The organism is Micromonospora sp. U21 (assembly GCF_018070045.1).
Classification (GTDB): Bacteria; Actinomycetota; Actinomycetes; order Mycobacteriales; family Micromonosporaceae; genus Micromonospora.
The window spans coordinates 1-57671 of record NZ_JAGPYK010000020.1; the positions used below are offsets into that span (position 1 = coordinate 1).

Below are 57671 nucleotides of genomic sequence, written 5' to 3' on the forward strand. Positions count from 1 at the left end.
GACTTGACTACTAAGCTGCTACGCGTCCACTGTGCAACTCTCGATGAACGAACAACAGACCACTGTGTGGTGTTGTTTGACATGTCGATAGAGTTACGGCGGTCATGGCGGAGGGGAAACGCCCGGTCACATTCCGAACCCGGAAGCTAAGCCCTCCAGCGCCGATGGTACTGCACTCGTGAGGGTGTGGGAGAGTAGGACACCGCCGGACAATCTTCCAGTCGAGGGCCGCCCCCACCCGGTCGGCCCTCGACTGCGTAGCGCCATTGGTGGCGCAATGAGGAAGGATGTACCTGTGAGTTCAGGACCGCAGGGCGGAGACCGTCCCCGTCGTTACGAAGACCGTACTGACGGCCAGGGCGGCCGCGACCGCGGCCCGCGCCGCGACGACCGTCCCCCGTACCGGGGAGACCGTGACAGCGCTGGCGGCGCCCGAGGCGGATACGCCGGCGGCCGTGACGCCGGTTCCCGTGGTGGTGACCGGGACGGTTCGCGCTCGGGTGCTCCGCGCGAGGGTGGCTACCGTGGCGGCGACCGTCGTGAAGGCGGCTTCCGTGGCGGAGACCGCGACGGTTCGCGGTCCAGCGCTCCCCGCGAGGGTGGTTTCCGTGGCGGAGACCGCGACGGCTCGCGCTCGGGTGGCCCCCGTGAGGGTGGTTTCCGTGGCGGCGACCGTCGCGAGGGCGGCTTCCGAGGCGGCGACCGCGACGGTTCGCGTTCAGGCGCTCCGCGTGAGGGTGGCTACCGTGGCGGCGACCGCGACGGTTCGCGCTCGGGTGCTCCGCGTGAGGGTGGTTTCCGTGGCGGCGACCGTCGCGAGGGCGGCTTCCGAGGCGGTGACCGCGACGGCTCGCGCTCGGGCGCCCCGCGTGAGGGTGGCTACCGTGGCGGCGACCGCGAGGGCGGCGGCTTCCGTGGGGGCGATCGTCGTGAGGGCGGCGACCAGGGCGGCGACCGCAGCCGCTCCGGCCCGTCTCGTGAGGGCGGCTTCCGCGGCGGTGACCGCGAGGGTGGTTTCCGGGGCGGCGACCGCCGCGAGGGCGGCGGCTTCCGCGGTGGCGACCGTGACGGTTCCCGGCCCGGCGCGCCCCGTGAGGGCGGTGGCTTCCGCGGCGGTGACCGCGAGGGTGGCTTCCGTGGCGGCGAACGTCGTGAGGGCGGCTTCCGTGGCGGCGAGCGTCGTGAGGGTGGCTTCCGCGGTGGTGACCGTCGCGAAGGCGGTGCGCCCCGCGAGGGTGGCTTCCGTGGTGGCGAGCGTCGCGAGGGCGGTGCGCCCCGCGAGGGTGGCTTCCGAGGCGGTGACCGGGACAGCGGCTTCCGCGGCGGTGACCGCCGTGAGGGCGGCTTCCGTGGCGGGGACCGGGACGGTTCGCGCTCGGCCGCTCCCCGCGAGGGTGGCTTCCGAGGCGGCGACCGCGATGGTGGTTTCCGTGGTGGTGAGCGTGGCGGCTCACGTCCGGGTGCACCCCGTGAGGGCGGCTTCCGTGGCGGCGAGCGTCGTGAAGGCGGCTACCGCGGTGGTGACCGTGAGGGCTTCCGTGGTGGTGATCGTCGTGAGGGCGGTGCGCCCCGCGAGGGTGGCTTCCGTGGTGGTGACCGTCGTGAGGGTGGTGCGCCCCGCGAGGGTGGCTTCCGTGGTGGTGACCGTCGTGAGGGTGGTGCGCCCCGCGAGGGTGGCTTCCGTGGTGGTGACCGTCGTGAGGGTGGTGCGCCCCGCGAGGGTGGCTTCCGTGGCGGCGATCGCCGCGAGGGCGGCGGCTTCCGTGGTGGCGACCGCGACGGTTCCCGCTCGAACGCGCCGCGTGAGGGCGGTGGCGTCCGTGGCGGCGAGCGCCGTGAAGGCGGCTACCGGGGTGGCGACCGTGAGGGCGGCTTCCGGGCCGATGAGCGGCCGCGTCGCGAGGGCGAGTTCCGCCGGGATGACCGCGGTGCGGGCTCCGATTCGTCCGAGGGCGGGCGCAGCCTGGCCCCGGCGTTGCCGGACGAAATCCTCGCGACCGATCTCGACAAGGACGTTCGCGCCGAGCTGCTCTCGCTGAACAAGCCGGTCGCGGAGACGGTGGCGCGGCACCTGGTCGCCACCGGCCAGCTGATCGACGAGGATCCGGCCGAGGCGCTGGCGCATGCGCTGGCCGCGCGGCGGCTCGCCTCGCGCATCTCCGCCGTCCGTGAGGCGGTGGGCCTGGCCGCGTACCACGCGGGGGAGTGGCAGACGGCGATCGCCGAGCTGCGCACGTACCACCGGATGAGCGGATTGCAGAGCCACTTGGCCGTGCTCGCGGACTGTGAGCGCGCCCTGGGTCGGCCGGAGCGGGCCATCGACCTGTTCCGCGGCGCCGACCGGGAGAAGCTGGACCAGGCCGTGGCGATCGAGCTGCTGATCGTCGCCGCCGGCGCCCGGGGCGACCTCGGGCAGAAGGACGCCGCCGTGGCGATGCTCCAGGTTCCGGACCTCACGAGCGAGGCCACCGTGCCGTGGACGGCCAGGCTGCGTTACGCGTACGCCGACGCGCTGCTCGCGGTGGGTCGGCGCGAGGAGGCCCGCGAGTGGTTCTCCCGCGCCGCTGACGTGGACACCGAGGGCGAGACCGATGCCGCGGAGCGGCTGCTGGAACTCGACGGTGTGGTCATCGAGGGCGACGAGGAGGACGAGGCCGCCGAGGAGGTCGCCGCTGGCCCGGGTGCTCCCGGCGCGGTGCCGGCTCGGCCGGACACCGAGCTCGCCGCCGGTGACGACGCGGCGGACCGCGACGACGAGGACGACGACCTCGACGACGAGGACGACGAGGACGACGACGACGAGGACGACGAGGACGACGAGGACGACGACGACGACCTCGACGACGAGGACGACGACGAGGACGACGAGGACTTCGACGACGACGAGGAGGACGGCGCCGCCGGCCCCTCCGGCGACGACGAGGACCTCGACGGCGAGGACGAGGATCGCCACCCGAGCGGACACGTTGAGTCGGACATCGCTGCCGACCGGGCCGATGCGGCTGACGACGGCGACGCGGTGAACACCGACGGGAACGCTCCGGGCCGGGGCGACGAGTCGGGGTCGACGCAGCGGTGAGCGCGGACGCCGGGGGGCGGCTGATCGACGGGTACACCCTGGTCGTCTTCGACCTGGACGGGGTGATCTACCTGATCGACCGGCCGATCCCCGGCGCCGTCGAGGCGGTGGCCCGGCTGCACGCCGAGGGCCGGGCGGTGGCCTACGCCACCAACAACGCCTCCCGCCGGTCCAGCCAGGTCGCCGACCTGCTGACCCGAATGGGCGTGCCAGCCCGGCCGGAGGAGGTGCTCACCTCCGCTGCGGCGTCGGCGGAGCTGCTGCGCGACCGGCTGCCCGCCGGCGCACCGGTGCTGGTGGTCGGCGCGGAGGCGCTGCGCGCCGAGCTGCGCGCTGTCGGGCTGACCCCGGTCTCCCGGGCGGACGAGAAGCCGGCCGCGGTGGTGCAGGGCTACGGTCCGCAGGTCGGCTGGGCCGAGCTGGCCGAGGCGTCGCTCGCGGTACGGGCGGGCGCGATCTGGATCGCCACCAACACCGACCGGACGCTGCCCAGTGGCCGGGGACCGCTGCCCGGCAACGGCGCGTTGGTCGCCGTGCTGCGTACGGCGCTGGAGCGGGACCCCGACGTGGTGGTCGGCAAGCCGGAGTCGGCGCTGTTCGAGACCGCTGCCCGGCGCAGCGACGGCGGCCGGGCCCTGGTTGTCGGCGACCGGTTGGACACCGACATCGAGGGCGCACGCCGAGCCGGGCTGGACAGCCTGCTCGTGCTCACCGGCGTCAGCCGCGGACCCGAACTGCTCGCCGCCGAGCCGCGGCGCCGTCCCACGTACGTCGCGCAGGACCTGGCGGGGCTCTTCGACCCGGCCGCGGTGGTGCGGGTGTCGGGTCCGGCGGACGCCGGCGGCTGGTCGGTGACAGACCGTGATGGCGCGCTGGAGCTGGCCGGCTCGGGCCGGCCGCTGGACGCGCTGGCCGCGCTCTGCGCGGCGGCCTGGTCGGCCCCGACGGTGCCGCAGATCCGCCCGGCGGGCCCGGATGCGGCCCGCGCGTTGGAGAGCTTCGGTCTGCCAGCGGGCGGGTGAGCCGGGTCGCCGGCCGCGCGGCGTCGGCGCTCGTCAGAGCAGCTTGCGCAGCTTCAACAGGTCGAACGGGTTGGCCTTGATCGACACCCGGCGGGAGGTCACCGCCCCGGTGACGTCCAGGTCGCCGCGGACCAGGGCGAGCAGGTCGTCGCTGGACGTGCTCAGCGCGATCTTGGCCTTGGGGTCGTCGCCGTCGGTCAGCTCGACCAGCCGCCCGCCGCTGATCCGGCCGTGGAAGGCGGTGTCCAGGTCGGTGATCCGGCAGGCCAGCGTGCGGTCCAGGTCGATCCGTTCGCGCACCGTCTCGGCGTTGCGATCCAGTCGGGCGGCCAGCTCCTGCAATGCCTGCCGGCACTCGTCCACGCTGGCCACATCTCCCCCTCGCTGATCGCCACGCCGTCCTCGGCACCGTACCGCACAGGACAGTGCGGGGTGCCCGGTAGCGTGACACCTGCACACCCCGCCCCGCGGAAGGATTCAGGCATGCAGGACGCGTGGCGCGCCTACCTCGAACTGGCCATGGGCCTGGCGGAGGCGCCCCGGAAGAAGGCCCAGGACGTGGCGCGTCGCCTCGTCGGCTCCGGCGGCGCGACCGCCGCCCAACTCCAGGCCCTCGGCGAGGAACTGGTCACCACCGGCGCCGCCAACCGGGAGGCGCTGACCAAGCTGGTCCGTTTCGAGGTCGATCGGGCTCTCGGCGCGGTCGGCCTGGCGACCGCGGACGAGGTGGCCGAGCTGACCCGACGGGTGCGCGACCTGGAACGGCAGTTGCGCGCGGCGCGGGCCGCCGAGCCGGTCAGCGCGCCGCCTGCGGGCCCCACCCCCGAGCCCGAGGCGACCCGCGCTCCGCGGCCCGACGCCGGCCTGGTGCCGTCGGACGGCCCGGCGGGCGCCCCGGTGTCCGCGCCGGTGGCCAAGAAGGCGGTCGCGAAGAAGGCCGTGGCCAAGAAGGCCGTGGCGAAGAAGGCGGTCGTCAAGAAGGCCATCGCTAGGAAGCCGCCGGCGACGATCAGTCGGACCACCGACGAGGCCCCGACTCCGTCGGACATGCCGGCCAAGAAGGCGGTCGGTGAGCAGCGGCCGGACGACATCCGGTGAGCGCCGCGCCGACCGGGCGGAGCGCCCGGTGACCGGCGACGTGCGTCCGGGCCCGCCGCCCGGCGCGCGCCCGGGCCCGCCGCCGGGCGTTCGGCCCGGCCCGCCCGCCAGCGGGTCGTTCGCCGCTCGGCCGGGCCCGCCGCCGGCCGCGCGTCCGGGCCCGCCGCCCGACCTGGGGGACGACGAGGCGCGGCACCCGGCCGTCGACGCCGCCGTGCAGGCCATGGCCAACGCGGCGACGCTCGCCCCGGCCGACCAGATCGCGCAGTACGAGGCGGCCTACGAGACGCTGCGGGAAACCCTCGCCACCATCGACCAGACCTGAGTGGGACGACCAGGCCTGAGCAGACCGGAGAACCACCCATGGCACGTCGCAACCGGCTGGACGCCGAACTCGTCCGCCGCGGTCTGGCCCGCTCCCGGGAGCAGGCCGCCGCGCTGGTGGAGGCCGGCCGCGTCCAGTTGCGCGGGGTGCCCGCGCGTAAGGCCGCCGCGATGGTCGACCCCGCTGACCCGCTGCTGGTCACCGGCGCCGACCCGACCGAGGAGTACGTCTCTCGGGGCGGGCACAAGCTGGCCGGAGCGTTGGCCGTGTTCGGCCCCGCCGGGCTGAGCGTCGCCGGCCGGCGCTGCCTGGACGCCGGCGCGTCGACCGGCGGCTTCACCGACGTGCTGCTGCGCGCCGGTGCCGCCGAGGTGGTGGCCGTGGACGTCGGCTACGGGCAGCTCGCCTGGTCGCTGCGCACCGACGAGCGGGTCCGGGTCCTGGAGCGCACCAACGTCCGTACGCTCGACCCTGACGTGATCGGCGGGCCGGTCGACCTCACGGTGGCAGACCTGTCGTTCATCTCGCTCCGGCTGGTGTTGCCGGCGCTGGCCGGCTGCACCCGGGACGACGGCGACCTGGCGTTGATGGTCAAGCCGCAGTTCGAGGTGGGCAAGGACCGGGTCGGTGCCGGCGGTGTGGTGCGCGAGCCGGCGCTGCGCGTCGAGGCGGTGCTCGATGTGGCCGCCGCGGCGGCGCAGCTCGGCCTCGGGCTGGCCGACGTGGCGGCCAGCCCGCTGCCCGGGCCGAGCGGCAACGTGGAGTTCTTCGTATGGTTGCGCCGGGGCGCACCGCCGGCCGACCCGCAGCGGGTACGGGCCGTGGTGGCGGCCGGGCCGGACGGCCTGACGACGACCGGCGACATGCCGGACGCGGCGGCGGAGGAGGTCGCAGGATGAACGCGTGCAGTGAGCGTTCCGGAACGGCGCGCGGGACACGCGGCCGCACCGGGACGGCGACGGCAGGTCTGGTCGTGGACGGGGGGTCGCTCCGATGAGCCGGACCGCGCTGCTGGTGACGCACACCGGCCGCCGGCGCAGCACGGAGCACGCGCGCGCCGTGGCCGCCGATCTGATCGCCGCGGGTTTCGAGGTCCGGGTGATCGCCGAGGAGGCCGACGACCTCGACCTGCCCGGTGTGGTGCCGGTCGCCGGCCCGGAGGCCGCCGAGGGCGCCGAGATCGTCTTCGCGCTCGGCGGGGACGGCACGTTCCTGCGCGCGGCCGAGCTGGCCCGGCCGGCGAAGGCGCCCCTGCTCGGCATCAACCTCGGCAAGGTGGGCTTCCTGGCCGAGGCCGAGATCAACGACCTGGACACGGCGGTCCGTGACGTCGTCGGGCGCAACTACACCGTGGACGAGCGGCTCACCCTGGACGTCACGGCCGAGTTCGACGGTGGCCCGACCATCGAGTCCTGGGCGCTCAACGAGGTCAGCGTCGAGAAGGGCGAGCGGGCGCAGATGCTCGAACTCCTCGTCGACGTGGACGGTCGGCCGCTGTCCCGCTACGGCTGCGACGGCGTGGTCTGCGCCACCCCCACCGGCTCCACCGCGTACGCGTTCTCCGGTGGCGGGCCGGTGGTCTGGCCGGAGGTGGAGGCGCTGCTGCTGGTGCCGATCAGCGCGCACGCGTTGTTCAGTCGTCCGCTGGTCACCGCTCCGACGTCCACGTTCATGATCACCGTCGACCCGTTCACCACCCTCGCCGTGCTCTGCTGCGACGGCCGGCGGGTCTACGACCTGCCGCCCGGCGCCCGGGTCACGGTGCGGCGAGGTGCCCTGCCGGTGCGCATCGTCCGGCTGCGGGCCCGCCCGTTCACCGACCGGCTGGTCGCCAAGTTCGGGCTGCCGGTGCACGGCTGGCGCGGCTCTCGCCGCTGACCCACCGTCCGGCGCGGCACCGCCTCGGCGGGGCGACAGGATCCCGGCTGTCCGACGGAAACCCGCCGGACATCCGACGGCCCCGCGCCCGTCGTCCGATGTCCACCTGGCGACATGTCGCTGGTGCGGCGTGCCGCAGCTAGTGACCACCCGACGCGCTCCGTCGCAGACTCCGATCGGTCGATCTCCCTGAGACCGGCCCCCCTGGAGTAGAGGAGCGCATCGCATGCACTGGCCCCCACGCTGGCTGACCGCCGGCGCGGTCGGCGCGTTGGTCGTCGGGCTCGCCGCACCGGCGTCCGCCGACCCGCCCGCCCGGCCCACCGGCCCGAACCCGGGTCCGACCGTCCCGGGTACCGCGCCCGTCCACATCACCCTCATCACCGGCGACCAGGTCGAACTGGTTCAGGCGGCTCCCGGCCGGCTGGCCGCCACCGTCCGCCCCGGCCCCGGCCGCGAGCGGATCACCTTCCACACCGTGGAGGCCGACGGCGGGCTGCGGGTGCTGCCCAGCGACGTCGTGCCGTACCTCTCCGAGGGGGTGCTCGACCCCGACCTGTTCGACGTGCAGGAGTTGGCCGCCGACGGGTACGGCGACGCCGCGCAGGGCGCGCTGCCGCTGATCGTGCGCTACCAGGAGCCGGCCGCCGGCCGGGTCCGGCCACTCGCCGGCGCCACCGACGCCCGGCCGCTTAAGAGCATCAACGGCGCGGCGCTGCGGGTCGGCAAGGGCGACCTCGGTGGCCTCTGGACGACGCTGCGCGGCAGCCAGCAGGCCCGTACCGCCGGTGCGCCGGCCCGGCTCGGCGCCGGCGTCGCCCGGATCTGGCTGGACGGGAAGGTCCGCCCGACGCTGGAGCACAGCGTGCCGCAGATCGGCGCTCCGGCGGCCTGGGCGGCCGGCCGGGACGGCAACGGCGTGAAGGTGGCGGTGCTCGACACCGGTGTCGACGCCACCCACCCCGACCTGGCCGGGCGGATCGCCGAGGCGCAGGACTTCTCCGGTAGCGGCAGCGCCCGCGACGGGCACGGCCACGGCACCCACGTGGCGGCCACCATCGCCGGCAGCGGCGCCGGCTCCGCCGGGGTGCGCAAGGGCGTCGCCCCCGGCGCGCAGCTGCTGGTCGGCAAGGTGCTCGACGACGGGGGCTCCGGCTACAGCTCGTCCATCATCGCGGGCATGGAGTGGGCCGCCCACTCCGGCGCGAAGGTGGTCAGCATGAGCCTCGGCGGCTCCGCGAGCGACGGCACCGACCCGATGAGCCAGGCCGTCAACGACCTGACCGCCGAGACCGGGGCGCTCTTCGTCATCGCCGCCGGCAACGAGGGCACGCCGCGTTCGGTCGGCTCGCCGGGCGCGGCCGCCGCGGCGCTCACCGTCGGCGCGGTGGACCGCGACGACAACCTCGCGGACTTCTCCAGCCGCGGCCCGCGGCTCGGCGACAACGGCCTCAAGCCGGAGATCACCGCGCCGGGCGTCGGCATCATCGCCGCCCGGGCCGCCGGCACCACCATGGGTACGCCGGTGGGGGACGCGTACACGACCGCGTCCGGCACCTCGATGGCCACCCCGCACGTCGCCGGCGCGGCGGCGATCCTCGCCCAGGAACACCCGGACTGGACCGCCGGGAGGCTCAAGGACGCGCTGGTCAGCACCACCAAGGCGAACCCGGAGCTGACCGTCTTCGAGCAGGGCGGCGGCCGGGTCGACGTGGCCCGGGCGCTCAGCCAGCGGGTGTACGGCTCGGCCACCGCCGACTTCGGTCGGGTGTCCACCGACGGCGCGGCGGTCGAGCGGACCGTCACGTACACCAACGGCACCGCGGCCCCGCAGACCCTGCGGCTGGCCCTGGAGCTGCGCAACCTGGACAGCGGCGCGGCCGAGCCGGACGGGGTCACCGCCGGCGGCGGTGAGGTGACCGTGCCGGCGGGCGCCAGCGTGGCCGTGCCACTGCGCGCCGACCCGGCGAAGCTGGCCCGCGGTCCGCACGGCGGGTGGCTGGTGGCCACCGGCGCGGACGGCGTCGCGGTGCGTACCGCCGTCGGGCTCACCCTGAGCGGCCCGGTGCACACGGTCACCGTGAAGGTGCTGGACATGCAGGGGCAGCCGGGTCTTGCGCCGGTGCTCACGCTCTTCGGCGAGCAGCCCGAGTCCGACTTCATCGGCTGGGTCGGCGGCGAGACGCAGGTGCAGGTCGAGGAGGGCCCGTACCTGGTCGAGGCGCTGATCGAGCACGGTGCCCCGCTGGACGAGCAGATCACCCTGGCCACCGACCCGGAGCTGATGGTCACCCGGGACGTCACCGTGGTGCTCGACCCGCGCAAGGGCACCCCGGTGCGGATCGAGACGCCGAAGCCGGCCGAGCAGCGGGCGACGATCAGTTTCTACGAGCACCGGGTCTTCGGCAACGGCCGGCAGGTCGACCACGGCGTGATGACCTTCAGCACCATCCAGCAGGTCAACGTCACGCCGACCCGGGCGGTGCGTCAGGGCGAGTTCGAGTTCTCCTCGCGCTGGCAGCTGGTGGCGCCGATGGTGGACGCCAGGATCAGCGGGGTCTCCGGTGCGCTGGACATCAACCTGATGGGCTACTCGCCGGCGCCGACCGGCCGGCAGAAGCTGCCGCTGGTCTGGGCCGGCACCGGCACTCCCGCCGAGCTGGCCCGGGTGCGCGGCGCCGCGGCGCTGCTCGTCACCGACCCCAACGCCTCGGAGGAGGAGCAGATCGCAGCGGCCGCGGCGGCCGGTGCGAAGTCGGTGCTCATCGTCCGGCCGGCCGACCAGAGCGCGTGGACGGTCTGGAACCCGCTGGGGGACCGGCTTCCCGTCCCCGCGATGGCGGTGGCGTACGACGACGGGCAGCGGGTGATCGCGGCGGCCCGCAAGGGCCGGGCGACGCTGGAGCTGACGTTGACCGTGGACAGCCCCTACCTGTACGACGTGTGGCAGGTGTCGAAGGGCCGGGTGCCGGAGCGGATCGTGCACACGGTCACCGCGAAGAACACCGCCGAGGTGACCGCCAACTACGGTGACGTCGGCGGTTCGGAGTGGGCCACCGAGCAGCGGTTCGGCTGGCGTCCGTGGCAGGAGACCTCCTGGAACGACGACCAGCGGCTGGTGCGTACCGGCACCACCCGGCAGGAGTTCGTCAGCGCCGGGGATGCCTGGTGGCAGCACCGGGTCCTGCACCGGGTCGCCTGGTCCTGGGGACGGCTGCTCGGCGGTCTGACCCAGCAGCCCCGGCGGTACGACGCCGACGACCGGGACACCGAGACCTGGCACGCCCCGGTGGTCCGGCCGGCCGTGCCGGCCGGCGGTGGGATGCCGGTGCCGGCCCGCACCGGGGACACCCTGGACCTGCGGGTGACCGAGTACGTCGACGCCGACGGGAACCACAGCCCGGCCGGCGGAGCCGAGGAGTCGGACACTGTCGAGGCCCGGCTCAGCCGGGACGGCAAGCAGATCGCCGACCTGTCCGGCGGTTGGGCGCCCGTGCCCACCACCGCGGAGTCGGCCCGCTACCGGCTCGACCTGAGCACGCAGCGGTCCTCGGACGAGTGGCGCTACGCCACCCGCACCGAGACGGCGTGGCAGTTCACGTCGGCCCGCCCGGCCGGCGACAAGGCCCGGCCGCTGCCGCTGCTGCAGGTGGACTACCAGGTGCCGGCCGACCTGCGCGGCCAGGTGGCCGGCGGTCGGACGCACCGGCTGGGGTTGACCCTGCGCCAGCCGGCGGGCGTACCGGCGCCGACCGGCACCAGCCTGCGCGTCGAGGTGTCCTTCGACGGCGGGAAGAACTGGCGCAAGGTTTCGGTGAAGGGCTCCGGCACCCGGTTCACCGCCGCCGTACCGGCCGGCCGGGGCACCGTGTCCCTGCGGGTGCACGGCAGCGACCGGGCCGGTAACACCGTCGACCAGACCGTGGTCGACGCGTACGGGCTGCGCTGACGCGCGCGGGGTGGGCCGGCCGCAGGCCGTCCCACCCCGTCCGGCTCAGATCCAGCCCCGCCGGGCGACCTGGAAGGCCAGTCCGGGCCGGGTGTCCACGCCGGCGGCGGCCATCAGGTCGGCGAGGCGCCGTTGCACGGTGCGCCGGCTCACCCCGAGCTGCGAGGCGATGGACTTGTCCGGCACCCCGGCCACGAACAACGACAGCAGCCGTGCCTCGTCGGCGTCCGGCCGGTAGCCGTCGCCGGGGTGGTCGTCGGGGTCGGCCCTGCGGCCGTCGGCCGCCGGCACGGCGAGCGGGTCGTCCAGCCGCAGCCGGGTGGCCACCCGCCAGTGGCTCTCGAAGAGGGCGAGCAGCGCGTCGAGCAGTTGACTGCGGCCGATCACGGCGGCGCTCGGCTCGCCGCCGTCGCGGTCGGGCACCAGCGGGCAGATGGCGGTGCGGGCGTCCACGATGGCCAGTCGGACCGGCAGCCGGTCCAGGACGCGGGCCTGCTCGCCGGCGGCGACCCCCTTGGTCAGGTCGGCCAGCGCGCCCGGCTCCAGGAGCAGGTCCCGTTCGTAGATGGCCCGGTAGGCCACCCCGCGGGCCAGCGCGTCGAACTCCTCGACGTTCTCCGGGCCGGCCATCGCCAGCGGGTTCGCCCGGCAGAACCAGAGCACTTCGGTACGCGCCGAGTTCTGCAGATCGCGGAGCCGATCCCGGAGCATCCGGCCCCCGGTGATCACCTCGACCAGGTGGTCACCGTGGTGGCGGCGCAGCCCGGACCGGTACTCCTCGGCCAGTTGGGTGACCCGCCGCCGGGCCGCCTCCAGGTCCTCCTGCCGGCGCAGCAGCGCCGCGCCCAGGGCGACGTCCGGTGCGGTCGGGCGCAGCGGGGCGTCCGGGTCGGTGTCGGTGCGCAGCACCAGACCCTTGGCACGAAGGGCCTCGACCTGCGCGACGACCTGCGCGCGCGGGCGGTGCAGCCGGCGGACCAGCTCGTCGACCCGGGCCGTGGTGAGCTGGAGCAGGCAGCGGTAGAGCTCCTCTTCAGCCGGAGTCAGGCCGATCACGTCCAACACGGGGCAGAACTGTACGTCGGCCCGTTGTCGCCCGAACCGCGACCTGCCCGCGGGTCCGTCGGCTGGTCAAGTGTCGGGCCTCGCGTCTACTGTCGGGTGCTGTGCTGGAAGAGCTGCGCATCACCGGACTGGGCGTCATCGAGGACACCACGCTGCCGTTGACCGGCGGGATGAACGTCATCACCGGCGAGACCGGTGCGGGCAAGACGATGGTGGTCACCGGCCTCGGCCTGCTCTTCGGGGGCCGGGCCGACGCCGGGCGGGTCCGTGCCCAGCCCGGGCGGGCCGTGGTCGAGGGGCGGCTGCGTCTGGAAGGTCGGGTCGCCGACGCGGTGCACGCCCGGATCACCGATGCCGGCGGCGAGCCCGACGAGGACGGCTCGCTGCTGCTGAGCCGCACGGTGACGGTGGAGGGCCGCTCCCGCGCCCACCTCGGGGGCCGCAGCATGCCGGTGTCGATGCTCGGTGAGGTCGGTGAGCAGGCGGTGGCCGTGCACGGCCAGTCCGACCAGCTGCGGCTGCTGCGCCCGGCCGAGCAGCGGGCCGCACTGGACCGGTTCGCCGGCCCGGCGCACGAGAAGCTGCTCGACGCGCTGCGCGAGGCGTACACCGGTTGGCGGCGGATCGTCGACGACCTGGCCGACCGGCGGCGCAACGCCCGCGAGCGCAACCAGGAGGCCGACCTGCTGCGGCTCGGCCTCGACGAGATCACCCGGGTCGATCCGGAGCCCGGTGAGGATGACGAGCTCAAGACCGAGGCGCAGCGCCTGGAGCACGCCGAGGGGCTGCGTACGGCCGCGCAGCTGGCTCAGCAGTGCCTGGCGGGCGGCGCGGAGGCGGCCGACGAGACACCGGACGCGACGGCGCTGCTGGGCACCTCGCGGCGCACCCTTGAGGCGCAGTCCGGCACCGATCCGGCGCTGGGTGAGCTGGCGGCCCGGCTGGAGGAGGCGGCCACGCTGGTCACCGACGTCTCCGCCGAGCTGTCGGCGTACCTGGCGACGCTCGACGCGGATCCGGCCCGGTTGCAGCACGTCTACGAGCGGCGGGCCGCGCTGCGCGCGCTGACCCGCAAGTACGCCGACGACGTCGACGGGGTGATCGCGTGGGCCGAGCGGGCCCGCACCCGACTGTCCGACCTGGACACCTCCGACGATCTGCTCGACGAGTTGGAGCGCGAGGGTCAGCGGCTGGCCGGTGAGGTGGCCGATCTGGCCGGTCGGGTGTCGGTCTCCCGACAGGAGGCGGCCGTCCGCTTCGCCGACCAGGTCACCGTCGAGCTGGCCGGGCTGGCCATGCCGCACGCCCGGATCGAGGTGGCGGTGCTGCCCCGCCCGGCCGGGCGGTCCGAGCCGGCGCTGTCGGTCAACGGCGTCGAGGTGGGCATCGCCGCGGACGGCGGCGACGAGGTGGAGCTGCGGTTGCTGGCCCACCCGGGCGCGCCGTCGCTGCCGTTGCAGCGCGGTGCCTCCGGCGGTGAGCTGTCCCGGGTGATGCTCGCCATCGAGGTGGTCTTCGCCGGTTCGGGCGGCCCGCCCACGCTGGTCTTCGACGAGGTCGACGCGGGGGTCGGCGGTCAGGCGGCGGTGGAGATCGGCCGGCGGCTGGCCCGGCTGGCGCGCAGCCACCAGGTGCTGGTCGTCACCCACCTGCCGCAGGTGGCGGCGTTCGCCGACCGGCACCTGGTGGTGGCGAAGGACACGGGCGGCGCGGTGACCACCAGCGGGGTGCGGGTGGTGGAGGACACTGAGCGGGCCCGGGAGCTGGCTCGGATGCTCGCTGGTTTGCCCGACTCGGATCTGGGTATCGCCCACGCCGAGGAGCTCCTGGCTGTGGCGGCCAAGGAAAGGCGGCCGTGACGCCGCGTATTGTGAGCGCAAGCACACCGGCTTGCGCCGACGTGTGCTTCCCTGGGTAGGCGGCCCTGCTCAGGCATGTCGCGACAGAAAAGCCTGCCTCACATGCCAGGATGGTCACGATGCGTCTACCCACGTTGCGCCGGAACCGGATCGCGGAGCCGGGCAGAGTCCTCGGCACCGCGCGCCTCGATCGCCGGACAAAACGCCTGGTCGGTCGGCTGCGACCCGGTGACATCGCGGTCATCGACCACGTCGACCTGGACCGGGTGGCGGCCGATTCGTTGGTCGCCGTCGGGGTCGCGGCGGTGCTCAACGCCAAGCCCTCGGTCTCCGGCCGCTACCCGAACCTCGGCCCGGAGGTGCTGATCGCCGCCGGCATCCCGCTCCTGGACGACCTGGGCGAGGGCGTCTTCGAGCGGATCCGCGAGGGCGACCAGGTGCGCATCGAGGGCAACACGGTCTTCGCCGGCGACGAGCCGGTGGCGCACGGCAGCCTGCAGGACGCCGAGTCGGTCGCCAAGGCGATGGCCGACGCCCGGGAGGGGCTCTCGGTGCAGTTGGAGGCGTTCGCCGCCAACACCATGGACTACCTGCGCCAGGAGCGCGACCTGCTGCTCGACGGCGTGGGCGTGCCGGACATCGAGACCCAGATCCAGGGGCGGCACTGCCTGATCGTGGTGCGCGGCTACGACTACAAGGCCGACCTGGACGTGCTGCGCCCGTACATCCGGGAGTTCAAGCCGGTGCTGATCGGCGTCGATGGCGGCGCCGACGCGCTGGTCGAAGCCGGGTACACCCCCGACATGATCATCGGGGACATGGATTCGGTGACCGACGACGTGCTGCGCTGCGGCGCCGAGGTGATCGTGCACGCCTACCCGGACGGGCGGGCGCCCGGGCTGCCCCGGGTCAACGGCCTCGGCGTCCCGGCGGTGACCTTCCCGGCGGCGGCGACCAGCGAGGACCTGGCCATGCTGCTGGCCGACGAGAAGGGCGCCTCGCTGCTGGTCGCGGTCGGCACCCACGCCACGCTGGTCGAGTTCCTGGACAAGGGCCGCGGCGGGATGGCCTCGACGTTCCTGACCCGGCTGAAGGTCGGCGGCAAGCTGGTCGACGCCAAGGGCGTGAGCCGGCTCTACCGGCAGAGCATCTCCGGTTCGTCGCTGCTGCTGCTGGTGCTCTCGGCGGTCGCGGCGATGGCCTCCGCGGTGGCCGTTTCCACCGTCGGGAAGGCGTACCTGGGCGTGGCCGCCGAGTGGTGGGACAATCTGGTGTTCCAGCTGTACCGGCTTTTCTAGTTCCCGACCGATCAAGAGGCTGCAAGCGTGATCAACTTCCGCTACCACGTGGTGTCCCTCACCGCGGTCTTCCTGGCTCTGGCGATCGGCCTGGTGGTCGGCACAGCCGCCCTCAACGGCCCCGTCGCCGACTCGCTCAAGGAGCAGGTCACCGGGCTGCGCAAGGACAACCAGCAGTGGCGCCAGACGGTCAACAACATGGAGAAGCAACTCGGGCTGGAGGAGGAGTTCGCCGAGGAGATGTCCCAGGTCGTCCTGCCGGGCACCCTCACCGGGCGCCGGGTGGTGGTGCTCAGCCTGCCCAACGGGCGCGACCACACCGAGGGCGTGCTCAAGAAGCTCCAGCTCGGCGGCGCCACCATCACCGGCCGGGTCGACCTGCAGGACAAGTTCATCAACCCGGACAACAACTCCAACCTGCTGGAGCTGGCCGTCACCGCCGCCCGGCCGACCGCCCAGACCACCGGCCTGCCGGGCAACGGGCACGGCGTGGAGACCTCCAGCGCGCTGCTGGCCAGCGTCCTGCTGGACCGCGCGCAGGGCGCCGCGCCGGTCAGCGACGCCGACCGGCGGGCGGTGCTCGCCGCGTACAACAACGCCGGCTACCTGACCACCGACGACAACAAGGTCACCGGGCCGGCGGAGGCGGTCGTGGTGGTCAGCGGCCAACCGTACGTCGACAAGGACTCCGAGAAGCGCGACGAGTCGATCGTCAAGATCGCCGAGCAGTTCGACCGGACCGGGTCGATCGTGGTGGGCGGCAACGGTTCCGCCGGCGGCAACCTGGTGGCCGTGGTCCGTGGTGATCCGGTGCTGTCCCAGACCATCTCCACGGTCGACAACGCCAACACCGGGCAGGGCCAGCTGGTCACCAGCCTCGCCCTGGTGCAGCAGCTCACCGAGAAGAAGGCCGGCCAGTACGGCGTCGGCGACAATGCCGCCTCGCTGCTGCCTAGACTGCCCCAGTGAGCGAACGACGTACCCCCGTGTCCGAAACCGACCAGGCAACGCGTGAGCGAGCGCAGCTAGCGAACTTCAGCAGGGCGGCGTCCCACACCGCTGCCGAGCGAAGCGAGGCAACGGCGTGAGGGCGCTCGGCCGGCTGCTGATCGCCGGAGCCGGTGCCGCCGCCGCCCGGTACGCGCTGCGTGAGGTGCGTACCTCCCCGGGCGGGCCCGCGCTGCAGCGCACCAACTTCCGCGGCCGGTCGGTGACCCTGGCCGCCGGGCCGGCGCTCACCGCTGGCACGGCCGCCGCCGGAGCGTTCGGCGCCACCAGCGCCGCCTCCGGCGCAGCCGTCCTGGTCGCCGGCCTCGGCGCGGGCGGCGTCGGGTTGTACGACGATGTGGTCGGCGCCCGCCCGGAGCAGAAGGCCGCGAAGGGCTTCGCCGGCCACCTGGCCGCGCTGCGCGAGGGGCGGGTCACCGCCGGGCTGGTCAAGGTCGTCGGGGTGGGCGCCGCCGGGCTGGGCGCCGCCGCGCTGCTCGCCGCCGATTCCCGGGTCGCCGGTCACCCGCGCCGCCAGCGCCACGGCGCGTTCGGCCGGGGCGTCGACGTGCTGCTCGGCGCCGGGGTGATCGCCGGCACCGCCAACCTGCTCAATCTGCTCGATTTGCGGCCCGGGCGGGCCATCAAGTCGGGGCTGCTGCTCGGCGCGCCACTGACCGGTGGCCCGCACGGCGGGATCGCCGCGGGCGCGGCCGGCGCCGCCGCCGGTCTGCTCCGCGACGACCTGGCCGAAGACGTCATGCTCGGCGACAGCGGCGCGAACGCCCTCGGCGCGGTGCTCGGCGTCGCGCTCGCCGCCCGCAGCGGCCCGCTCGGCCGCGCGGGGCTGCTCGCCGTTCTCGCCGGCCTCACCGCCGCCAGCGAGAAGGTCAGCTTCACGTCGGTGATCCAGCGGACCCCGGGGCTGAGGGAGCTTGACGCACTGGGCCGGCGCGCCGACTGACGTGAGCAGACCGGCACCCCTCGCCGGCGCCGGCCGGCTGGCCGGGGCAGCCGCGCTCATCGCCGTCCTCACCGTGCTCAGCCGGCTCGCCGGCTTCGGCCGTACCGCCGTGTTCACCTGGGTGGTGCAGCAGAGCGACCTCGGTGGCATGTACGTCATCGCGAACACGGTTCCGAACATCGTCTTCGAGATCGTCGCCGGCGGGGCACTGGCCAGCCTCGTCGTACCGCTGCTGGCCGGCGCGATCGCGGCGGGGGACCGGCGGGCGGTGGCGGCCACCACCGGGGCCCTGCTCACCTGGACGGTGAGCCTGCTGGTTCCCCTCGCCGTGCTCGTCGCGCTGTTCGCCGACCCGATCATGTCGCTGATCAGCGAGGGCCGGTCCGCACCGGAACTCGCCGCCGGCGCCCGGATGCTGCGCGTGTTCGCCCCCCAGTTGCCGCTCTACGGGATCGGCATCGTGCTCACCGGCGTGCTTCAGGCGCACCGCCGCTTCGCCTGGCCGGTGATCGCCCCGCTGCTGTCCAGCCTCACCGTGGTCGTCGTCTACCTGGCCTTCGGCGCGGCTCAGGGGCGTGGCGCGACCGTGGCCCAGGTCAGCCGCGGCGGCGAGTTGGTGCTCTCCGCCGGCACCACCCTGGGCGTCGTCGTGTTGTCCCTCTCGCTGCTGATCCCGCTGCGCCGGCTCCGGCTACGGCCGCGAGCGGGGTACGCCTTCCCGGCCGACGCACGCGCGCGGATCGGCGGACTCGCGACGGCCGGTGCGGTGACGGTGGCCGCCCAGCAGGTCGCGCTCCTGGTGATCCTCAATCGGGTCTCCGGCGGTCCCACCGGCTCCCCGCAGGTGTTCAACCTGGCCCAGGCCATCTTTCTGTTGCCGTGGGCGGTCCTCGCGGTACCGCTGGCGGTGGCGTCCTACCCCACACTCGCCGCCGCCTCGGCTGCCGGTGATGAGGACGGTTACCGGCGCACCCTCTCCTCGACGGTGCGCGGCGTGCTGCTCTTCAGCTGCCTGGGCGTCGCGGCGCTGGTCGCGACCGCCCAGCCGATCGCCGCCGTCTTCTACCCGGAGAACCCGGCGTCCACGGCGGCGGCCATCACCGGCTTCGCGCCCGGGCTGCTCGGGTACGGGCTGTTCGCGGTCCTGTCCCGCGCTCTGTACGCCCGGGGGGACACCCGGCCGGCGACCGTGGCGATCACGCTGGGCTGGCTGGTGGTTCCGGCCGTGGCGCTGCCGATGGCGGCTCTGCTCCCCACGGCCGACCGGGTGCTCGCGGCCACCGTCGCGAACTCGGTGGGCATGTCGGTGCTCGGGGTGCTGCTGCTCGTGGCGGTGTGGCGCGGCGCCGGCCGTCCGGCGTTGGCCGGCGCGACCCGGGCCGGCGCGGCCGGCGGGCTCGCCGGAGTGCTCGGCGCGCTCGCCGGGCTCGGCGTCACCCGGTGGTTCGACACGCCGGGCGGCGGCACCCCGACGATCGCGGCGGCACTCGGTCAGGGCATGCTGTCCGGGATTCTGGTTGGGGCCGTGTTCCTCGCCGTGGTCTGGTTCGTCGACCGGCGGGACGTACGGCCACTGCTCGCCGGGGTGCTGCGGCGCCTGGGCCGGGCGGGCCGGCGGGGGTCGCGGGACGGGGCCGGTACGCCGACGCCGGGCGCGGTCCCCCCGGAGCAGGACGACGGGAAGGAGACGGTGGTCCGGTGAGCGCGAGGAGTGAGCCGGTTCAGCCCGTCCTGCCCACCGGATGGTCGGGCAGCGTCGCGCTGGTGCTCGCCTCCAGCACCGGTGGGGTCGGCCAGCACGTCCGCTCGGTGGCGCGTGGGCTCGTCGGGGCCGGTGCCACCGTGCTGGTGTGCGGGCCGGCGGCGACGCAGGAGCAGTTCGACTTCGTCGGGGTCGGCGCGCGCTTCCAGCCGGTGGAGATCCCGGCCAGCCCGACGCCGGCCGACGCTCGCGCGGTGCTCGCCCTGCGGCGGGCGCTCACCGCCGCCCGGGTGGACGTGGTGCACGCGCACGGCCTGCGCGCCGGGCTGGTCGCCGTGCTGGCCCGTCCGGCCGGCCCGCTGGTCGTGACCTGGCACAACGCGGTGCTCGCCGGTGGGCTGCGTGGGGGGATGTCCCGGCTCGCCGAGCGGGTGGTGGCCCGGGGCGCCCGGGTGGCCCTCGGCGCCTCCGCGGACCTGGTGGAACGGGCCGCCGCGCTGGGCGCCACCGACGCCCGGCTCGCCCCGGTGGCCGCGCCGACGCTGCCCGCGCCGCGCCGACGCCCCGCCGCCGTCCGGGCCGAGTTCGGCGTCCGCCCGGACCAGCCTCTGATCGTCTCGGTCGGCCGGCTGCACCCGCAGAAGCGGTACGACGTGCTGATCGACGCGGCGGCCCGCTGGCGTACCCGCACTCCACCGCCGGTCGTGGTGATCGCCGGCAGCGGCCCGGCCTACCTGCCGCTGGCCGCCCGGACCTCGGCGGCCCGCGCCCCGGTGACCCTGCTGGGGCACCGCACGGACGTGGCCGACCTGCTCGCCGGCGCCGACCTCGCGGTGGTGACCAGCGACTGGGAGGCCCGGCAACTCTTCGCCCAGGAGGCGCTGCGGGCCGGCGTACCGCTGGTGGCCACCGCGGTCGGCGGGCTGCCGGAGCTGGTCGGCGACGCCGCCGCGCTGATCCCCGCCGGCGACGTGGACGCCGTCGACGCGGCGGTGCGCGCGTTGCTCGACGACCCGGCGGCCCGGGCCGAGCTGGGCCGGCGCGGTGCCGAGCGGGCGGCGACGTGGCCCACCGAGGCGGACACCGTGGCCGCGTTGGCGGCCCTCTACGCCGAGCTGGCCGCGGCGCCCACCGGTCCGCCGACCCCGGACCCCGACGCCCCGATGACGGGACACCGGTGATGCTGCGCCGACTCGCCCCCGCCCTGTTGACCGTGCTCGTGGTGGCGCTGGGCGTCACCGCGCTGGCCGCGCGCCCACCGCAGGGCACCCCGCAGCGCACCGCCGACTTCGTGGTGCTCGCCGGGATCGCCGGGCTGCGCTGGGAGGACGTGGACCCGCAGACCACCCCGACACTGTGGCGGATGGCCCAGGACGGCTCGATCGGCTCGCTGTCGGTCCGCTCCGCGCACCGGCCCACCTGCCCGGTGGACGGCTGGCTGACCCTGGGCGCAGGCAGCTTCGCCGCCTGGAACGGCAGCCGGTCGGCCGATGGCTGTCCGCCGGCCGGAGTGGCCGTGGAACAGCCGGACGGCATCGGCGCGAACCTGCCCGACCAGGAGAGCGTGGTCCAGTACAACCAGCAGCGGCTGCCCTGGGGCACCATGCCCGGGTCGCTGTCGGAGTCGGTGCGCTGCTCGGTCGCGGTCGGTCCGGGTGCGGCCGTGGCCGCCGCCCGACCGTTCGGCCGGGTCGACCGGTACGCCTCGGGGCTGCCGGCCGACCCGCGGTCGCTGCTCGGCTCGTGCGTGCTGAGCATCGTCGACCTCGGCACGGTCGACGGGACCGACCCGGCGGCGCGCGCCGAGGCGGCCCGCGTCGCGGACGCCCAGTTGGCCCGGGTGCTGGCCGCCCGGCCGCCGCGGTCACTGGTGCTGGTCGCCGGGATCTCCGACACCGACCAGCCGTCCCGACTGCACGTGGCGGTCGCCGACGGGCCGGGCTGGGAGCGGGGCTGGCTCACCTCGGCCAGCACCGGCCGGGACGGGTATCTGCAACTTGTCGACCTCGCGCCGACCGCGCTGGCCGCGCTGGGCCGGCCGATGCCGGATCGGCTCTTCCTCGGGCGGCCCGCGGTCAGCACCGGCGGCCGCCCGGCCGACCTGGCCGAGGCGATCAACGTGCCGGCCGACGCGGACCGGGAGGCGGCCGCGCAGCGGAGCGTCTCCGGCCGGTTCTTCACCCTGCTCGCCGGGTTGCAGGTGCTGCTGGCCCTCGCGGTGCTGCCGCTGCTGCGTCGGGCCCGCCCGCACGCGGGGCCGGCCGGGCCGACGCCGGCGCCCGCGCGGGTCGTGGCGGTGGTTGAGCTGCTGCTGGTGGCCGCGGCGTTGACCGTGCCGGCCGCGCTGCTCGCCGACGCGGTGCCCTGGTGGCGGGGCGAGCAGTCGGGTTGGATCTTCGCCGGGGTCACCGCGCTGGTGGTGGCGGCCGGCACCGCGGCGGTCCGGTTCGTCCCCGGGTACGCCGGCAGCCTCGGCCCGCTCGGCGCGGTGGCCGGGCTCACCACGCTCGTCGTCGGCCTGGACGTGCTCACCGGGGCCCGGCTTCAGCTCAACGGCGTGGTCGGCTACTCCGCGTTGCAGGGTGGCCGGTACTCCGGCCTCGGCACGGTCGGGTTGGGGGTGTTCCTCGCCGGCGCGCTGCTGAGCGCGGGCTGGCTCGCCCAGCGGGTGCACCGCACCTGGCGACCGGCGGTGATGGTGGCCGTTGGTGGCCTTGCGGTCGTGGTGGTCGGCAGCCCGTACCTGGGCGCCGATTCGGTGGGCGCGATCGCGCTGACCGCCGGGCTGAGCGTGGCCGCCGCGATCAGTGCCGGCGGCTGGCTGACGATCAGCAGGCTGGCCTGGGCCACCATGGCCGCCCTGGCGGTCGGCATCGGCTTCGCCGTGGTGGACCTGCGCCGTCCGGCGGCGGAGCGGGGAAGCCTGGGTCGGTTCCTGTCCGCCGTGGGTGACGGCACCGGTGGGTTCACCGTGCACCGGTCCAGCACCGCGAACTTCGAGACTCTGGTCAACAGCCCGCTGACCGTGCTGGCCCTGGCCGGCGCCCTGCTGGTGTGGTTCGCCCTGTTGCAGCCGTGGGGCGGGCTGACGCGACTGTTCGGCATCTACCCGGCCGTCCGGGCCGCGCTGGCCGGTACCGCGGTCGCGGCGGTGCTCGGTGGCGTGCTCGACGGCGCGGCGCTGGACGTCGCCGGCGCCGCCGCCGCGGTGGTGGTGCCGATGGCCGCGCTGGCCTCGCTGCGGGTGCTGGGGCACGCCGCGGACCGCACCCGCCCGGGCGGGGGGCGTACCCGCGACGACGGCGCCGACGACGATTCCGGTTCCGGTTCCGGCGGCAACCGGCCGGCCGGTGGGGGTGACGGCCCGACCGGCGGTGGTGGGCCACTGGGCGCGGGTCATCCCCGCCCGATCAGCGGTCCGCCTGAAATGGTGGGGCCACCCCCGAACCCGGCCACGCCGGCCGAACGTGCCCCTGACGACCCGGCGGCGCCGACGCCGGATGTCCCTGCCGAGCCGAAGCCGGACGCCCCGGCGGCACCGGCGCAACGACCGGCCGACCCGTCGCAGGCCAACCCCTCGGACACCGCGCCGACGGTGGCGCGGCCGCCCCGGCAGGCCACCCGGTCATCGACCGAGGTTCCCGCTCCCTGAGCGCCGGGGCGCCGTCGTGGTGGCCGCGCGGTGCCCCACCCGGGGTGCGGCCTGCGAGTACCCGCCCGGGAGGTGTTACCGTGGAATCCCGTGGATCGCGTGATCACTTTGCTGATCAAGCACGGCGGTCTGCATGACCGCGACGGACGACACGGGAGCAGGCCTTGGCCCCATCAGCACGGACGACCAGGCACATTTTCGTCACCGGGGGCGTCGCCTCCTCGCTGGGTAAGGGCCTCACCGCCTCCAGCCTCGGCAACCTGTTGACCGCGCGCGGGCTGCGCGTCGTGATGCAGAAGCTCGACCCCTACCTCAACGTCGACCCCGGGACGATGAACCCGTTCCAGCACGGCGAGGTCTTCGTCACCGAGGACGGCGCCGAGACCGACCTCGACGTCGGGCACTACGAGCGTTTCCTGGACCGGGCGTTGTCCGGTAAGGCGAACGTCACCACGGGCCAGATCTACTCGGACGTGATCGCCAAGGAGCGGCGCGGCGAGTATCTGGGCGACACCGTCCAGGTCATCCCGCACATCACCAACGAGATCAAGTCGCGGATCCTGGCGATGGGCGACCCGGACGACGACGGCCACGTCCCGGACGTGGTGATCACGGAGGTCGGTGGCACGGTCGGCGACATCGAGTCGCTGCCGTTCCTGGAGGCGATCCGCCAGGTCCGCCACGACCTGGGCCGGGACAACTGCTTCTATCTGCACGTCTCGCTGGTGCCCTACCTGGCGCCGTCGGGTGAGCTGAAGACCAAGCCGACCCAGCACTCGGTTGCGCAGCTGCGCAACATCGGTATCCAGCCGGACGCCATCGTGCTGCGCTGCGACCGGGAGATTCCGGAGAAGCTCAAGGAGAAGCTGTCGCTCTACTGCGACGTGGACGCCGAGGCGGTCGTCGCCGCGCCGGACGCGCCGAGCATCTACGACATCCCGAAGGTGCTGCACCGGGAGGGGCTGGACGCGTACGTGGTGCGCCGGCTCGGGCTCTCCTTTCGGGACGTGGACTGGACCAGCTGGGACGACCTGCTGGAGCGGGTGCACCGGCCCCGGCACACGGTCACCGTCGCGGTGGTCGGCAAGTACGTCGACCTGCCCGATGCGTACCTGTCGGTGAGCGAGGCGATCCGGGCGGCCGGGTTCGGCCACCGGGCCCGGGTGCAGCTGCGCTGGGTGCCCAGCGACGAGTGCGTCACCCCGGCCGGCGCCGCGGCGGCCCTGGCCGGCGTGGACGGCGTCCTCATCCCCGGCGGTTTCGGGGTGCGCGGCATCGAGGGCAAGATCGGCACCGCCCGGTACGCCCGGGAGAACGGCATCCCGCTGCTCGGTCTCTGCCTCGGCCTGCAGTGCATGACGATCGACGTGGCCCGGCACCTGGCCGGCCTGGACGGCGCCAACTCGCTGGAGTTCGACGAGCAGGCCGCGCACCCGGTCATCGCCACGATGGCCGACCAGGAGGACATCGTCGCCGGCAAGGGCGACCTGGGCGGCACCATGCGGCTGGGCGCGTACCCGGCGACCCTGACCGAGGGTTCGATCGTCGCCGAGGCGTACGGCAGCACCGACATCAGCGAACGGCACCGGCACCGCTACGAGGTGAACAACGCCTACCGGGATGCGCTGACCAAGTCGGGCCTGCACATCTCCGGCACCTCGCCGGACGGCCGGCTGGTCGAGTTCATCGAGCTGGACCGGGGCCTGCACCCGTTCTTCGTGGCCACCCAGGCGCACCCGGAGCTGAAGAGTCGCCCCACCCGCCCGCACCCGCTGTTCGCCTCGTTCGTCAAGGCCGCCGTGGCGTACTCGCAGGCCGACCAGCTTCCGGTCGACCTGGCCCCGACGGCGGAGGCCCCGACGACGCGTCGGGCCGCCCGCAACGGCGCCGCGACGAAGGCGTCCTCCGCGTCGTGAGCGGGCGAGCCAACGGGCACAGCAGCGCGGCGCGAAGCGCCGTCGAGCACCGCTACGAGGTGCGCTCCCGCGAGGAGCGCTACCAGGGCCGGATCTTCGCCGTGGTCAGCGAGGAGGTGACCATGCCGGGCGGCGGGACCGCCACGCGTGACCTCGTCCGGCATGTCGGGGCGGTGGCGGTGGTGGCGCTCGACGACGTCGGCCAGGTGGTGCTGATCCGGCAGTACCGCCATCCGGTCGGCCGGCACCTGTGGGAACTGCCGGCCGGGCTCATGGACGTGTCCGGCGAGGAGCTGCCGGCCGCCGCGCTGCGGGAGCTGGCCGAGGAGGCCGACCTCACCGCCGGGCGGATCGACGTCCTGGTCGACCTGCACAGCTCGCCCGGGTTCACCGACGAGCTGGTCCGGGTCTACCTGGCCCGCGACCTGGCCGACGTGCCGCCCGGCGAGCGCCACGACCGCCGGGACGAGGAGGCCGACCTCCAGGTCGTCCGGATCGATCTGGACGAGGCGGTCGGCATGGTCCTGGCCGGTGAGATCACCAACGCCTCCGCGGTGGCCGGGCTGCTGGCCGCGGCCCGCGCCCGGGACGCCGGCTGGTCGGCGCTGCGCCGCGCGGACGCACCGCTGCCACGCTGAGAGTCACCGCCGGGCCCGCACCGGCGAGGGGTATGCGCGAAGGGGCCCCGCGGCACGCAGCCGTGGGGCCCCTTTCGTCGTTCGGTGGATCAGTCGCGCAGCGGCCGGCCCTGCGCGTCGGTGCCGCCGTTCACCAGGATGAGGATGCCGTCGATGAGGCCCCAGAACGCGCCGAAGCCGAGGGTGCACACGCTCACGACGAGCTGCAGCACACCGATCTTGATGTGTCCGGTGTAGAACCGACCGGCGCCGAAGAAGCCGAGCAGGATGCCGAGGATGCCCGCGACGACCTTGCTCTTGTCGGAGACGCCCTGGGGGTAACCCGGCTGGTAAGAAGGAGTGGTCATGGGCGGACACACTAGTGATCCACTCGCCCGCTGTCCGCAGCGGGGCTCACCAGATGGGACGATAATGGGCGAACATTGTCCTGACGGCTGAGGTTGCCTCCCACCGCCGGCCCGGTCGATGCCCTGACACTCCGTCAGGTCACCCCGGCACCGGATGCCACTGTGCTGGCCTGCGGCGGGGCCGGGCGCGCCTAGACTGCCGCCGGCGGGACCGGTGGACCGCGGTGGCAATGGGGCCGTCGCGGCACCGAGCAGTCGGGGGAGAGCTGCCCCGAAGAGAGGTGTCTGCATCGTGAAGGTCGGAATCCCACGCGAGGTCAAGAACCACGAGTATCGCGTGGCGATCACGCCGGCGGGCGTCAACGAGTTCACCCGCAGCGGTCACCAGGTCTTCGTCGAGTCCGGCGCCGGGGTCGGCTCCAGCATCAGCGACGAGGAGTTCGCCACGGCGGGCGCCACGATCCTGCCCACCGCCGACGAGGTGTGGGACACCGCCGAGCTGGTGCTCAAGGTCAAGGAGCCGATCGCCGAGGAGTACCACCGGATGCGCGAGGGGCAGGTGCTCTTCACCTACCTGCACCTGGCCGCCTCCAAGGAGTGCACCGACGCGCTGATCGACCGGAAGGTCACCGGCATCGCGTACGAGACCGTCGAGCTGCCCGACCGGTCGTTGCCGCTGCTCGCCCCGATGTCCGAGGTGGCCGGCCGGCTCGCCCCGCAGGTGGGCGCGTTCTACATGATGCGCACCGGCGGCGGACGCGGCGTGCTGCCCGGCGGCGTCTCCGGCGTGTACGCGGCCAAGACCGTGGTCATCGGCGCCGGCGTCTCCGGCATGAACGCTGCGGTGATCGCGCTGGGCCTGCAGTCCGAGGTGCTGCTGCTCGACAAGAACGTCGCCCGGCTGCGCCAGGCCGACGCCATCTACCGGGGCCACCTGCAGACCGTCGCCTCCAACGCGTACGAGATCGAGCGGGCCGTGCTCGACGCCGACCTGGTCATCGGCGCGGTGCTGGTGCCCGGTGCCAAGGCGCCGACCCTGATCTCCAACGAGCTGGTCTCCCGGATGAAGCCGGGCAGCGTGCTGGTCGACATCGCCATCGACCAGGGTGGCTGTTTCGAGGACTCGCGCCCCACCACGCACGCCGACCCGGTCTACAAGGTGCACGAGTCGATCTTCTACTGCGTGGCGAACATGCCGGGCGCGGTGCCGAACACCAGCACCTACGCGCTGACCAACGTCACCCTGCCGTACGCCCTGGAACTGGCCAACCAGGGCTGGCGCGAGGCGCTGCGCCGCGACCCGGCACTGGCGCTGGGCCTGAACACCCACGACGGCCGGGTCACCTACGGCCCGGTCGCCGAGTCGCACGGCATGGACGTGCTCCCGCTGGCCGACGTGCTGGCCTGAGCGGTGGCGGGCTGACCGGCATCGCGGACAGGGCCGGCGCGGGCGAACAGCCCGCGCCGGCCCTGCGCCGTGCCGTGCGCGGCTACCTCGACCACCTCACCGTCGAGCGGGGCCTGTCCGCGAACACCCTCGCCTCGTACCGCCGGGACCTGGACCGCTATCTCACGACCCTGGTGGACGCCGGCATCGCCGACCTCGCGTCGGTCGGCGCCGGCGTCGTCGAATCGCACCTGGCCCGGCTGCGCGCCGGCGACGACGCGCACCCGCCGCTGGCGGTCTCCTCCGCCGCCCGTGCAGCCAGCGCGGTACGCGGCCTGCACCGCTTCGCGCTGCGTGAGGGGCTGGCCGGTGCCGACCCGAGCCGCGACGTCCGCCCGCCCACCCCGCCGCGCCGGCTGCCCCGCGCGCTGCCGGTCGACGACGTGGTCCGGTTGCTGGAGACCGCCGGTCCGGTCACCGCGACCGGCGAGGGCGCGCTGCTCGCGCTGCGCGACCGGGCGCTGCTGGAATTTCTGTACGGCACCGGGGCGCGGATCTCCGAGGCGGTCGGCGCCGCGGTGGACGACCTCGACGCCGACGAGGGCACCGTGCTGCTGCGCGGCAAGGGCGGCCGGGTGCGGCTGGTGCCGATCGGCGGGTACGCCGTCGAGGCGGTGCGCGCCTACCTGGTCCGGGCCCGGCCCGGGCTGGCCTCGGCCGGCCGGGGCACTCCGGCGGTCTTCCTCAACGCCCGCGGCGGCGCGTTGACCCGGCAGGGCGCCTGGGCCATCCTGCGCCGCGCCGCCGGCCGGGCCGGGCTGCCGGTCGACGGGCCCGCCGCGGTCTCCCCGCACACCCTGCGCCACTCCTACGCCACCCACCTGCTCGACGGCGGCGCCGACGTGCGGGTGGTCCAGGAGCTGCTCGGGCACGCATCGGTGACCACCACCCAGGTCTACACCCTGGTGACTGTCGAGCGGCTGCGCGAGGTGTACGTCACCGCCCACCCGCGCGCCCTGGGCTGAGCCCGGTCGCGGTCGGTCCCGACACGCCGGGCCGGTGCCGAACCCCCTGCTGGTCGGTGGCGTACAGTCGGCATCGGCGCGGACCTCCTGGGGCGACACGACCGGGGTGCGCAGCGGCGCCGCGAAGGACGTCGGACGGCTCCGACGCCGGGTGGGTCGTCGGGAGGGGGCAACGAGGACATGGCTGGCAACGGTGACCGTGCCGAGACCTGGACGTCGGAGCTCCGCGAGCAGCAGGCCACGCTCGGCGCGGACCTGGGTCCGGCGGACCCGGCGGCCTACACGATGCGCAAGCCGATCCCCGAGCCGATGCCCACCGATCGGCACGGCCCGGCGCGCATCATCGCGATGGCCAACCAGAAGGGCGGCGTCGGCAAGACCACCACCACCATCAACCTGGGCGCGGCGCTGGCCGAGTACGGCCGCAAGGTGCTGCTGGTCGACTTCGACCCGCAGGGCGCGCTCTCGGTGGGGCTGGGGGTCAACCCGCACAACCTCGACCTGTCCGTCTACAACCTGCTCATGCAGGACGACGTGACCGCCGAGGACGTCCTGATCAAGACCGACGTGGCGGGCCTGCACCTGCTTCCGGCCAACATCGACCTCTCCGCCGCCGAGATCCAACTGGTCAACGAGGTCGCCCGGGAGATGGCCCTGGCCCGGGTGCTGCGGACGGTCCGCAAGGAGTACGACTACATCCTGATCGACTGCCAACCGTCGCTCGGTCTCCTGGCGATCAACGCGCTGACCGTCGCGCACGGTGTGCTCATCCCGCTCGAGTGCGAGTTCTTCAGCCTGCGCGGCGTCGCGCTGCTGCTGGACACCATCGACAAGGTGCGCGAGCGGCTCAACTTCGACCTGGAGCTCGAGGGCATCCTCGCCACCATGTACGACAGCCGCACCACGCACTGCCGGCAGGTGCTGCAGCGGGTTGTCGAGGCGTTCGGCGACAAGGTCTACCAGACGGTCATCACCAAGACGGTGAAGTTCCCCGAGTCCACCGTGGCCGGTGCTCCGATCACCACACTGGACCCGGCGTCCTCCGGGGCGCGCAACTACCGCCAACTGGCCCGTGAGGTGATCGCCGCCCAGTCGGAGCGGTAGCCGGAACGCCCGGTGCCCGCCTCGTGGACTACGGTCGTCCGGTGACCGCGCCACCCCTCGACCCGCCGGTCGGGCAGCACGAGGCCGCCGCCCCGGCGGTCGCCGCCGAGCTGGCCGCCGAGGTCGACGGCGTGCTGGCGATCACCCCGGCGGTCGCCGCCGAGGAGACCTCCGGCTTCACCGTCCGGCTGGCCAACTTCACCGGCCCGTTCGACCTGCTGCTGCAACTGATCGGCAAGCACAAGCTCGATGTCACCGAGGTGGCCCTGCACAAGGTCACCGACGAGTTCATCGCCTACATCCGGGCCATGGGCGACAAGTGGGACCTCGACGAGGCCAGCGAGTTCCTGCTGATCGCCGCGACCCTGCTCGACCTGAAGGCGGCCCGGCTGCTGCCCGCCGCCGAGGTGGAGGACGAGGCGGACCTTGCCCTGCTGGAGGCGCGGGACCTGCTCTTCGCCCGGCTGTTGCAGTACAAGGCGTACAAGGAGGCGGCGGCGCACATCGCCGAGCTTGAGGCGGTCGGCGGTCGGCGGTATCCGCGGGCGGTCAGCCTGGAGCTCCGCTACGCCGAGGCGCTGCCCGACCTGGTGCTCGGCATCGGCCCGCAGCGGCTGTTGAAGCTGGCCGTGAAGGCGATGACCCCGAAGCCCGTGCCCGAGGTCTCCATCGCCCACGTGCACATGGTCCGGGTCAGCGTCCGGGAGCACGCGGCGATCCTCGCCACCCGGCTGCGCCGGGCCGGTACCGCCACCTTCTCGCTGCTCTGCGTCGACTGCGAGGCCACCCTGGAGGTGGTGGCTCGGTTCCTCGCGCTGCTGGAGCTGTACCGGGAGGGGCTGGTCGCCTTCGTGCAGGAGCAGGCTCTGGAGGAGCTGACCGTGCGCTGGACCGGCCCGACCGACGGCGACACCGAGCTGCACGTCGACGAGTACGCGGGCACCCCGACCGACCCGGAGCCGACGGCTGCGCCGGCAGAGCCGGCCGACCCGGAGCCGGCAGGGTCGGAGCCGGCCGACCCGGAGCCGGCAGGGTCGGAGCCGGCCGACCCGGAGCCGGCAGGGTCGGAGCCGGCCGACCCGGAGCCGGCAGGGTCGGAGCCGGCAGGGTCGGAGCCAGCGGGCGCGGCGGAGCCGGAGCCGGCACATGTGGCCGACTTGGAGCCGGCGGGTGTGGCCGAGCTGGGGTCGGCGGGTGTGGCGGGGCTGGAGTCAGGCCGCGGCCGGGCGGGGGACGCTGAGGGATCGGACTGGACGGGAACCACGGAGGGGGAGCGGGATGAGTGACGAGGAACGCCGGGACTCCCTGGCCGACCAGGCCGCCGCCTGGGTCCCCCCGTGGGACCGCCCCCGCCCGCCCGCTCCCACCGTCTCCGAGTCGGACGAAGAAGCCGTCGCCGACGAAGAGCCCGTCACCGCCGAGTCGACCCCGCCTGTAACCGCCGAGTCGACCTCGCCCGTCACGGCCGAGTCGACTCCGCCTGTCACCGCCGAGTCGACCTTGCCGGTCACCAGCGAGCCGACCCCGGCGGAAGATCTTGGAGGCAAAGCGCCCCTCCACGGGCCGGAATCTTCCAAGATCGCGGAAGAGGTCGTTGCCGAGGAGGAGGCGGTCGCCGAGGGGGCCGGCGAGGCGGTCGCAGGGGAGAGCGTTGCTGGGGACGTACCCCCTCGGTCGGTTGTGGGGCGGCGGAGGGCGCCGGCCGCGCCGGAGCCGGCGCCGGAGTTGTCCGACGCCGAGCTGCGCGGCGCGTTGGAGGCGATCCTGCTGGTGGTCGACGAGCCGGTCAGCGAGTTGGTCCTGGCGCAGGTGCTGGAGCAGCCGGCCGAGCGGGTCGGGCCGATGCTCGACGAGATCGCCGCCGGCTACACCGCCGCCGGGCACGGTTTCGAGCTGCGCCGGGCGGCCGGCGGCTGGCGGCTGTACACGCGGCCGGAATACGCGACCTATGTCGAACGGTTCGTGTTGGACGGGCAGTCCGTACGACTGACCCAGGCGGCGCTGGAGACCCTCGCCGTGGTCGCCTACAAGCAGCCGGTGACCCGATCGCGCATTTCGGCCATCCGGGGTGTGAACTGCGACGGGGTCATCCGTACGCTGGTTACCCGCGGCCTGGTCGAGGAGTGCGGCACCGAACCGGACAGCGGGGCGTTCCTCTACCGGACCACCACGCTGTTCCTCGAGAAACTCGGGCTGAACACCGTCGACGAGCTGCCGCCACTCGCACCCTTCCTGCCCGACGACGTAGAAGAGCTTGCCGATGCGACCCGATAACCGTTCCCCGAAAACCGACGCCCCCGTCTACGAGGGTGCCGAGCGCCTGCAGAAGGTGCTCGCCGCCGCAGGCGTGGGTTCCCGGCGTGCCTGCGAGGACCTGATCTTCCGCCGCCGCGTCACGGTGGACGGGCGCGTGGCCAAGCTCGGCGACAAGGTCGACCCAGCCACCGCCGTGATCCACGTGGACGGCGAGCGCCTCCAGGTCGACATTCGCCTGGTCTACGTGGCGATGAACAAGCCGCGCGGGGTGGTCACCACCATGGCGGACGACAAGGGCCGCAACGAGCTGGCCGAGTTCATCGGCAACCGGGTGGAGCAGCGGGTTTACCACGTCGGGCGGCTCGACGCGGACAGCGAGGGCCTGCTGCTGCTCACCAACGACGGCACTCTCGCGCACAAGCTCATGCACCCCTCGTACGAGGTGCTGAAGACCTACCTCGCCGAGGTGGTCGGGCCGATCCCGCGCAACCTGAGCAAGCGGCTGCTGGCCGGCGTCGAGCTGGAGGACGGGCCGGTCAAGATCGACTCGTTCAAGGTGGTGGACACTCTGGGTAAGACCGCCCAGGTGGAGCTGAGCCTGCACGAGGGGCGCAAGCACATCGTCCGGCGGCTGATGGAGGAGGTCGGCCACCCGGTCACCCGGCTGGTGCGTACCTCGATCGGACCCATCCGGCTGGGTGACCTGCGTACCGGGCGGATCCGCCGGTTGACCAACGCCGAGGTCGCCGCGCTGTTCAACGCGGTGGGTGACTGACCCCCGAGTTCGGGGTACGGCCTTCGGTAGGCTCCCGGACGGCCCGGACGCCGGCCGCGCTGGTGGCGCGGGTCGCGTCGCACGGCACCGCGCGCGGTGCGCGGCGAGCTGCGGGCATGATTGATGACGATGGACAACCGCTTGCGGCGCCAGCACCGGGCGATCCGCGAGGTACGGGCTGAGGAGGACACGGTGGAGGAAAACGTACGGGCCGGGCGATGTGTGGTCGCTGTGGACGGGCCGTCCGGTTCGGGTAAGTCCACCGTCTCGCGGCGGCTCGCCGTTGGCATCGGTGCGCGCTACCTGGACACCGGGGCGATGTACCGGGCGATCACGTGGGCCGTGTTGCGCTCCGGCGTCGACCTCACCGACGGGGCGTCGGTGGCGAAGGTCGCCGGCGAGGTGGACCTGCGCATCGGCACGGACCCCCAGGGGTACGGCGTGACCGCAGACGGCGTGAGCGTGGACGCGGAGATCCGCGGTCCCGAGGTGACCGGGGCGGTGTCCGCCGTCGCCGCGGTGCCGGCGGTCCGCGAGCTGCTGGTCGCCCGGCAGCGCGAGATGATCTCCAACGCCGGCCGGATGGTCGTCGAGGGTCGGGACATCGGCTCGGTCGTGGCGCCGGACGCCGACCTGAAGGTCTTCCTGACCGCCTCCGAGGCGGCCCGGGCGGCCCGGCGCAGCGCCGAGGACGCGGCCGACGTGGCCGCGACCGCGGCCGACCTGGCCCGCCGGGACCGGCTCGACTCCACCCGCAAGGTCAACCCGCTGGCGCAGGCGCCGGACGCGGTGGTGCTGGACACCACCGAGTTGGGCATCGACGAGGTCGTGGCCCGGCTGCGCGACCTGCTAACCGAACGGGGCGTGGCATGACCGAGGGTGCTGGATGGGTCGAGCTGCGTGAGCCGGACGTCGCCGTCGAGGAGCCGTCCGGCCCGCAGCCGGTGGTGGCCGTCGTCGGTCGTCCCAACGTGGGCAAGTCCACGCTGGTCAACCGGATCATCGGCCGCCGGCAGGCGGTCGTCGAGGACATCCCCGGGGTGACCCGGGACCGGGTGCCGTACGACGCGCAGTGGAACGGCCGGGCGTTCACCGTGGTGGACACCGGCGGGTGGGAACCGGACGCGAAGGACCGGGCCGCGGCCATCGCGGCGCAGGCCGAAACCGCGGTGGTCACCGCGGACGTGGTGCTCTTCGTGGTCGACGCGATGGTGGGCTCCACCGACGTGGACGAGGCCGCGGTGAAGATGCTGCGGCGCAGCGCCAAGCCGGTGATCCTGGTGGCGAACAAGGCCGACAACACCTCCATCGAGATGGAGGCCACCTCGCTGTGGTCGCTCGGCCTCGGCGAGCCGTTCCCGGTCTCCGCGCTGCATGGGCGAGGCTCCGGCGACCTGCTGGACGCCATCCTCGCCGCCCTGCCCGAGGCGCCGGCGATCGTGGAGAACCGGCCGCGCGGGCCGCGCCGGGTCGCGCTGGTCGGCCGCCCCAACGTGGGCAAGTCCAGCCTGCTCAACCGGTTCTCCGGTGAGGAGCGGGCGGTCGTCGACTCGGTCGCCGGCACCACCGTCGACCCGGTGGACAGCCTGGTCGAGATCGGCGGGCAGACCTGGCAACTGGTGGACACCGCCGGCCTTCGCAAGCGGGTCGGCAAGGCCAGTGGCACCGAGTACTACGCCAGCCTGCGTACCGCCGCCGCCATCGAGGCCGCCGAGGTGGCCGTGGTCCTGCTGGACTCCAGCGAACCGATCAGCGAGCAGGACCAGCGGATCCTGTCGATGGTGACCGAGAGCGGCCGGGCCCTGGTCATCGCCTTCAACAAGTGGGACCTGGTCGACGCCGACCGCCGGTACTACCTGGACAAGGAGATCGACCGGGAACTGCGCCGCATCCCCTGGGCGATCCGGCTGAACCTGTCGGCGATGACCGGCCGGGCCGTCGACAAGCTGGCCGCGGCGCTGAACAAGGCCCTCGCGAGCTGGGAGACCCGGGTGCCGACCGCGCACCTCAACCAGTGGCTGACCGCGCTGGTGCAGGCCACCCCGCACCCGGTGCGCGGTGGGCGGGCCCCGCGGATCCTGTTCGCCACCCAGGCCGGGGTGGCGCCGCCGCGGTTCGTGCTCTTCACCACCGGCCCGCTGGACGCCGGCTACCAGCGCTTCGTCGAGCGTAAGCTCCGCGAGGAGTTCGGGTACGAGGGCAGCCCGATCGAGATCTCGGTCCGCCCGCGGAAGAAGCTCGGGCCCGGCGGCCGGGGCAAGGCGCACGGCTGATCTGTTCTTTAGAAAATGCCGGATGGGTCTTTGCCCATCCGGCATTTTCTTGCCCTTCCTCCCACCTACCCTCCTAGGATGCCGTAGAGGTTGTGGGGTGGTTCGGTGGTGCCGCAACCCGGGTGGGGCCTGTGCGGAGGAGCGGGGGCTGCTGCGCTAAGCTGTATCGGCTGCCGCGGGGGAAACCACGCGGGGGCGGGACGTGGCGCAGCTTGGTAGCGCACTTGACTGGGGGTCAAGGGGTCGTCGGTTCGAATCCGGCCGTCCCGACAGCGAGAGGGTTTCCGCAGGTCAGAGCCTGTGGAAACCCTCGTTTTCGTGATTGAGGTTGGTCAAGGCGTCTGTGTGCCGGGTGCTCGTGGAGCCCTTGACTCGGCGGATCCCTCGACCCTGCGGGTCCTAAAGCCTGCACTGCGGCCGGCCGGCCGGCCTGGCATCTTTCGTTCGGCCCTCGGCCCTCGGCCGTTGCGGTGGTCAACTGCTGGTCGTGCACGTTCCGGGACCGGATGCCGTACTCCGAGGCGCCGAGGTTCAGGTCCGTCTTGCAGCAGCCTCCGGCTTTGCAGCCGACGGTGCGTTCGGATGACGCGTCACGGACCGCAAGGCGCAGGAATGCCACGAGGACTCCCTGCTGGCCAGCGGCGCGCCGGTGTGCGTGGACGATCATGGAAGCGGGCAACGAGTTCACTGTGCGAGTCGGGCAGGCCGCCGAGCGGTCGAGTCGCGAGAGCGCCCCCCGCCACCGATGGATAGGGTTGCTGGTCAACGCACGCACCGGGAAGGGGAGGGATGGCTGCAGCAGCATCAGGGCCCACGTTCGGGCTGGACGAGTTTGGTCTTGACGACCGGATGCGGCTGTTCGGCTACGTCACGGCCGATAATCGGTTCGCCTACCTGTGGCTGCTGCGCGCCTTCGACGCGGCGCGATCCAGCTACCAGGTCGTCCTCCACACCGCCGAGGTGGCCGCCGCGCTCGACGCGCTCCACCGGTCGAACCCCGACTGCCCCGACCCGGCACAGCTGGAGCTGCCGCGGCTGCTCGACGCCCTGGTGGAATGGGGCGTGCTCGACCGCAGCCAGGATGGGACACGCGCGACGACGCTGGCCGAGTACCGCAACCGGCACTCGGTCTACCAGTTTACCGAGGCCGGCTACCGGGCCCACCGGGCAGTGGAGGCCGTGCTCTCGGCGACCATGGACGACGCGACGCTGTCCCGGTTGGTCTTCGCCGACCTGTTGGCTGACCTGAAGGCGCTCGCGGTGGCCAACGACGCCGGCGACGCCGAGGAGGTCTACCGCAAGTTCAACCGGCTCGACCGGGCGTTGGCCGACATCGCCGAGCGGGCCGCCCGCTTCTACCACATGCTCGGTGACCTGGGCCGCACCAACGACGTACGGCCGGAGGCGTTTCTCGCCCACAAGGACGCTCTGCTGGCCCACCTGCGCGACTTCCACGACGAGCTGCAGCGTTACACCCCCCGGCTTCGCGAGGCGGTGCACGAGGTGGAGGCGACTGGCTTGGAGCGGCTGGTCGAGGCGGCGGCCGAGGCAGACGAGCGGCTGTTCCACACCCCGGTGGAGCGGCTGGAGGACTGGCGGCGCCGGTGGCGTGGGTTGCGATCGTGGCTGGCACCACCCTCGCCGGAGCAGAGTAGCGAGGCCGACCGGCTGGGCGACGCCACCATCGCGGCGATCGGCGACGTGCTGGCGCTGCTGCGTCGGGTGACCGAGGCCCGCCGCGGCGGGGTGAGCCGGGAGTCGCAGCTGCGCCACCTGGCAGCGTGGTTCACCCAGGTTGCCACGCAGGAGGCGGCGCACGCGCTCTTCGATGTGGTCTTCGGGCTCGGCGCACCCCGACACGTCGGCGTGGCACATCCGGATCCGGAGGCGATCGCCAGCCGGCTGTCGTGGTGGGAGGCGCCGGCGGTCGAGCTGTCCCGCACGCTGGTGGCGACCGGCCGTGCGCCGGGGCAGGGCAGGGGCCGGCCGGCCCGCCTGGACCGTGGCGACGACCGCCGGCACAGGCTGCGCGGCGACCAACTGGCCCGGGAGCGGCGGCTGACCGACGCCGCCGCCGTGCTGGCCGCCGACGGCGTGACGACCGGACACCGGCTGGACGAGCCGCAGGCACAGGTCCTGCTGCGGCTGCTCGACATCGCGCTCGCCGCCCGGGTCGGTGGCGCCGCCGCGGTGCCGTTGGCCGCGGCCGCCCACGGCGTCCGGCTCACCCTCACCCCGACGCCGGGACGGTTCAGCACGGTGTCCACCGCCGCCGGGCAGCTGCACCTCGATGGGTACGAGCTGACGGTCACCGCCGCGCAGCACACCGCCGTCCGCCGCGAGCTGGTGCCGGCATGAGCGCGGCCAGCGAGCGGACGCAGTCGACAACCGGTCACCGGTTCGCCGGCGACATCTCCGAGCTGGAATTGGCGGACTACCAGCGCGCCGTCCGGCTGGTCCTGCGCCACCCGTTGATCACGGCGACCTGGCCGGACGAGCGGGCGCTGCCCCGGGTACGCCGCTTCGCCGCCGCCCTGCGTCGGGATTTCGCCGAGGCCTTCGGCTACCGGCTGGAACTGCACGGCGCGACGGCCCGGCTGGTCCGGGTGTCCGACGGGCTCGACGCGACCCAGCCGGCGGTGTCCCGGACCGGGCGTCCGTTCGACCGGCAGCGCTACGCGTACCTGTCGTTGTGCCTGGCCGTGCTGGGCCGCGCCGGCATCCAGATCACCCTCAGCGAGCTGGCCGACTCAGTCGGCGGCGATGCGAACCGGATCACCGGCCTGGGGTTGAACCCGGACCACGGGCCGGACCGGCGGGCGTTCGTCGACGCGGTGGGCTGGCTGGAGGAGCGCGGTGTGATCCGGCTGGCCGACGGTTCCAGCGCCGCCTGGGCCAGTGACCCCGGCTCCGGCGAGGCACTGTACGACGTCGCGCGGGACGTGGTGTTCGCGCTGTTCCGGCCGACCCGCGTGCTGCAACACGTCGAGTCGGTGGCGGCGCTGCTCGACCGGACGATGGCCAGCAGCGGCAACGCCGAACGCCGGGCCGCCGCCCAGGCCGCCCGGCGGGCGGTGGTGGAGTCGCCGGTGGTCTATCACGCCGACGTCGAGCCGATGGTCGCCAACCACCTGCGCGGGGCGGCGCTCGCCACCGACCTGGCCCGGCTGACCGGGCTTCGGGTGGAGCGACGCGCCGAGGGGGTGCTGTTGGTGGACACCGCCGGGTTCACCGGGGAGCGGTTCCCGGGCACCGGTTCGGTGGCGCAGGCGGCGGTGCTGCTGGTGGTGGAGATGACCGACCGGATCGCCGACCCGGACGGCCGCCGGGTCAAGCGGCTCGCCCCGCCCGACCCGCTGAGCCGGCAGCAGGCGATGGTTGACCGGGTCGACGCCGGTCTGCCCACCGCCACCCTGGTGGTGCTGGACGACGCCGCCGCGGACCAGCCGTACCCGGTGGACGGTGGCGGCAACCCGGACGAGACCGATGGCGGCGGCCGGCTGCCGTTCATCACCGACAGTTTTCTCCGCGAGGCGGTCGGTGAGATTGTGCGCCGGTACGGTTCCGCGTTTGGGGCGCAATGGCACGCCGACCCGGAACGGTTGCGCACCGAGGCGGTGGCGCTGCTGGAGCGCTTCGGCGCGACCACCACCGTGCCGGGCGGGGTGCTGGTCCTGCCGTTGGCGGGCCGGTACCGCCACACCGTCGCCGCGGTCAGGCAACGCGCCTCCGCCGAAACCCTCTTCTGACCTCGGGAGGTAGATCGTGATCGAGCAGCGCACCGTCCGCCGGTTCGCCCCCACCCGGGCTGGGATCATCAACCTGTGGGACTACCGCGACGAGGAGTTCCTCTTCGTCGACGGGTGGTTGGTGCTGCGCGGGCCGAACGGCTCCGGCAAGACCAAGGCCCTGGAGGTCCTCTTTCCCTTCGTCCTCGATGGGCGGATCGAGCCGCGCCGGCTCAACCCGTTCGCCAGCGAGGACCGGACCATGAAGTCGAACCTGCTGTACCGGGGGCAGGAGGTCACCCACGCGTACGTGTGGATGGAGTTCTGCGACGGCGAGTCATACGTGACGGTCGGCATCGGCCTGCGGGCGCACCGGCACGTCGACCGGGTGACCCGCTGGCACTTCGTTGTCGACGGCCGGGTCGGGGTGGACTTCTCCCTGCTGGATGCCGACGACCGGCCGCTGAACCGCCGCGACCTGATCACCCACCTGGGCGCCGACGCGGTACGGGACTCGGCGGAGGATTACCGGCACCTCGTTGACGCCCGGCTGTTCGGACTCGGTCCGGCCCGTTACGAGCAGCTGCTCGACCTGGTGCTCACCCTCCGTAAGCCGCAGCTGGCCAAGGATCTCAACCCGGTCGAGTTGTCCCGCACGCTGCAGCGCGGGCTGCGTCCGGTCGAGGACCACCTTCTCGTGGAGGCGGCCCGCTCGTTCGACGACATGGAGGCGGTCGCCCGTACCCTGGAGGGGTTGGTGGCGGCGGACGGCGCCACCGCGGCCTTCCTGACGGTCTACTCGACCTACCTGCGCACCCACGCCCGCGCGGCGGCCGACATCCTGACGGCCCGCCGTGAGGCGGTCGCCGCGCATTCGACGGGGCTGGTCGACGCCCGCCGCGTCGCCGGGGAAGCCGTTGAGGCCGAGGCGGCGGCCACCGCGCGGCTGCGCGCGGTCGAGGGCGAGCCGGGTCGCCTCCGGGCCCACCTGGACAGCTTGAAGAGTTCGGCGGCATACCAGTCCCACGAGCAGCTCGCCGACCTTGAACGGCACGTGCACGACCTGGCCGAGGCCGCGGACCAGGCCGGCCTGGCCGTCACCGTCGAGCAGGACGCGGTGTCGCGGCGGCGCGGCGAGTGGGAGCGCGCCGCGGTGGCGACGCGCGACGCGCGGGCCGCCGCCGACCGGCTCGCCGCTGACCTGATGCTGGACGCCGAGACTGCCGGGATCACCTGGAGCGCCGCCGACACCGACGCCAGTGACCTGGCGGCCCGGCTCACCGCCCGCACCGGTGCCCGCCGCGACGACGTACGCGCTATCCGAGAGCAGTCGGCCCGGCACGGCCAGGCCGAGCGGGACCACGCCCGGGCGGCGGCCGACGCGGCGCGCTCGGCGGAGGCTGTCGTCGACGCCGAGCAGGCCGAACAGCGCGCCGAGGCTGCGGTCACCGCGGCCCGCGCGCAGATGCACGCCCAGGTCGGGAGGTGGGCGGGCGACCACTCGCGGCTGCTCTCCGGCCTCGGGCCGCCCGGCGGTACCGCCGCTGGGCGTGGCCTGGCGGCCCGGCTGGGCGAGGCCGTCGATGCCGCCGGCGAGCCCGGCACGCACACGCTGCGGGAGGTGTACGCCGCGGCCACCGCCGCCGGCGTGACGCAGTGCCGGGATCGGCTCGCGGTGTTGGCAGCCCGCCGCACGGCGTTGGCTGACCGGCGAGGTGAGGTCGTCGCCGAACGTGACCGGATCGCGGACGAGCACGACGACGCGCCACCCACCCCGGCGACCCGTCCGGCGTCGCGCGCCGGCAGGTCTGGGGCACCGCTGTGGCGACTGGTCCGCTTCACCGACGCGGTCACCGGAGCGGACGCCGCAGCCATCGAGGCGGCCCTGCACGCCGCCGGCCTGCTGGACGCCTGGCTGCATTCGGAGCCGGACAACCTGCCGGCCGGGCTGGCCGGCGACGACCTGGACGGCTACCTGCTGCCACTGCCAACGGGTCGTCGCCCGACCGGCCCCACCCTCGCCGACGTGCTGACCGCCGAGGACCAGGACGATGTACCCGTCGCCCGGATCACCGACGTGCTCGCCTCGGTGGCGTTGGCCGACGCGGTCACGCCGGAGGCCACCGCGCCGGTCGTGGTGGGCGTGGACGGCCGGTACGCCCAGGGCGTCGGCGTCGGCCGGTTCGCCAAGATGGAGTGCGAGTACATCGGCGCGACCGCCCGGGCGGCCCGCCGCGCCGCCCGGGTCGCCGAGTGCGACCGGATTCTGGCGGTCGTCGACGCCGATCTCGGCGCGCTGGACCGCGACCGCGCCGCCGACGAGCAGCTGCTGGCCGCCGTGGACGCCGCCGGAGCGCAGCTCCCGCCGATCGCGCCGATCCAGACGGCGCTGCGCGAACTCGATCGGGCGGCCGCGACGCTGCGCGCCCGCCAGGAGGCCGCCAACGCCGCCTCCGCCCGCCTCGACCAGGCCCTGGCCGACCGGGCCGCCGCAGCCGTCGCGCTGCGCCGGGCCACCGCGGAGCGGTCCCTGCCGGTGGACCAGCTCGACCAGACCGCCGACGCGGTGGATCGCTTCGAGAAGCGGGGCGTCCGGCTGGAGAGCGCCCGGCCGGCCGCGGCGCGCGCCGCCGAACAGGAAGACCAGGCCCAGCTGCGGCACGACGAGGCGGTGGACCGGCTCACCGTCGCGCAGGACGCCGCGCGCGCTGCCACCGCGCGGCACGAAGAGAAGGCGGAGGCGTACGGGACGCTGCGGTCCAGCGTCGGCGCCGAGGCGGAACGGGTGCTGGCCGACGTGGCCCAAACCGCCGACGAGGTCATCGCCGTCGAGCGGGCCGTCGAGCGTGCCCGGGGGGACGTCGGCGCCGCCCGGGAACGGCGGGCCGCCGCGGCGACCCGGGTCGAGCTGGGCGAGCAGGCCCTCGCCGCCGCGGTCGCCGAGGCGCACCACGACGCGCTGCGGCTGCGCCCGTACGCCCAGCCGGACCTGCTCGGTCTGCTGCGCTGCCCGACCGGGCTGCGCTGGCCGGTCCGGACCGAGTCCGCCGGCGAGGAGGGCTCGAAGCTGGACCCGCAGGTGGCCGCGCTGCACGAGGCGATCCTGGCCGCCACCCGGGAACTGAGCCCGACCGAGACGTCGCTCAAGCAGAGCGCGACCCGGCTGACCACCGCCCTGACCGAGTTGCAGGCGCAGCTGCCCGCGGCCGGGCTCGATCACCGGCCCGAGTGGGACACCGACGACGGTGTCATCGTGGTCCGGGTCGCCGACGAGCAGGGGCTGACCCCGGTGGCCCACTTCGCGGACCGGATCGCCCGCGAGCGCCGCGATCAGGAGCAGCTGCTCACCGACGCCGAACAGCGGGTGCTGGAGGACGCGCTGCTGGGCCAGCTGGCCCGGCAGATCCACCACCGCACCATCGAGGCCCGCGATCTGGTGGAGGCGATGGACGGCCAGATGCGGGCCCGGCGGATGTCCTCCGGGCTCACCGTCGGTGTCGGCTGGCGGCTGGCCGACGACCTCGACGCCGAGCAGCGCGAGGTCTGCAAGCTGCTGGAGCGCGACCCGGCCCGGCTCGGGCCGGGTCAGCTCACCACGATGCGCCGGCACTTCGCCGCCCGGATCAAGGCGGCCCGGGCGACGGCGCCTGAGCGGCCGTACCGGGAGCTGTTGGGGGAGGTGCTCGACTACCGGCAGTGGCGGACCTTCGCCTTCACCCTGCACCGTCCCGGCGGCGGCGCGGAAGCCCTGACCCGGGCCCGGCACAGCCAGCTCTCCGGCGGCGAGCAGTCGGTCTCGCTGCACCTGCCGCTCTTCGCCGCCGCCAACGCCCTGTTCGGCTCGGCGCGGCCGGACGCGCCCCGTCTGCTCGGCCTGGACGAGGCATTCGCCGGGGTGGACGACACTGGCCGCAGCGAGCTGATGGCCCTGGCGAAACAGTTCGACCTGGACCTGTTCATGACCGGGTACGACCTCTGGGCAACCCACCCGGCGGTCAGCGGCGCGGCGCACTACGACCTGTCGCACTCCACCCTGGAACACGCCGTGTCCACCGTGCTGCTGGTCTGGGACGGCTCGGTCAACGTGGCCGACTTCGACGGGACGCTGACGCGGGCGCTCGGCTCGCCGGAAACCCGCCGGGCGTCGGGCCGTGACACCGCGCTCGTCGAGTTCGGCCTCGGCGACGAATGAGTGGCGGTGAGCAGCAGCGGCCGCCCGGCCGGGTCGGGTGGGCGCAGCTTCCCGACGCACCCGGTTGGCGGCGGCTGCTGTCCGTCGCCCGGCGTAGCCTGGAACGCACGGGCGGCCGGCTCGACACCGCCGTCTCCCTGAGCGCGCCCACGGACGACGAACGGCTCCTGGTCATCGGGCTGACCGGCACCCACCGCTCCGCCGGCGCCGGCCGGTTCACCGTACGGCTGTCGGACGTGGATGCGCATCTGCGCGGCGTGTACGGAGTCGGCCTGCCGGAGGTGCTCGCCGCGGCGGCTCCGCTGCGGAACCGGCCGGCGGACGCGAAGCGCGAGGCGCTGGCGCGGGACGCCATCCTCGCCGTGGCCCACGAAGGCCGGCATGCCGGCACCGACTGGTACGCAGGCTGGCTCGAAGGACTTCGTCGGGACGGTACCCTCACCCGGGTCGTCCGGGCCGGGCTGCCGTTCGAGGGCGTGGTCCGCGTGCTGGACGCCTTGCCCGCCGCGGACGAGCCGATGCCGGTCTTCGCCGACCGGGTGCTCAACGACACGAAGGCCCTCGCGGACGGGGCGCTACGAGGGCTGGTTCTGCGCGCGGTCGCAGCCTGGCAGCGGGCACCCATGCCGGCCGGCGGCGAACAGGAAAGGGCGCTGTGGGAGTCCGTCGGCCTGGTCCCCGACGACCTGGCCAGCCAGGTGCTGGTGCTCAATGTGCCCGCCACCGGTGGCCTGCTCGGGCGGTGGTTGACCGATGCCGCCGATTCCGGCGTGCCGATGCGGGTCACCCTGCACCAACTCCGCCTGGCACCCCTCGCCCTGGCCTGTGCAGAGGTCTTCGTCTGCGAGAACCCGGCTGTACTGCGCGCGGCGGCCACCGCCCTGGGGCCGCGAGCGCCGTCGCTGGTCTGCACCGAAGGCGTGCCCTCGGCCGCAGTGCACACGCTGCTGCGCGCCGCGACGGGCGCGGTGATCCGCTGGCGCAACGACTTCGATTGGACCGGCGTACGCCTGACGGCAGCGGCCCTCGACCGGTATCCCAACGCGGTTCCGTGGCGGATGACGGCAGCCGACTACGTGCCAGGAGCCGGCACCGGTCCCGACCTGATCGGAGCGCCGGCCGTAACGTCCTGGGATCCGCCGCTGCAGGAGGAGATGCGAAAGGCGGGTCGAGCGGTCATGGAGGAACGCTTGCTCGATGCACTCCTCGCCGACCTATGCAAGGCCGGCGGTGACGCCAGCAGGTGAGGATCCCCAATGGCCTGCAGACCCGGCGATGGCGATGATGTCCATGCACCGACGTGGTGAGCTCCTCGCGGCGGCGCCGCGTCGTGACGACGGCTAGTGAACGGGACCAGGAGTGGCGGGCGGTCCAGTCGGCGTCGAGCGTATAAGCGGGCAGCCCGACTCCTTTACTCGGCTGGGTATGCTGATTGGCGACCTGGGAGAACGTGCTTGAGCACGCCGCTGGGGCCTTCAACTACTGGGGGTCAAGGGGTCGTCGGTTCGAATCCGGCCGTCCCGACAGAGTTTCGGCAGGTCAGAGGCCTTGATTCACTTCGGTGAGTCGGGGCCTTTGCCGTTTCGTCTCACAATTTCTCACGTACGCCGGTACTGCTGAATTCTCGGGCGCTCAAGTCACCCGAACAGCCCCGATTCGAGGTGCTCGGCAGCCACCTTGAGGTGGCTGCTGTCGGGGTGGACGTAGACCCGCTTGGCGAGCGTGCCGCCGTCGGCGTGGCCGGCCCAGGCAGCGAGGACGACGTCGGGCACTCCGGCGCCGGCGAGGTAGGTCAGGCAGGCGTGCCGGGCGTCGTACGGCCGGACCTTGCGTACTCCGACCTTTGCCATCAGCTCGTACACCCGGCGGCGGAGCCAGTCGGTGCGCTGCGGCTGGCCGAGTTCGTTGACCAGGACGTAGCCGCTGTCGACGTAGGCGTTACCGGCCTTGAGGCGTTCCCTCTTCTGCAGGGTGTGGAACGCCTTGAGCGCCTTCGTTACCGTCGCGGGCATCGGCAGGCCGCGTTTGCCAGCCGCCGATTTGGCTTCCTTCTCTTCAATCTCACCGTCGACGAGCGTCCGGGTGTTGTTCCCGGCCGCGATCGTGCCGGCCTCGAAGTCGACATCGGACCAACGCAGTCCGCACACCTCGGCCGGTCGGAGACCCATCAGCGACAGCAGGCAGGCGGCGTACGAACGTTCGCCCGTGATGCCGGTCAGGAACGCTTTCACCTCCTCCTGGGTCCAGGGCTTGCGCTCGGCCTGTGCCTCGGCTGCGGCCTTCGCTGCCGCTCTGGGGATGGCCACGAACGCTGCAACGTTGCGCACCACGAGCTGGCGGCGAACCGCCACGTTCAGCGCGGTCCGGAGCCGGCCGAGCGTCAGGCGCACTGACCGAACACCGAGCCCCGTTCCCTGCTTGCCGCCACGTTTCCGGCCCTCCGTCAGCATCCAGTCGATCAGAGCCTCGATGTCGGCCTCGGTGACGTCCTGGAGTGGCTTACTGCCAAGGCGGGCGCGGACCGACAGCAGCCCTGTCTGTCAGGCTGAGATGAGGCAGCCTTTCCGGTGAAGCTAGGCTTGCCGGGAGACAGGAAGAGGATCATCGTGACACTACCCAGTACGCCTGGTGAGCAGGGCGGACGGCCGAAGCGGCGGACGTTCACGGCGGAGTACAAACTGCGCATCGTGGCGGAGTACGACGCGGCGAAGGCCTCGGGTGAGGGCGCGGCGATCCTGCGCCGGGAGGGCCTGTATCACTCGCACATTCTGGAGTGGCGGGCCGCGCGGGACGCGGGGGCGTTGACCGCCTTGGGTAGCCGCAAGAGCCCGGTGAGTGAGAACCGGCGCCGCAGCGCGGAGGTGGCCGAGATCGAGCGGTTGCGGCGGCGTAACGAGCGTCTGGAAGCGGACCTGGCGCGGACGAAGACCGCGTTGGAGATCATGGGAAAAGCGCACGCGCTCTTGGAGACGTTGTCCGAGAGCGCGGACGACACGCCGCGGCCGCGCAGGCGCTGACCGCCGCGTTCGAGGAGTTGACGCCGGTGGTGGGTGTGGCCGGGGCGTGCCGGTTGACTGGCCGGTCCCGCGCCACTCACTACCGGCGCCAGCAGCCACCGGTGGTGTCGCGTCCGCTGCGGCCCAAGACACCTCCGCCGTCGATGCTGTCGGCGGCCGAACGTCAGTCCGTGCTGGATGTGACTCAACGCGTCCTCCGATGCTCGATCCACCTGGGTTGTCGAGCCGGGAGGGCAACGCTACTTCGAGCCGAGCAAACCCCTCTTGAGCCTCTCCCCGCCCTTGGGGCGACGCCCGGGCCGCGCAGGCCAAATGAGAGCCACACGACCAGCGTGGGCAGCCGAAAAGAGAGCGACAGCCCGGGCGCCTCGACCGCAGCCTGGCCGGGCGACGGTCGCAGGTCAATGAAACAAGTAGCCGAGAACAGTGCACTCGATCATGTTGATGAGCGTGCGCCGCAGCTCTACCACTGTGTCCGGGCCTCCGCTTGGGTGGTCGAGGCCGGTGTTGTTTGTCTTGCGGGCTGAGCTTCGGTCGTGCGGCGGACTACGCGGATGTCGAGGATGCGCCGCAGGTGGGGCAATGACCCGGTCCGGGCGGACGGCGGCCCGCGGACAGCTGGCCCCGTGCCACAAGGGCCAGCGGCAGCAGCATCGGTCCGATCATGGCCACCAGCACGGACGCGACGACCATGGATGACCACGCCGGAATCATGGCCCGGCCGGGGCCGGAGTCGTCAAGCACCGCGCCGAGCGGGTTCACCGCGAGCATCCCGATCGGCGTGAGCAGGATCAGCATCGCCCATGTGCCGCGGTAGTCGCGCCGGGCGGCTAGGCCGAGCGCGATCAGCAGCGCGCCGATCAGCAGCGTCACCGCAGCGGCGGGCAGGGCCGTTGCGGCGAGATCGTAGTAGCCGCTGATGAAATCCAAGGTGGGCGCGGTGCCGATGGCGATCGGCAGGATCGCCGCCGCAGCGGCGATCGGCATGAGCCGCACCCACCAGAGGCGCTGGCCCGCCGCACCGAGCGCGACGACACCGAGCACAATCTGGGGCAGCAGCACCGACAGCGGCGGGCGGGGCAATCCGGTCAGCGCCGCGGCCGGCACGATGAAGGCAGTCACCAGTACGGCCAGGCCGGCCGCCCAACGAAACCATCGGCCGCTCGCCGCGACATATACCACGGCGGCGAGCAACCAGGCCGCCCACGCCGCGACGGCGAGCGACAGAAACGGCCCGACCTGCAAAGACCAGGACGGTGTGGGGGCAAGCGCCTCGAGAATCGCCCACCCGGTCGCGCACGTGGTCGCCGTCGTCAGTGCGAGCAGGCCGGCGAGCCGGAAGCCGGGACCGAGGCCCCGTGCGGTCCGCAGGTGCTGGCTCAGCCCACCGGCCGCGAGGTCCGCGATGTCGGCCGGCGAGGGTCTCCTACGGTCGGGCGCGGCCAGGGACAGGTAGGTGTCCACCAGCTCCGAGCCACGCGTGCGCCGATAGTCGGCCGGATAGAACAGCGCCGTCCAGCGTGCGAAGCGCCGTTCGAGATCGGTCATCGCAGGGCGTCCTCGGTCATGCCCTTGCGGGCGGTCCGGCTGGCCTTCCGGCAAGCTCATGCGAATCCTCGGCTCGGGCGGGGCGCAGCCTTGACGGCGCGCAGCCGGGTGGTTGCCGCTTTGACGTTGCGGCGCATGCGTTCGGTCTCGGCGGCCAGCAGCTCGCCGCCCGGCTCGGTGAGCCGGTAGTAGCGGCGCAGCCGGCCGTCGACGATCTCCTCGTGGTCGACGGCCACCAGGCCCGCGTCGACCAGCCGGTCCAGCGCGCCGTAGAGCGTGCCGGGCCGCAGCGAGATGCGGCCGTCGGACAGCCGGGCCACCTCGGCGATCAGGCCGTAGCCGTGCATCGGCTCGCCGGCGAGGGCTGTGAGGATCAGGAAAGTGGGTTCACGCAGTGGGGTTTCCACGCGGCACAATATATCGGCTACGAAGGTATAAGGGAACATCGCCACCGGCTGCGACCGAACAGTCCTCGATCTGCGATCTGGCACACGCTTCTGCCGCCGACCGTGCGTCATGTGGACGACTACGCCGTCGTGGCTCGGGCATCGGCGGTGTGCTGCTGGTTTGCTGCGGTGCGCCGGACGACCTGGATACCGGCGGTCGTGGTGGTCACGAGTGCCACGGATGCGGCGACCAGCAGCAGGGTGGTCTCGGCCAGGACCGTGCGCATGTACTCGCCCCCGTTTGTGGTGGCGGACAGGTACTGCACGGCTGCGATCAGGTTGAGGGGTACGGCGACGATCGCGCTCATCCGCCACCACGCCACTGGCGCTGTGGGTGCGACCGGTGGTCCGGTGCGCCGGGCCCGGATGACCCAGTTGGCGACGCCAGCCCAGGCGGTAAGCAGCGTGAAACGTCGCGTCGGAGGCATGGCTGCAGATCGTCCGCGATCTGGGGTCGTTCCAGGGTGATTACGACGGTTTCCGTGGTTGGGCCGCGACGATCGCACGTCACCGCGCCATGGACCATCTCCGGCGCATGCGGCGCCGCCCCAGCATTCCGATGCCGTTGGAGGAGTTCAGCGACCTGGCCGACCAGGCGGATCCGGCGATGCAGGCAATGCAGTCGATGTCGACGGAGGCGGCGATCCGACTGATCGGCACCCTTCCCCGTGATCAGGCGGAGGCGGTGCTGCTGCGCGCGGTGATGGGGCTGGACGCCGCGATGGCGGGGCAGGTGTTGGGCAAGCGTTCGGGTGCCGTGCGTACCGCCGCCTACCGGGGGTTGCGCCGTCTCGCCGATCGCTTACGGCAGGCGGAGGTGGAACTGTCCGGGGGTGCGGCCGCGGTCGACGAGAGGGGTGTGACATCGGACGAGGCAGCGGCGCTGAGGAGCGTGAGATGAGTGCACACCGGCCCTACGGGGTGGACCGAGACACCGCGGAGCGACTGCTCGGCGGTGACATCGTCGATCCGCAGGCGGGCCCGAATGCCCTGGTCCGTTTCCTCACCGCGACCCGCGCCACGGCACAGCCGGGCGAATGGACGGGCGAGGAGGCGGCAATGGACGCCTTCCGGGCGGCTCATCTCGGCCTGGTCCTTCAACCACGGAGACGCTCAATGCTTGAGACCGCCCTCGCCAAACTGCTCACCCTGAAAGTCGCCGGTGCCGCAGCGGTGGCCGTCGTCGCTACCGGCGGCGTCGCCCTGGCCTCCGCGAACGGCGTAATGCCCAACCCGATGAACGACAACGCCACGGTCCGGCCCTCGCCGCACGCGACGGGCAAGCCGTCCGAGCAGGCGGGGAAGTCCTCGGCCGAGGAGAAGGGCGCCGCGTCCCCGTCGCCCTCGCTGGTCGGCCTGTGCCGCGCGTACAAGGCCGGCGCCGGCGACAACCCCGGCAAGGCGCTGGAGAACCCGGCGTTCACCGCGCTGATCACCACCGCCGGGGACAAAGAGAAGGTGGCTGCCTACTGCGACACCCTGCTCGCGCAGAAGGACGCCAAGAACGCCCCGAGCGCCCGGCCGACCAAGGCTCGCCCGTCCCACCCGGCCGGGAAGCCGGACACCGTTCCGACGAGCGTGCCCAGCAAGCCCGCTGGTGGCGCTCACCCGACTGCTGCACCGACCGCTCGCCCCACCTCCTGATCACTCCTTGCCGGGTCGGGTTACGGTGACTGGGCCGATCGACCGACGGAGCCGGTGACGGCAAAAGGGCTCCCGGCCACGGCCGGGAGCCCTTTGCATTCGCCTCGCTGGTGGATCAGTAGACGGTCACGCCGTACGCGTTGGCCGCTTCGCGTACGGGCTGGTAGAAGGTGGTGCCACCGGACTTGCAGTCGCCACTGCCGCCGGAGGTGATGCCGAGCGCCTTGGTGCCGTCGTAGAGCGGGCCGCCGGAGTCGCCGGGCTCAGCACAGACGGTGGTCTGGATCATGCCCCTCACGGTGCCGCCGCCCTTGCCGACATAGCGGACCGAGACGTTGAGCGCGGTGACCGTTCCGCTGTGGGTGCCGGTGGTCGACCCGGTGCGCTTGACCGATTCCCCGACAAACGCGTCCGCGACTGCATACCCGCCAGGGTGGGTGAGCGAGGCGTTGTCGTAGCGGACCAGCGCGTAGTCGTTGCCCGGGAAGCTGGAGCCGATGGTCGGGCCGATGAGAGTGGTGTGGCTGGAGTTGGTGTACCAGGTGTTGGCCACGTTCCCGCAATGCCCGGCCGTGAGGAAGTAGTAGGTGCTGCCGCTGACGACGTTGAAGCCGAGCGAGCAACGGTACTGGCCGCCGTAGATGGCGTCACCGGCGGACAGCAGCGGGGTGAAAACACCGGATGCGCGCTCGACCCGGATCGCACCGGCCTTGGCGGCGGCAGTCTGCTTGATCTTCGCGATCTCGGCGCGGGAGACGGTGTTGTCTGCGGTCACCACGACGCGGTTGGATGCGGCGTCAACGTGCCATGCGATGCCCTCGACGCCCGACCGTTGCACGGAGTCGTTGACTTCGGACAGCTGACTGGCGGAGTAGCCCTGAGGGGATGCCGACACGGCGGTCGGCAGGGCAAAGGCGGTGGTGGCGACCATGCCGACGGTTACGGCGATCAGTTGGGCGGCTCGGCCGATGTGACTGCAGGATGGGCTGCGCTTGATCCTCACTGTCTCCTCCTCAGGATTGATAGGACCAGATGGGTGATGGCCCCGTGAGTCGTCGTTGGGAGACGCGTTGCCGGGTCAGCCGATGTCGCCCTCCAGACAGACGCTTTCGCCAGTATCGGCGCGCATCAATCAGTTCGCAAGATGCAACTTTATGGACGGACGTGCAGGTGATGAAACCGCCGAGCCCGGACCGGTGCTGATCACGGACTCAAGGTTGTCTGATCAGACCGATCAACGGAGGGCAGGTGGCGGAAGGGTTCAGGCATCGCCCGGCACCGACCGACACGCATCGACAACCTGTGTCCGGCTCTCCCCGACGGGTTCATGCCCGCGACTAGCAGAGAGCCAGCAGCTGAGCGCTTGACATCAGTCCCTGACATCCACCAAGGCGGCCAAGGCGGACACGTTCGTACCGAACCCACCTCCGGCCCAGACCCAGTGGGCGTCACTGGACGCTGCGACTCTTTGTCGGACGCGCCATGTAAGCGAGGTGCCGACGGGCAGGGTCGTCATCGGGCCGAGTCAGCAGGAAGTCAGCGAGTGCTCTGCTACGCAACGAATGACGAACGAAAGGAGCGCCAAGAGCACTCGTCGATCACACACAGGACGACAACCATCGCCACCGTCTGGCGACCATGACCAGGCTCCCCCCGGCGGGGGTCGGGTGCGTGGGCCGCCAGGCCGAGGCCGAAGAAGCCGGGACGTCGCCCGAATGAAGGGATGCAGCGAGCCGAACAGCAGCCCAACCAGACCTGATCGGCGGCACGCGCGCCCCGCCTTCGATGGGAACATCAGGTACCTGTTGTTCGGCACGCGCGATCGGAGACATCTTGGTCGCACCACTTGTCATCCCGCTCGCCGCCCTGATTGCCGCTGGGGTCGGCGCAGCTGGCAAGGGCGTCACCGATCTGGTCCAGGCGAACATGACGGCGAAGGCGGCGCAGCGCGACCATGAGCTGGCAGTCAGCGCTGTTGAGGTCTGCCAGGGCCGTACGCACGAGTTTGCGGAGGACTACGGCAAGGATCAACTTCGCGCACAAGCCGAGACGATCGGCCGATTCGCCGCGTGGCTTGAGAAGAACGAGCACCTTGTTGAGCGGCTCGACCGCAAGGTCGTTGCGGGTGTCGAAGTTGCGGTGCCCTCATTGCCGAAGTTGAAGTTCGACGTCGAACAGGCGCGGACGGGGCTGACCGGCGGGTTCGGAGCTCTGGGTGCGGCGGCCAGCGCACAGGGCGCCGCCCTGTGGGGTGTGTCTGCTTTCGCGTCGGCGAGCACGGGCACTGCCATCAGTGGTCTCAGCGGTGCAGCTGCCACGAATGCGGCCCTCGCGTGGCTTGGGGGCGGATCGCTTGCGACGGGCGGCGGCGGCATGGCCGCGGGTGCGATCGTTCTGAACTTGATCATGATCGCTCCTGCAGCCTTCATCACGGGTATCACTGTCGGCATCCTCGGCAGCTCCTTTGAGACTTTCAGCTTGCCACCGAACTTCGCAGGGTCCTTGGCCTTCGCTTCCCTATCGACGAACACGAACTCCCCGTTCGACCCGATGACGTCGAGTCCTGACTTGCCCACGCCATGCAAGTGGATCGGAAGGTCCTGGCCGTTGGGGCCCTTGGCAACCCGGACACCGATCATCTTGGCGACGTAGTCCTCTCGCCGCATGGCGAGGTCGCTGGCGTCGTTGTTGTGCACCAGCACGCTGCGCTACATGACCCTGCGCCGCTCCGACCAGTCCACCCCTCTACCAGTAGGGCACCTGGGCGACGCACATCCGAACGGCCGTCACCACCTCGTTAGACGATCACGGGCAGACGCTGGCGCGCTACGCCGAACAGGACATGGGATACGCGCGCGACACGCTCGCCCAACCCACCGCGTACCAGGTCGTCGCCGCGCTGCTGCGGGACAACGTGGTCGCCGTGACCCGCCCCGACCGTCCGGCCGGCTGCCTGCGAGCCAGGGCGGCACCGCCTGCTCCACCCAGAACAGACCGGTCGCCGGGATCCTCGCCGCCAGCCGCCTGGCCGGCGAACGCGCCCTCGCCGGCCGGTTCACCCGCGCCGTCACCGAAAGCGACGTGACTTCCTAAGTATTCGGAGCACGCCATGGACCTGCGCGGCGCTGCCTTTCGGCTGGCAGCGGAGCTGGAGGGCGATGTGCAGATCAGGGAACCGGCCGCCTTGGCCGACCTGCTGCGCGCCACCACAATTGCTCTGTGTAAGTGCACTCTGGAGCTGATGGATGCCACCGCTGCTGCCGGCGAGGGCTCAGCGGTGGAAGCGCTGCGCAAATCTCTGGCAGGCCAGGACGAGTCCGCTCGGGCATTGGCGGAGGCAGCACAGGCGCTGTCCGCGCTGCCGGGCGCTGACCGTCGCCTCGGGCGCGCCAGGGTCAGGGTGGGCGGTGACATCGACACCCGGCGGTGTGTCAGAGGGCGTCTGGGCGGTCACTCCGGGCACAATCAGAGGCCTTGGGTGAACAAGGCGTTCCATCGGAGGTGCCTGTTGTTGCGGTGTCCAGGCCGGCTGGCTCGGTGGACGCTGCGGGGTGCTCTCCTGATTGGTGGAGTGGTCGGTCTTTGGGGCTTTCACGAGGCGGTTGCGGATGACGCTGCTCGGGCCGCCGAGCCCGCGGCCTCGTGCACCCTCGGCGGCCTGCTCAGCGGTGGCGGAACCCATATCGACAGCTCCCTGGGGTGCACGCCCTTCTCGCTCAACGGCCCTGGGATGGAGAGCGTGTCCGGCCGTGTCGGCGGTGAGAAAACGGTCCCAAGCCGGGGCCACCTGGCGGGCCTGGACGTACCAGTGCGAATGCCGGCGGGCCAGCGGTCGGCGGTTGTGCAGAGTGCGGTAGGCCAGGTGGGGGACCCGACGGTAGCCGCCGACGCCGAAGCGGCCGTCGAGGCAGTCGCCTCGGCGACGCGTCCGGTCGTGGGCCTGGCGTCGCCCGTCGTGGAGAAGATCGCCGAGACGGGCCTGCTGGAACCGGTCGGCACTGTCGTCGGGCCCGTGACCCAGCCGATCGTTGACGTACTACCGCCCGCTTTGGCCCCGGTGCTCGACCTGACTCAGCCGATCATCGGCTTACCCGCCGCGCCGTCGATGCCTCCCGCCGGCCCCGCCGTCGACGCACCGCCGTCGACGGATGAGGCACCGACGGTCGCAACGCCCATCGCGATCGTCCGCCCGCTCCCCCCGATGGCGGCGGTCCACCCGGTAGCCCCACAGGCGGCGCGGACGTCCGTGTCGGCAGGCGTTGACCCGCGGTCGCCGAATGCGGCCGGGACGGGTCAGGTGCAGACGAGTCAGGTGCAGTGGGCAGGCGACATGGTCCAGGCCCTCGGGTTGACTCGGGGCGCTCCCGCCAGCGCCGGCGGCCAGGGCTCCGGTGCGGGCGGCACCGGAATCCCGGCTGACGCTTCGCTGCGCGTATGGGCCCCGGCCCTGCAGCTTGTCGACGGTTACGTCACTGGTTGCGAGAAGCTCGCGGGCCGCTCTGGCCAGCCGGGCACCAGGCCCGCCTGAGCAGCCCTGACCATCCTCGCGCCAGCGGGGGCAGCCGCGACGACCATCCGCGCCACACGGGCGCCGTCATCGCCGCTGCCACCGGGGGTCCGGTCCCGCCTTCACAGCCCTGCGGAACCGCTTCTGCCCGTACCGCGCCTGACTGATCGGCACGGTTGGTGAAGAAGAAGCGGCATCTGCTGCCGGGCGTCATGACGTCCCAGAACTCTGCGCAGCCCGGCGACACCGCCATCGCTGACCAGCCGCATCCGCTACCCGGAGAAACCGCGTGATCAACACCCTGCCTGTCTGTCGCGCCCATTGGCGCGACATCCCCCACATCGTGGATCTTGTCGTCGGCCCGTTCGCCGACAGCACGATCGGCGCATGGCTCGTACCCGACGAGCACCGTCGGCGGGACATCCTCCGCGCCGTCGTCCGCGTCTGGACCGAACACGCGCTGCTGTTCGGCGAGGCCTATCTCCTGCAGGATCATTCCGCCGCCGCCGTGTGGCTGCACCGCTACGGTCCCATCTCACCGTCGACCGGGTACGGCGAGCGGCTCGCTGTCGCATGCGGCGAGTACGTGGACCGTTTCCTGCACCTCGACGACATTCTGCACACGCACCGACCCGAAGGCCCGCACCACCACCTGGCGTTCTTCACCGTCGCACCGAAGCCGTACCGGGTCAGGCGTGCCAGCACCCTGCTCGCCACCAGCAACGCTCGCATGGGCCAAGCGCTGCTGCCCACCTACACGGAGGTGACAACCCTCGCCGACCGGGACCTGTACGCACGGCACGGCTACGTCCCCCTCGCACCATTCACTCTCCCCGATGGCAGCACCACCTACCCCATGTGGCGCACCCCAAGGCAACGCCGGCCCCGCGGCCGCTCATCCACCCCACCCGCCCGACCGGACCAGCCCACCCCCGCCCTGAACGACCTCCCGATCCGACTCATCCTCGACGCCTCCGCCATTCTCGCGTTCACCGAGGGCTCGACCGCCGTGGGCGAAGCGATCACCAAGGTCGCCAACGAGGAGTCCCTCTTCGGGCTGCCGGTGATGTGTCTGGCCGAGGCAGCCCGATCAGTCATCGACACCGACCGGCTCGACCTCCTGGTCAACCATCGGGCCGCGGCGGTGCTGACCGTTGACCCGCTCCAGTGGAAGACCCTCGCCGCCACCCACCGCGCGGTCGGCCGGCTCGACACTGCGGGCGCTCTACTCGCGGCAGCGGGCAACGGCTGCACGGTGCTGTCCTGTCAGCCCGGGCAGTAGCGGGTCCGACCTAGGCAGGCGAACTGTTAGCTCCACGAGTGGCAGGGGTTCGTCCGTTCGCCGGGCAGCGGCTGCGACTACCGGCTGCGTAGGGATCGAAGCCAGTGTGCTGCTCGCCGGCTGTCGGGGGACTGCGCCGTCCTGACGGGCAGCCAAGGCCGGTGGACGGGGCTGTTCGACGAACCCCTCGAGTCACCGCAGCCTGGCCACAAAGGGCCCATATGAGCGCAGCCGTGGAGCGGGTGCAGCGATACCGATAAAGGGCCCAGCGCGGGCAGATCAGATCGGGGGCAAGGAGGTCCGTTTCCGTGGGTGGGCGTTATGGTTCCGAGAACATCGCAAGATCGGATATGGAATTCGCATGAAAGAACACGCGACCGGTGGGTAACTTCACGATCAGTACATCCCTTGCGGCGGACGGCACATCCACGATTCACGTGCGCGGTGATATCGATATCGCCGCTTCTAAAGACCTGAAGGCCGCGCTAATGAACGAGGTCAGGCGTCGCCGCCCACCCAGCCTGGTGGTCGACATGCTGCAGGTGACGTTCATGGACTCCACGGGCTTGGCGGCCCTCCTCAGCGCCCAGCGGGCCGCCCGAGGGCTGGGCACCTCACTGGTGGTGCGGGAAGTCAGCACTTTTATAGAAAGGCAGCTTCGAATGGCGGGAATTTACGAGGTGCTCACCGGCCACCGATAGTGACTTCCCGTCATACCGAGCTAATACTCCAGCCGCACTTTCAGGTTCGGAGTCTGCGCTGGTAGTGGCTGGTTCGAGCGCGGTATTGGTGGCGGCGTCGCCATCGGGACCATCGTCAGATACGATCTTGGTGGCGGATGATGGTGATCAGGTGTGCCAGGAGACGTCGAACCTCGCCGAGGGTGAGGGGAATGAGTCTGTCTCGTTCGGGATCTGCCCCCTTTGAGGCCGCAGCGGTGACGGCGAGGAACGCGTGGGCCCACATGGCCAGGGTGATGTGGCGGTACCAGGCGGGCGCCGTTGCGTTGTAAGACCGGCGGACGTGTTGAACCCGTGCTGGGTCCGCGGTCAGATCGCTTGGGCGAGTTCGGTGAACGCAGCGGCGACCCGCATTGTTGGCGGGGCGTCGACGGCGAGTTCGTAGTGGCCGTGTCGAAGGTTCTGCATGAAGGCGTGTCCGGCGATGATCACGTGTGCTGTCTGGTCCGTTCGTAGCCCGCGCATCGGTCTCAGCCGGTGTTTGAGCCGGCTGTGATCAGCCTCGATGGGATTGTTGGCGTACTGCTCGACGCGATGCCACGCCGACGGGATCAGCTCGTCGAGGACGGCGGGGTAGACCGCGGCGGCGTCGGTAACCACCTCGGTGGGCTTGACCTTCACCGTGGACAGCGCCCGGCGGAAGAACCTCCGCGCCGCGTCGGCGTCGCGGCGGGCCGAGACGAGCACGTCGATGACCTCTCCGTACTGGTCAACCGCCCGGTACACGTACCGCCAGACCCCGTTGACCTTGACGTACGTCTCGTCGACGTGCCACCTATCGCCCGGCGAGTGGCGGCAGAATCGAGCGGCGTCGGCCAGCAGAGACAAGATCGTCGATATGTATCTCGCCATGCAAGACGATCGCCAGAAAGCTGTTTGACAGGCTGGGTTAAGTGCCTCTTGCCCCTCGTCCCTTGTGGATGGTTGGCCGCTCCGTGGGTGCTCGTACGACGCGCGTGCCCTACGTCCCGCCCGGTCCGGCAAAGTCCCGGCCGGTCTCGTCGGGACCGGATCTCTGGTTCGACACCGAAGTCATCCTCCTGCTGTCGAACAACGGTGACGAGGACGTCGACTTCGAGGGGGTGTCCGGCTTCTCGCAGAAAACGGACTTCCCGGCCAAAAGAGGGACAAGAGACGTTACCTTGCACGGGTAGGCCGTAATGCCGATGGGCGGCACGGCACCCAACAGTCGAGAAAGCTGAGGTAACACCCGTGCGCATTGCCAGAACCTTGATCATCGGCGCTGCTGCTGCCGCCGTAGCGGTGGGGCTGGCGGCCGCGCCCGCAGCGGCGGCTCCATCAGACACCACCGCAGCGGAATTCGTCGTACAAGCCGGCACCTTGGATATCGACGCGCCAACGGCGGCGACCATCGGGGGAGCCGGCGGCGCGCCGGGCACCACGATCACCGGCCAGCTCGGCGACGTGGCGGTCAGCGACACCCGGGCCACGGGCGCCGACGCCTCCTGGACCGCCAGCGTGATCTCCACGGACTTCACCACCGGTACTGCGACCGCCACCGAGACGGTACTGGCCACTCAGATCGACTACTGGTCCGGGACGGCGACGGTGGGCCCTGCCGGCACGGGTACCTTCACTCCCGGCCAGGCGAACGCCGGTGCGGCGGCGGCGTTGGACAACACGACGGCGCTCACCGTGTTCACGCACACCGGTGGCACCGGGGTCAACTCGGTCAGCTGGAACCCGACGCTGGACGTCAACGTGCCAGCCGCGAACCAGTCGGGCACCTACGCCGGCACGGTGACCCATTCGGTGGCGGGTGCGTAGCCAGCTCGGCCGCCTAGCCCGTTGGGCCTCGCTGACGGTGCTGTGCCTCGCCGGCCTGGGCCTACCGGTTCAGGCCGGCGCGGCCGAACGGCAACCGGATGGAGGCGGCTTCGGAATCCAGTTGTTGGACGCACCGGTCAACCGCCGCTCGGACCCCCGCGCACACAGATCCATCGTGGA

Annotated in this window: 46 protein-coding genes, 1 tRNA gene, 1 rRNA gene and 1 pseudogene (1 of these 49 running past the window's edge); 39 read left to right on the forward strand and 10 right to left on the reverse strand. The window is 72.7% G+C overall.

The features are described 5' to 3' along the window. The first annotated feature begins 94 nt into the window (after positions 1–94). Positions 95–211 (forward strand): 5S ribosomal RNA (gene rrf / locus KBX63_RS23550). A 1239-nt stretch (positions 212–1450) separates the two neighbouring features. Here the strand turns inward: rrf and KBX63_RS36485 are convergent. Then, positions 1451–2125, reverse strand: coding sequence for a hypothetical protein (locus tag KBX63_RS36485; protein ID WP_210914258.1), 675 nt, complete (start codon positions 2123–2125; stop codon positions 1451–1453). Here KBX63_RS36485 and KBX63_RS23560 point away from each other — a divergent pair. Together KBX63_RS23560 and KBX63_RS23565 are read left to right on the forward strand one after the other, a co-directional pair. Further along, the gene (locus KBX63_RS23560; protein ID WP_210914261.1) at positions 2060–3079 is read left to right on the forward strand and encodes a hypothetical protein; all 1020 of its coding nucleotides are present in this window, start codon (positions 2060–2062) and stop codon (positions 3077–3079) included. The two genes, KBX63_RS36485 and KBX63_RS23560, sit on opposite strands and share 66 nt — an antisense overlap. After that, positions 3076–4101: an HAD-IIA family hydrolase gene (locus KBX63_RS23565; protein ID WP_210914272.1), complete on the forward strand. Its 1026-nt coding sequence runs from the start codon at positions 3076–3078 to the stop codon at positions 4099–4101. Before KBX63_RS23560 ends, KBX63_RS23565 begins: the two co-directional genes overlap by 4 nt. Before the next feature lie 33 nt (positions 4102–4134). Here KBX63_RS23565 and KBX63_RS23570 read toward each other — a convergent pair whose 3' ends face one another. Beyond that, entirely contained in the window at positions 4135–4473 is a 339-nt protein-coding gene (locus KBX63_RS23570; RefSeq protein ID WP_210914285.1) for an SCP2 sterol-binding domain-containing protein, read from the reverse strand. A gap of 111 nt (positions 4474–4584) precedes the next feature. Between KBX63_RS23570 and KBX63_RS23575 the strand changes: the two genes are divergently transcribed. The 5 genes from KBX63_RS23575 (at position 4585) to KBX63_RS23595 (ending at position 11351) form a co-directional block, all read left to right on the forward strand. Beyond that, entirely contained in the window at positions 4585–5199 is a 615-nt protein-coding gene (locus KBX63_RS23575) for a phasin family protein (RefSeq protein ID WP_210914291.1), read from the forward strand. A gap of 28 nt (positions 5200–5227) precedes the next feature. Beyond that, a complete protein-coding gene (locus KBX63_RS23580) occupies positions 5228–5524 on the forward strand; it encodes a hypothetical protein (protein WP_210914538.1) in 297 nt (98 codons plus the stop codon). 38 nt (positions 5525–5562) lie between these two features. After that, positions 5563–6423: a TlyA family RNA methyltransferase gene (locus KBX63_RS23585; RefSeq protein WP_210914295.1), complete on the forward strand. Its 861-nt coding sequence runs from the start codon at positions 5563–5565 to the stop codon at positions 6421–6423. A gap of 94 nt (positions 6424–6517) precedes the next feature. Next, on the forward strand, positions 6518–7402 hold the full coding sequence (locus KBX63_RS23590) for an NAD kinase (protein WP_210914298.1): 885 nt from the start codon (positions 6518–6520) through the stop codon (positions 7400–7402). A gap of 226 nt (positions 7403–7628) precedes the next feature. After that, positions 7629–11351: a S8 family serine peptidase gene (locus KBX63_RS23595; RefSeq protein WP_210914302.1), complete on the forward strand. Its 3723-nt coding sequence runs from the start codon at positions 7629–7631 to the stop codon at positions 11349–11351. Positions 11352–11396: 45 nt separating this feature from the next. On the opposite strand, the gene KBX63_RS23600 is transcribed toward KBX63_RS23595, so the two are convergent. Continuing rightward, a complete protein-coding gene (locus KBX63_RS23600; protein WP_210914305.1) occupies positions 11397–12416 on the reverse strand; it encodes a helix-turn-helix domain-containing protein in 1020 nt (339 codons plus the stop codon). 101 nt (positions 12417–12517) lie between these two features. Here KBX63_RS23600 and recN point away from each other — a divergent pair, with 101 nt between their 5' ends. From recN to KBX63_RS23645, 9 genes are all read left to right on the forward strand, one after another. Beyond that, a complete protein-coding gene (gene recN, locus KBX63_RS23605; RefSeq protein WP_210914310.1) occupies positions 12518–14275 on the forward strand; it encodes a DNA repair protein RecN in 1758 nt (585 codons plus the stop codon). A 119-nt stretch (positions 14276–14394) separates the two neighbouring features. Further along, complete coding sequence (gene steA / locus KBX63_RS23610; protein ID WP_210914312.1) at positions 14395–15573, forward strand: putative cytokinetic ring protein SteA; 1179 nt, start codon at positions 14395–14397, stop codon at positions 15571–15573. 27 nt (positions 15574–15600) lie between these two features. Then, complete coding sequence (locus tag KBX63_RS23615) at positions 15601–16542, forward strand: copper transporter (protein ID WP_210914315.1); 942 nt, start codon at positions 15601–15603, stop codon at positions 16540–16542. A 115-nt stretch (positions 16543–16657) separates the two neighbouring features. After that, positions 16658–17524, forward strand: coding sequence for a hypothetical protein (locus KBX63_RS23620; RefSeq protein WP_210914317.1), 867 nt, complete (start codon positions 16658–16660; stop codon positions 17522–17524). 1 nt (position 17525) lies between these two features. Then, complete coding sequence (gene murJ / locus KBX63_RS23625) at positions 17526–19226, forward strand: murein biosynthesis integral membrane protein MurJ (RefSeq protein WP_210914318.1); 1701 nt, start codon at positions 17526–17528, stop codon at positions 19224–19226. A gap of 29 nt (positions 19227–19255) precedes the next feature. Next, entirely contained in the window at positions 19256–20407 is a 1152-nt protein-coding gene (locus KBX63_RS23630; protein WP_210914540.1) for a glycosyltransferase family 4 protein, read from the forward strand. Further along, positions 20407–22878: a hypothetical protein gene (locus tag KBX63_RS23635; protein ID WP_247662958.1), complete on the forward strand. Its 2472-nt coding sequence runs from the start codon at positions 20407–20409 to the stop codon at positions 22876–22878. The genes KBX63_RS23630 and KBX63_RS23635 overlap by 1 nt, the downstream gene beginning before the upstream one ends. Positions 22879–23042: 164 nt before the next feature. Beyond that, entirely contained in the window at positions 23043–24794 is a 1752-nt protein-coding gene (locus KBX63_RS23640) for a CTP synthase (RefSeq protein ID WP_210914320.1), read from the forward strand. After that, positions 24791–25432 carry an NUDIX hydrolase gene (locus tag KBX63_RS23645; RefSeq protein WP_210914325.1) on the forward strand — a complete coding sequence of 214 codons (642 nt, stop codon included), beginning with the start codon at positions 24791–24793 and terminating at the stop codon, positions 25430–25432. The genes KBX63_RS23640 and KBX63_RS23645 overlap by 4 nt, the downstream gene beginning before the upstream one ends. Positions 25433–25521: 89 nt before the next feature. Here KBX63_RS23645 and KBX63_RS23650 read toward each other — a convergent pair whose 3' ends face one another. After that, positions 25522–25779 (reverse strand): TM2 domain-containing protein, encoded by a 258-nt coding sequence (locus KBX63_RS23650; RefSeq protein WP_210914329.1) that lies wholly within the window; start codon positions 25777–25779, stop codon positions 25522–25524. Positions 25780–26071: 292 nt separating this feature from the next. Here KBX63_RS23650 and ald point away from each other — a divergent pair, with 292 nt between their 5' ends. The 13 genes from ald (at position 26072) to KBX63_RS23715 (ending at position 43766) form a co-directional block, all read left to right on the forward strand. Next, positions 26072–27187 (forward strand): alanine dehydrogenase, encoded by a 1116-nt coding sequence (ald, locus tag KBX63_RS23655; RefSeq protein ID WP_210914340.1) that lies wholly within the window; start codon positions 26072–26074, stop codon positions 27185–27187. A gap of 11 nt (positions 27188–27198) precedes the next feature. Continuing rightward, positions 27199–28191, forward strand: coding sequence for a site-specific tyrosine recombinase XerD (locus KBX63_RS23660; protein ID WP_210914544.1), 993 nt, complete (start codon positions 27199–27201; stop codon positions 28189–28191). A gap of 180 nt (positions 28192–28371) precedes the next feature. Then, complete coding sequence (locus KBX63_RS23665; protein ID WP_210914341.1) at positions 28372–29295, forward strand: ParA family protein; 924 nt, start codon at positions 28372–28374, stop codon at positions 29293–29295. Between the two features lie 41 nt (positions 29296–29336). After that, positions 29337–30581, forward strand: coding sequence for a segregation/condensation protein A (locus KBX63_RS23670; RefSeq protein ID WP_307871807.1), 1245 nt, complete (start codon positions 29337–29339; stop codon positions 30579–30581). Beyond that, entirely contained in the window at positions 30574–31569 is a 996-nt protein-coding gene (gene scpB, locus KBX63_RS23675; RefSeq protein WP_210914347.1) for an SMC-Scp complex subunit ScpB, read from the forward strand. The genes KBX63_RS23670 and scpB overlap by 8 nt, the downstream gene beginning before the upstream one ends. After that, entirely contained in the window at positions 31556–32326 is a 771-nt protein-coding gene (locus KBX63_RS23680) for a pseudouridine synthase (RefSeq protein WP_210914350.1), read from the forward strand. Before scpB ends, KBX63_RS23680 begins: the two co-directional genes overlap by 14 nt. Positions 32327–32518: 192 nt before the next feature. Beyond that, complete coding sequence (cmk, locus tag KBX63_RS23685; RefSeq protein WP_210914553.1) at positions 32519–33199, forward strand: (d)CMP kinase; 681 nt, start codon at positions 32519–32521, stop codon at positions 33197–33199. Then, the gene (der, locus tag KBX63_RS23690; protein WP_247662960.1) at positions 33196–34599 is read left to right on the forward strand and encodes a ribosome biogenesis GTPase Der; all 1404 of its coding nucleotides are present in this window, start codon (positions 33196–33198) and stop codon (positions 34597–34599) included. Before cmk ends, der begins: the two co-directional genes overlap by 4 nt. 196 nt (positions 34600–34795) lie before the next feature. Further along, positions 34796–34869 (forward strand) — tRNA-Pro (locus tag KBX63_RS23695). A gap of 519 nt (positions 34870–35388) precedes the next feature. Next, positions 35389–36957 (forward strand): TIGR02677 family protein, encoded by a 1569-nt coding sequence (locus KBX63_RS23700; protein ID WP_210914352.1) that lies wholly within the window; start codon positions 35389–35391, stop codon positions 36955–36957. Further along, on the forward strand, positions 36954–38348 hold the full coding sequence (locus KBX63_RS23705) for a TIGR02678 family protein (protein WP_210914356.1): 1395 nt from the start codon (positions 36954–36956) through the stop codon (positions 38346–38348). The genes KBX63_RS23700 and KBX63_RS23705 overlap by 4 nt, the downstream gene beginning before the upstream one ends. A gap of 16 nt (positions 38349–38364) precedes the next feature. Further along, positions 38365–42519, forward strand: coding sequence for a TIGR02680 family protein (locus KBX63_RS23710; protein WP_210914359.1), 4155 nt, complete (start codon positions 38365–38367; stop codon positions 42517–42519). Next, positions 42516–43766, forward strand: a complete 1251-nt coding sequence (locus tag KBX63_RS23715; RefSeq protein ID WP_210914361.1) for a TIGR02679 family protein — start codon at positions 42516–42518, stop codon at positions 43764–43766. Before KBX63_RS23710 ends, KBX63_RS23715 begins: the two co-directional genes overlap by 4 nt. 390 nt (positions 43767–44156) lie before the next feature. Here the strand turns inward: KBX63_RS23715 and KBX63_RS23720 are convergent, their stop codons facing one another. Then, positions 44157–44969 (reverse strand): site-specific integrase, encoded by an 813-nt coding sequence (locus tag KBX63_RS23720; RefSeq protein ID WP_210914362.1) that lies wholly within the window; start codon positions 44967–44969, stop codon positions 44157–44159. 237 nt (positions 44970–45206) lie between these two features. Here KBX63_RS23720 and KBX63_RS23725 point away from each other — a divergent pair, with 237 nt between their 5' ends. Beyond that, positions 45207–45536, forward strand: coding sequence for a hypothetical protein (locus KBX63_RS23725; protein ID WP_210914366.1), 330 nt, complete (start codon positions 45207–45209; stop codon positions 45534–45536). A gap of 546 nt (positions 45537–46082) precedes the next feature. Here the strand turns inward: KBX63_RS23725 and KBX63_RS23730 are convergent. From KBX63_RS23730 to KBX63_RS23740, 3 genes are all read right to left on the reverse strand, one after another. Continuing rightward, entirely contained in the window at positions 46083–47084 is a 1002-nt protein-coding gene (locus KBX63_RS23730) for a hypothetical protein (protein ID WP_210914370.1), read from the reverse strand. Positions 47085–47140: 56 nt separating this feature from the next. Further along, positions 47141–47491 carry a PadR family transcriptional regulator gene (locus tag KBX63_RS23735; RefSeq protein WP_210914373.1) on the reverse strand — a complete coding sequence of 117 codons (351 nt, stop codon included), beginning with the start codon at positions 47489–47491 and terminating at the stop codon, positions 47141–47143. 119 nt (positions 47492–47610) lie between these two features. Next, a complete protein-coding gene (locus KBX63_RS23740; RefSeq protein ID WP_210914374.1) occupies positions 47611–47838 on the reverse strand; it encodes a hypothetical protein in 228 nt (75 codons plus the stop codon). Positions 47839–47978: 140 nt separating this feature from the next. Here KBX63_RS23740 and KBX63_RS23745 point away from each other — a divergent pair, with 140 nt between their 5' ends. Both KBX63_RS23745 and KBX63_RS23750 read left to right on the forward strand, forming a co-directional pair. Beyond that, positions 47979–48431 carry an RNA polymerase sigma factor gene (locus KBX63_RS23745; protein WP_247662974.1) on the forward strand — a complete coding sequence of 151 codons (453 nt, stop codon included), beginning with the start codon at positions 47979–47981 and terminating at the stop codon, positions 48429–48431. Next, positions 48428–49174 carry a hypothetical protein gene (locus KBX63_RS23750; RefSeq protein WP_210914375.1) on the forward strand — a complete coding sequence of 249 codons (747 nt, stop codon included), beginning with the start codon at positions 48428–48430 and terminating at the stop codon, positions 49172–49174. Before KBX63_RS23745 ends, KBX63_RS23750 begins: the two co-directional genes overlap by 4 nt. Positions 49175–49289: 115 nt before the next feature. On the opposite strand, the gene KBX63_RS23755 is transcribed toward KBX63_RS23750, so the two are convergent. After that, complete coding sequence (locus KBX63_RS23755) at positions 49290–50177, reverse strand: S1 family peptidase (protein ID WP_307871808.1); 888 nt, start codon at positions 50175–50177, stop codon at positions 49290–49292. A gap of 830 nt (positions 50178–51007) precedes the next feature. Here KBX63_RS23755 and KBX63_RS23760 point away from each other — a divergent pair. The 4 genes from KBX63_RS23760 (at position 51008) to KBX63_RS23775 (ending at position 55664) form a co-directional block, all read left to right on the forward strand. Continuing rightward, the gene (locus KBX63_RS23760) at positions 51008–51826 is read left to right on the forward strand and encodes a hypothetical protein (protein ID WP_210914377.1); all 819 of its coding nucleotides are present in this window, start codon (positions 51008–51010) and stop codon (positions 51824–51826) included. 457 nt (positions 51827–52283) lie between these two features. Continuing rightward, a complete protein-coding gene (locus KBX63_RS23765; protein ID WP_210914381.1) occupies positions 52284–53702 on the forward strand; it encodes a hypothetical protein in 1419 nt (472 codons plus the stop codon). Positions 53703–54024: 322 nt separating this feature from the next. Next, positions 54025–54963, forward strand: coding sequence for a hypothetical protein (locus KBX63_RS35435; RefSeq protein WP_247662961.1), 939 nt, complete (start codon positions 54025–54027; stop codon positions 54961–54963). Positions 54964–55343: 380 nt separating this feature from the next. Continuing rightward, positions 55344–55664, forward strand: a complete 321-nt coding sequence (locus tag KBX63_RS23775; RefSeq protein ID WP_210914382.1) for an STAS domain-containing protein — start codon at positions 55344–55346, stop codon at positions 55662–55664. Between the two features lie 348 nt (positions 55665–56012). Here KBX63_RS23775 and KBX63_RS23780 read toward each other — a convergent pair. Continuing rightward, a pseudogene (locus tag KBX63_RS23780) lies at positions 56013–56540 on the reverse strand (IS6 family transposase); the annotation flags it as partial. Between the two features lie 504 nt (positions 56541–57044). Between KBX63_RS23780 and KBX63_RS23785 the strand changes: the two are divergent. Continuing rightward, positions 57045–57491: a hypothetical protein gene (locus KBX63_RS23785; RefSeq protein WP_247662962.1), complete on the forward strand. Its 447-nt coding sequence runs from the start codon at positions 57045–57047 to the stop codon at positions 57489–57491. Further along, a protein-coding gene (locus KBX63_RS23790; protein ID WP_210914386.1) for a hypothetical protein crosses the window boundary here: on the forward strand, positions 57484–57671 show its start. Its footprint extends 841 nt past the window's final position; only the first 188 of its 1029 coding nucleotides appear in the window; the start codon lies at positions 57484–57486; its stop codon lies off the right edge, out of view. Before KBX63_RS23785 ends, KBX63_RS23790 begins: the two co-directional genes overlap by 8 nt.

Excerpts from the sequence above, each read along its gene's own strand:
- KBX63_RS36485 (WP_210914258.1), bottom strand. The coding sequence starts at position 2,125 with ATGCGCCAGCGCCTCGGCCGGATCCTCGTCGATCAGCTGGCCGGTGGC.
- KBX63_RS23575 (WP_210914291.1), top strand. The coding sequence starts at position 4,585 with ATGCAGGACGCGTGGCGCGCCTACCTCGAACTGGCCATGGGCCTGGCG.
- KBX63_RS23585 (WP_210914295.1), top strand. The coding sequence starts at position 5,563 with ATGGCACGTCGCAACCGGCTGGACGCCGAACTCGTCCGCCGCGGTCTG.
- KBX63_RS23590 (WP_210914298.1), top strand. The coding sequence starts at position 6,518 with ATGAGCCGGACCGCGCTGCTGGTGACGCACACCGGCCGCCGGCGCAGC.
- KBX63_RS23595 (WP_210914302.1), top strand. The coding sequence starts at position 7,629 with ATGCACTGGCCCCCACGCTGGCTGACCGCCGGCGCGGTCGGCGCGTTG.
- steA (WP_210914312.1), top strand. The coding sequence starts at position 14,395 with ATGCGTCTACCCACGTTGCGCCGGAACCGGATCGCGGAGCCGGGCAGA.
- KBX63_RS23635 (WP_247662958.1), top strand. The coding sequence starts at position 20,407 with ATGCTGCGCCGACTCGCCCCCGCCCTGTTGACCGTGCTCGTGGTGGCG.
- KBX63_RS23650 (WP_210914329.1), bottom strand. The coding sequence starts at position 25,779 with ATGACCACTCCTTCTTACCAGCCGGGTTACCCCCAGGGCGTCTCCGAC.
- KBX63_RS23665 (WP_210914341.1), top strand. The coding sequence starts at position 28,372 with ATGGCTGGCAACGGTGACCGTGCCGAGACCTGGACGTCGGAGCTCCGC.
- scpB (WP_210914347.1), top strand. The coding sequence starts at position 30,574 with ATGAGTGACGAGGAACGCCGGGACTCCCTGGCCGACCAGGCCGCCGCC.
- KBX63_RS23680 (WP_210914350.1), top strand. The coding sequence starts at position 31,556 with ATGCGACCCGATAACCGTTCCCCGAAAACCGACGCCCCCGTCTACGAG.
- der (WP_247662960.1), top strand. The coding sequence starts at position 33,196 with ATGACCGAGGGTGCTGGATGGGTCGAGCTGCGTGAGCCGGACGTCGCC.
- KBX63_RS23700 (WP_210914352.1), top strand. The coding sequence starts at position 35,389 with ATGGCTGCAGCAGCATCAGGGCCCACGTTCGGGCTGGACGAGTTTGGT.
- KBX63_RS23705 (WP_210914356.1), top strand. The coding sequence starts at position 36,954 with ATGAGCGCGGCCAGCGAGCGGACGCAGTCGACAACCGGTCACCGGTTC.
- KBX63_RS23715 (WP_210914361.1), top strand. The coding sequence starts at position 42,516 with ATGAGTGGCGGTGAGCAGCAGCGGCCGCCCGGCCGGGTCGGGTGGGCG.
- KBX63_RS23720 (WP_210914362.1), bottom strand. The coding sequence starts at position 44,969 with ATGCTGACGGAGGGCCGGAAACGTGGCGGCAAGCAGGGAACGGGGCTC.
- KBX63_RS23730 (WP_210914370.1), bottom strand. The coding sequence starts at position 47,084 with ATGACCGATCTCGAACGGCGCTTCGCACGCTGGACGGCGCTGTTCTAT.
- KBX63_RS23740 (WP_210914374.1), bottom strand. The coding sequence starts at position 47,838 with ATGAGCGCGATCGTCGCCGTACCCCTCAACCTGATCGCAGCCGTGCAG.
- KBX63_RS23750 (WP_210914375.1), top strand. The coding sequence starts at position 48,428 with ATGAGTGCACACCGGCCCTACGGGGTGGACCGAGACACCGCGGAGCGA.
- KBX63_RS23765 (WP_210914381.1), top strand. The coding sequence starts at position 52,284 with ATGGACCTGCGCGGCGCTGCCTTTCGGCTGGCAGCGGAGCTGGAGGGC.